The 57,671-nt window shown below is 59.1% G+C and carries 50 protein-coding genes; 26 read left to right on the forward strand and 24 right to left on the reverse strand.

Annotated elements, in window-relative coordinates; genetic code table 11:
• Positions 1-311: 311 nt before the first annotated feature.
• Complete coding sequence (locus tag BN873_RS04895; protein ID WP_048671229.1) at positions 312-2,165, forward strand: phosphoenolpyruvate carboxykinase (GTP); 1,854 nt, start codon at positions 312-314, stop codon at positions 2,163-2,165.
• Positions 2,166-2,258: 93 nt separating this feature from the next.
• On the opposite strand, the gene BN873_RS04900 is transcribed toward BN873_RS04895, so the two are convergent.
• The 5 genes from BN873_RS04900 to BN873_RS04920 form a co-directional block, all read right to left on the reverse strand.
• Complete coding sequence (locus BN873_RS04900; RefSeq protein WP_048671230.1) at positions 2,259-2,609, reverse strand: carboxymuconolactone decarboxylase family protein; 351 nt, start codon at positions 2,607-2,609, stop codon at positions 2,259-2,261.
• Between the two features lie 3 nt (positions 2,610-2,612).
• Complete coding sequence (locus tag BN873_RS04905) at positions 2,613-3,491, reverse strand: alpha/beta fold hydrolase (protein WP_048671231.1); 879 nt, start codon at positions 3,489-3,491, stop codon at positions 2,613-2,615.
• 10 nt (positions 3,492-3,501) lie between these two features.
• A complete protein-coding gene (locus BN873_RS04910) occupies positions 3,502-3,891 on the reverse strand; it encodes a VOC family protein (protein WP_048671233.1) in 390 nt (129 codons plus the stop codon).
• A gap of 40 nt (positions 3,892-3,931) precedes the next feature.
• On the reverse strand, positions 3,932-4,315 hold the full coding sequence (gene gloA / locus BN873_RS04915; RefSeq protein WP_048671623.1) for a lactoylglutathione lyase: 384 nt from the start codon (positions 4,313-4,315) through the stop codon (positions 3,932-3,934).
• 69 nt (positions 4,316-4,384) lie between these two features.
• Complete coding sequence (locus BN873_RS04920) at positions 4,385-5,602, reverse strand: argininosuccinate synthase (protein ID WP_048671235.1); 1,218 nt, start codon at positions 5,600-5,602, stop codon at positions 4,385-4,387.
• Between the two features lie 288 nt (positions 5,603-5,890).
• Here BN873_RS04920 and BN873_RS20315 point away from each other — a divergent pair, with 288 nt between their 5' ends.
• Positions 5,891-6,064: a hypothetical protein gene (locus tag BN873_RS20315; protein ID WP_171820417.1), complete on the forward strand. Its 174-nt coding sequence runs from the start codon at positions 5,891-5,893 to the stop codon at positions 6,062-6,064.
• Positions 6,065-6,072: 8 nt separating this feature from the next.
• Here BN873_RS20315 and BN873_RS04925 read toward each other — a convergent pair whose 3' ends face one another.
• The 3 genes from BN873_RS04925 to BN873_RS04935 form a co-directional block, all read right to left on the reverse strand.
• Positions 6,073-6,858: an enoyl-CoA hydratase/isomerase family protein gene (locus BN873_RS04925; protein WP_048671237.1), complete on the reverse strand. Its 786-nt coding sequence runs from the start codon at positions 6,856-6,858 to the stop codon at positions 6,073-6,075.
• Positions 6,859-6,972: 114 nt separating this feature from the next.
• A complete protein-coding gene (locus tag BN873_RS04930) occupies positions 6,973-7,896 on the reverse strand; it encodes a LysR substrate-binding domain-containing protein (protein ID WP_048671239.1) in 924 nt (307 codons plus the stop codon).
• A 57-nt stretch (positions 7,897-7,953) separates the two neighbouring features.
• Positions 7,954-8,454 carry a cupin domain-containing protein gene (locus BN873_RS04935; protein ID WP_048671240.1) on the reverse strand — a complete coding sequence of 167 codons (501 nt, stop codon included), beginning with the start codon at positions 8,452-8,454 and terminating at the stop codon, positions 7,954-7,956.
• A 209-nt stretch (positions 8,455-8,663) separates the two neighbouring features.
• Here BN873_RS04935 and BN873_RS04940 point away from each other — a divergent pair, with 209 nt between their 5' ends.
• The 3 genes from BN873_RS04940 (at position 8,664) to pglW (ending at position 14,025) form a co-directional block, all read left to right on the forward strand.
• The gene (locus BN873_RS04940; RefSeq protein ID WP_048671243.1) at positions 8,664-9,341 is read left to right on the forward strand and encodes a glutathione S-transferase family protein; all 678 of its coding nucleotides are present in this window, start codon (positions 8,664-8,666) and stop codon (positions 9,339-9,341) included.
• Positions 9,342-9,398: 57 nt separating this feature from the next.
• A complete protein-coding gene (locus tag BN873_RS04945; RefSeq protein WP_048671245.1) occupies positions 9,399-9,698 on the forward strand; it encodes a putative quinol monooxygenase in 300 nt (99 codons plus the stop codon).
• Positions 9,699-9,846: 148 nt separating this feature from the next.
• Positions 9,847-14,025, forward strand: a complete 4,179-nt coding sequence (gene pglW / locus BN873_RS04950) for a BREX system serine/threonine kinase PglW (RefSeq protein WP_048671248.1) — start codon at positions 9,847-9,849, stop codon at positions 14,023-14,025.
• Between the two features lie 8 nt (positions 14,026-14,033).
• On the opposite strand, the gene BN873_RS04955 is transcribed toward pglW, so the two are convergent.
• Both BN873_RS04955 and BN873_RS04960 read right to left on the reverse strand, forming a co-directional pair.
• The gene (locus tag BN873_RS04955; protein WP_048671250.1) at positions 14,034-14,537 is read right to left on the reverse strand and encodes a PIN domain-containing protein; all 504 of its coding nucleotides are present in this window, start codon (positions 14,535-14,537) and stop codon (positions 14,034-14,036) included.
• The gene (locus tag BN873_RS04960; RefSeq protein WP_048671254.1) at positions 14,495-14,863 is read right to left on the reverse strand and encodes a UPF0175 family protein; all 369 of its coding nucleotides are present in this window, start codon (positions 14,861-14,863) and stop codon (positions 14,495-14,497) included. The genes BN873_RS04955 and BN873_RS04960 overlap by 43 nt, the downstream gene beginning before the upstream one ends.
• A 52-nt stretch (positions 14,864-14,915) precedes the next feature.
• On the opposite strand from BN873_RS04960, the gene pglX reads away from it, so the two are divergent.
• The 6 genes from pglX to pyrC all read left to right on the forward strand — a co-directional run bounded on the left by pglX (position 14,916) and on the right by pyrC (position 26,306).
• A complete protein-coding gene (gene pglX, locus BN873_RS04965; RefSeq protein WP_048671256.1) occupies positions 14,916-18,590 on the forward strand; it encodes a BREX-2 system adenine-specific DNA-methyltransferase PglX in 3,675 nt (1,224 codons plus the stop codon).
• Positions 18,591-18,649: 59 nt separating this feature from the next.
• On the forward strand, positions 18,650-18,904 hold the full coding sequence (locus tag BN873_RS04970; RefSeq protein WP_048671258.1) for a hypothetical protein: 255 nt from the start codon (positions 18,650-18,652) through the stop codon (positions 18,902-18,904).
• The gene (locus BN873_RS04975; protein ID WP_048671260.1) at positions 18,901-19,224 is read left to right on the forward strand and encodes a hypothetical protein; all 324 of its coding nucleotides are present in this window, start codon (positions 18,901-18,903) and stop codon (positions 19,222-19,224) included. The genes BN873_RS04970 and BN873_RS04975 overlap by 4 nt, the downstream gene beginning before the upstream one ends.
• A gap of 44 nt (positions 19,225-19,268) precedes the next feature.
• Positions 19,269-22,988, forward strand: a complete 3,720-nt coding sequence (locus BN873_RS04980; protein ID WP_048671262.1) for a BREX-2 system ATPase PglY family protein — start codon at positions 19,269-19,271, stop codon at positions 22,986-22,988.
• On the forward strand, positions 22,985-25,180 hold the full coding sequence (pglZ, locus tag BN873_RS04985) for a BREX-2 system phosphatase PglZ (protein WP_048671263.1): 2,196 nt from the start codon (positions 22,985-22,987) through the stop codon (positions 25,178-25,180). Before BN873_RS04980 ends, pglZ begins: the two co-directional genes overlap by 4 nt.
• A gap of 94 nt (positions 25,181-25,274) precedes the next feature.
• On the forward strand, positions 25,275-26,306 hold the full coding sequence (pyrC, locus tag BN873_RS04990) for a dihydroorotase (RefSeq protein WP_048671265.1): 1,032 nt from the start codon (positions 25,275-25,277) through the stop codon (positions 26,304-26,306).
• A gap of 6 nt (positions 26,307-26,312) precedes the next feature.
• Here the strand turns inward: pyrC and BN873_RS04995 are convergent, their stop codons facing one another.
• The gene (locus BN873_RS04995; RefSeq protein ID WP_048671267.1) at positions 26,313-26,606 is read right to left on the reverse strand and encodes an MBL fold metallo-hydrolase; all 294 of its coding nucleotides are present in this window, start codon (positions 26,604-26,606) and stop codon (positions 26,313-26,315) included.
• A gap of 329 nt (positions 26,607-26,935) precedes the next feature.
• Between BN873_RS04995 and BN873_RS05000 the strand changes: the two genes are divergently transcribed.
• Genes BN873_RS05000 through BN873_RS05010 form a run of 3 tightly spaced genes read left to right on the forward strand, consistent with a single transcriptional unit; the run spans position 26,936 to position 30,621 of the window.
• On the forward strand, positions 26,936-28,162 hold the full coding sequence (locus tag BN873_RS05000; RefSeq protein ID WP_082161097.1) for an ABC transporter substrate-binding protein: 1,227 nt from the start codon (positions 26,936-26,938) through the stop codon (positions 28,160-28,162).
• A 1-nt stretch (position 28,163) separates the two neighbouring features.
• A complete protein-coding gene (locus BN873_RS05005) occupies positions 28,164-29,873 on the forward strand; it encodes an ABC transporter permease (protein WP_242434371.1) in 1,710 nt (569 codons plus the stop codon).
• A gap of 1 nt (position 29,874) precedes the next feature.
• Positions 29,875-30,621: an ATP-binding cassette domain-containing protein gene (locus BN873_RS05010; RefSeq protein WP_071244005.1), complete on the forward strand. Its 747-nt coding sequence runs from the start codon at positions 29,875-29,877 to the stop codon at positions 30,619-30,621.
• On the opposite strand, the gene mraZ is transcribed toward BN873_RS05010, so the two are convergent.
• From mraZ to BN873_RS05030, 4 genes are all read right to left on the reverse strand, one after another.
• Entirely contained in the window at positions 30,530-31,051 is a 522-nt protein-coding gene (gene mraZ, locus BN873_RS19335; RefSeq protein WP_082161098.1) for a division/cell wall cluster transcriptional repressor MraZ, read from the reverse strand. The two genes, BN873_RS05010 and mraZ, sit on opposite strands and share 92 nt — an antisense overlap.
• Positions 31,052-31,252: 201 nt before the next feature.
• Complete coding sequence (locus BN873_RS05020) at positions 31,253-31,876, reverse strand: nucleoside/nucleotide kinase family protein (protein ID WP_048671273.1); 624 nt, start codon at positions 31,874-31,876, stop codon at positions 31,253-31,255.
• Between the two features lie 89 nt (positions 31,877-31,965).
• Entirely contained in the window at positions 31,966-33,273 is a 1,308-nt protein-coding gene (locus tag BN873_RS05025) for a hemolysin family protein (protein ID WP_048671275.1), read from the reverse strand.
• Positions 33,274-33,373: 100 nt separating this feature from the next.
• On the reverse strand, positions 33,374-33,814 hold the full coding sequence (locus BN873_RS05030) for an acyl-CoA thioesterase (protein ID WP_048671628.1): 441 nt from the start codon (positions 33,812-33,814) through the stop codon (positions 33,374-33,376).
• Positions 33,815-33,988: 174 nt separating this feature from the next.
• Here BN873_RS05030 and BN873_RS05035 point away from each other — a divergent pair, with 174 nt between their 5' ends.
• From BN873_RS05035 to BN873_RS05070, 8 genes are all read left to right on the forward strand, one after another.
• On the forward strand, positions 33,989-34,948 hold the full coding sequence (locus tag BN873_RS05035; protein ID WP_048671277.1) for an arginase family protein: 960 nt from the start codon (positions 33,989-33,991) through the stop codon (positions 34,946-34,948).
• A gap of 454 nt (positions 34,949-35,402) precedes the next feature.
• On the forward strand, positions 35,403-35,876 hold the full coding sequence (nrdR, locus tag BN873_RS05040; RefSeq protein ID WP_048671279.1) for a transcriptional regulator NrdR: 474 nt from the start codon (positions 35,403-35,405) through the stop codon (positions 35,874-35,876).
• Positions 35,876-37,024 carry a bifunctional diaminohydroxyphosphoribosylaminopyrimidine deaminase/5-amino-6-(5-phosphoribosylamino)uracil reductase RibD gene (gene ribD, locus BN873_RS05045; protein ID WP_071244007.1) on the forward strand — a complete coding sequence of 383 codons (1,149 nt, stop codon included), beginning with the start codon at positions 35,876-35,878 and terminating at the stop codon, positions 37,022-37,024. Before nrdR ends, ribD begins: the two co-directional genes overlap by 1 nt.
• A gap of 7 nt (positions 37,025-37,031) precedes the next feature.
• The gene (locus BN873_RS05050; protein ID WP_048671630.1) at positions 37,032-37,694 is read left to right on the forward strand and encodes a riboflavin synthase; all 663 of its coding nucleotides are present in this window, start codon (positions 37,032-37,034) and stop codon (positions 37,692-37,694) included.
• Positions 37,691-38,794 (forward strand): bifunctional 3,4-dihydroxy-2-butanone-4-phosphate synthase/GTP cyclohydrolase II, encoded by a 1,104-nt coding sequence (gene ribBA / locus BN873_RS05055; RefSeq protein WP_048671281.1) that lies wholly within the window; start codon positions 37,691-37,693, stop codon positions 38,792-38,794. Before BN873_RS05050 ends, ribBA begins: the two co-directional genes overlap by 4 nt.
• Positions 38,795-38,828: 34 nt before the next feature.
• Positions 38,829-39,308, forward strand: coding sequence for a 6,7-dimethyl-8-ribityllumazine synthase (gene ribH / locus BN873_RS05060; protein ID WP_048671631.1), 480 nt, complete (start codon positions 38,829-38,831; stop codon positions 39,306-39,308).
• 3 nt (positions 39,309-39,311) lie between these two features.
• Positions 39,312-39,764: a transcription antitermination factor NusB gene (gene nusB, locus BN873_RS05065; protein ID WP_048671283.1), complete on the forward strand. Its 453-nt coding sequence runs from the start codon at positions 39,312-39,314 to the stop codon at positions 39,762-39,764.
• Positions 39,765-39,836: 72 nt separating this feature from the next.
• A complete protein-coding gene (locus BN873_RS05070; protein WP_048671286.1) occupies positions 39,837-40,523 on the forward strand; it encodes an MBL fold metallo-hydrolase in 687 nt (228 codons plus the stop codon).
• 13 nt (positions 40,524-40,536) lie between these two features.
• Here the strand turns inward: BN873_RS05070 and BN873_RS05075 are convergent, their stop codons facing one another.
• Complete coding sequence (locus BN873_RS05075) at positions 40,537-41,151, reverse strand: tetratricopeptide repeat protein (protein WP_048671288.1); 615 nt, start codon at positions 41,149-41,151, stop codon at positions 40,537-40,539.
• 7 nt (positions 41,152-41,158) lie between these two features.
• Entirely contained in the window at positions 41,159-41,899 is a 741-nt protein-coding gene (locus BN873_RS05080; RefSeq protein ID WP_102046995.1) for an alpha/beta fold hydrolase, read from the reverse strand.
• A 97-nt stretch (positions 41,900-41,996) separates the two neighbouring features.
• On the opposite strand from BN873_RS05080, the gene BN873_RS05085 reads away from it, so the two are divergent.
• Complete coding sequence (locus BN873_RS05085) at positions 41,997-42,848, forward strand: alpha/beta fold hydrolase (protein WP_048671290.1); 852 nt, start codon at positions 41,997-41,999, stop codon at positions 42,846-42,848.
• A gap of 66 nt (positions 42,849-42,914) precedes the next feature.
• Here the strand turns inward: BN873_RS05085 and BN873_RS05090 are convergent, their stop codons facing one another.
• Genes BN873_RS05090 through BN873_RS05100 form a run of 3 tightly spaced genes read right to left on the reverse strand, consistent with a single transcriptional unit; the run spans position 42,915 to position 49,384 of the window.
• Positions 42,915-43,826: a DMT family transporter gene (locus BN873_RS05090; protein WP_048671291.1), complete on the reverse strand. Its 912-nt coding sequence runs from the start codon at positions 43,824-43,826 to the stop codon at positions 42,915-42,917.
• 51 nt (positions 43,827-43,877) lie between these two features.
• Entirely contained in the window at positions 43,878-46,910 is a 3,033-nt protein-coding gene (locus tag BN873_RS05095) for a hybrid sensor histidine kinase/response regulator (RefSeq protein ID WP_048671293.1), read from the reverse strand.
• Positions 46,911-46,918: 8 nt separating this feature from the next.
• Entirely contained in the window at positions 46,919-49,384 is a 2,466-nt protein-coding gene (locus tag BN873_RS05100; RefSeq protein WP_171820418.1) for an extracellular solute-binding protein, read from the reverse strand.
• A 209-nt stretch (positions 49,385-49,593) separates the two neighbouring features.
• On the opposite strand from BN873_RS05100, the gene BN873_RS05105 reads away from it, so the two are divergent.
• Together BN873_RS05105 and BN873_RS05110 are read left to right on the forward strand one after the other, a co-directional pair.
• On the forward strand, positions 49,594-51,012 hold the full coding sequence (locus BN873_RS05105) for a class II 3-deoxy-7-phosphoheptulonate synthase (protein ID WP_048671297.1): 1,419 nt from the start codon (positions 49,594-49,596) through the stop codon (positions 51,010-51,012).
• Positions 51,009-51,728: a glutamine amidotransferase-related protein gene (locus BN873_RS05110; RefSeq protein WP_048671298.1), complete on the forward strand. Its 720-nt coding sequence runs from the start codon at positions 51,009-51,011 to the stop codon at positions 51,726-51,728. Before BN873_RS05105 ends, BN873_RS05110 begins: the two co-directional genes overlap by 4 nt.
• Positions 51,729-51,840: 112 nt before the next feature.
• Here BN873_RS05110 and gshA read toward each other — a convergent pair whose 3' ends face one another.
• The gene (gene gshA, locus BN873_RS05115) at positions 51,841-53,427 is read right to left on the reverse strand and encodes a glutamate--cysteine ligase (protein WP_048671300.1); all 1,587 of its coding nucleotides are present in this window, start codon (positions 53,425-53,427) and stop codon (positions 51,841-51,843) included.
• A 139-nt stretch (positions 53,428-53,566) separates the two neighbouring features.
• On the opposite strand from gshA, the gene BN873_RS05120 reads away from it, so the two are divergent.
• On the forward strand, positions 53,567-54,949 hold the full coding sequence (locus BN873_RS05120; RefSeq protein ID WP_048671301.1) for a leucyl aminopeptidase family protein: 1,383 nt from the start codon (positions 53,567-53,569) through the stop codon (positions 54,947-54,949).
• Positions 54,950-55,012: 63 nt separating this feature from the next.
• On the opposite strand, the gene BN873_RS05125 is transcribed toward BN873_RS05120, so the two are convergent.
• The 3 genes from BN873_RS05125 to BN873_RS05135 form a co-directional block, all read right to left on the reverse strand.
• Entirely contained in the window at positions 55,013-55,909 is an 897-nt protein-coding gene (locus BN873_RS05125) for a 3-hydroxyacyl-CoA dehydrogenase family protein (RefSeq protein WP_048671304.1), read from the reverse strand.
• Positions 55,910-56,059: 150 nt separating this feature from the next.
• Positions 56,060-56,836 (reverse strand): enoyl-CoA hydratase, encoded by a 777-nt coding sequence (locus BN873_RS05130; RefSeq protein ID WP_048671306.1) that lies wholly within the window; start codon positions 56,834-56,836, stop codon positions 56,060-56,062.
• 353 nt (positions 56,837-57,189) lie between these two features.
• Positions 57,190-57,669 carry a hypothetical protein gene (locus BN873_RS05135; protein ID WP_048671308.1) on the reverse strand — a complete coding sequence of 160 codons (480 nt, stop codon included), beginning with the start codon at positions 57,667-57,669 and terminating at the stop codon, positions 57,190-57,192.
• Positions 57,670-57,671 lie beyond the last annotated feature (2 nt).

Below are 57,671 nucleotides of genomic sequence, written 5' to 3' on the forward strand. Positions count from 1 at the left end.
TCGCTATCAGAAACTGGATGTAGTCTTCATCTGTGACTTTCGGTGGGTTCATAACCTTCCTTATCGCTCTTTATCAACCAACTGCGTAACTCCTAAATTTTTGAGTGGATCGGACCAAGCGATCACAGCGCCGTTACTTCCAGCACAAGCGGTGGCATCCCAACCCGCTTGATGATAACCTTATGCTTTAATATGAAACTGGCTTCCATAAGCATCGCGCCCGACCAAAACTTTCTGCGGACCGTACCAAAATGGTACCGTTTGATGGCTTCTCAACCCCAACGCACTCCACACCACAGGGGATTTAATCGATGGCAATTGCTCACGACGGTAAAAACCGGACCAACAACGCCAAACTACTGCAATGGGTAGATGAAATCGCTGCCCTGACCCAGCCCGACCGTGTTCAATGGTGCGACGGCTCGGACGCGGAAAACCAGAAGCTGTGTGACGAAATGGTGGCCGCTGGCACGTTCACCAAACTGAATCAGGCCAAGCGCCCCAATTCCTATCTTGCCCGCTCCCATCCGTCCGATGTGGCGCGCGTCGAAGACCGCACCTTCATCTGCTCGGAGAAAAAGGAAGACGCCGGCCCGACCAACAATTGGGCGCCCCCGGCCGAAATGCGCGCGCAGCTCAAAGAGCAGTTCAAAGGCTGTATGCGCGGCCGCACCATGTATGTGATTCCGTTCAGCATGGGGCCGATTGGCAGCCCAATTGCCCAGATCGGCATTGAAATCACCGACTCGGCTTACGTGGTCGTCAACATGCGCATCATGACCCGCATGGGTCAGAAAGTGCTCGACACCCTGGGCAGCGACGGCTTCTTCATCCCCTGCGTCCATTCGGTCGGCGCACCGTTGACCCCCGGTCAGAAAGACGTGCCGTGGCCGTGTGAGCCGGACATCAGCCGTAAGGCCATTGTCCATTATCCCGAAACCCGCGAAATCTGGTCGTATGGCTCCGGCTACGGCGGCAATGCCCTGCTCGGCAAGAAGTGCCTGGCGCTGCGCATCGCTTCGGCGATGGCCCGCGACGAAGGCTGGCTGGCCGAACACATGCTGATCCTCGGTCTGGAATCGCCCAAGGGCGATAAGACCTACGTCGCGGCGGCCTTCCCCAGCGCCTGCGGCAAAACCAACCTGGCCATGATCGTGCCGCCCAAGGGCTTTGGCAACTGGAAGGCGCTGACCGTCGGCGATGACATCGCTTGGATCAAGCCGCGCCCGGATGGCACCCTGCGCGCCATTAACCCGGAAGCCGGCTTCTTCGGCGTTGCGCCGGGCACCTCGTATGATTCCAACCCGATGGCGATGGAATCGATCAAGGCCAACACCATTTTCACCAACGTCGTGCTGACTGACGATGGCGATGTGTGGTGGGAAGGGATGGGCGTCGAGCCACCGAAGCACGGCATCGACTGGCAGGGCAATGACTGGACGCCGGACGCTGGGCGGGTCGGTGCCCACGCCAACTCGCGCTTCACCGCGCCCGCCTCGCAATGCCCGACCATCGATCCGGCCTGGGAAGATCCCGCTGGCGTGCCGATTTCGGCCTTCATCTTTGGCGGTCGTCTGTCCAAGACCTTCCCGCTGGTTTATCAGGCTTATGACTGGAATCACGGCGTGTTCATGGCGGCGACCATGGGTTCGGAAGCCACCGCCGCCGCGATTGGCGTCACCGGCATCCGCCGCGATCCATTCGCCATGCTGCCGTTCTGCGGCTACAACATGGCGTCCTATTGGAACCACTGGGTCAACATGGGCAAGAAGTCTGGCCTGAAATTGCCTCAGATTTTCCGCACCAACTGGTTCCGCAAGGATGCCAATGGCAAATTCGCCTGGCCCGGCTATGGCCAGAATATGCGGGTTCTCAAGTGGATCGTGGAGCGCGTCAACGGTCAGGTCGGTGCTGTGGAAAGCCCGTTTGGGTTGATGCCGCGCTACGAGGATCTGGACCTTCAAGGTTTAGATTTCACGAAGGAGCAGTTCGCGGCCATTACCAACATCAGCCGCGCCGAGGCGGCCGCCGAAGTCGAGGAAATCAAGGGCTTCTTCGAGAAGTTCGGTCAGACTCTGCCGCCGGAACTGGAAGGGCAACGCCAGGAATTTGGCAAGCGCGTCGAGAAAGCGCCGGAAGTATGGAAGGTGGTTGAATCCGCCTAAGCGCAATCGCCAGCGCGGTCTTTGTGGGCCGCGCCGGACATCAGGTTGAACAGAAAAGCCGACGCGAGTCGGCTTTTTTTGATGGGCGCATTTTTAGGATGTTTGAAAAACTGCCTCCATCACCTGCAACGCGAAGCGCGCTGAAACCGTGGCCGGGCCGCCGTCCATCTCAATGCCGACTTCCACCGCTTCCAGCACCTCGTCGTAGCTCGCCCCCGCCTTGGCCGCTTGTTCAATGTGCCACTGCATACAGGATTCGCAGTTGATCTGTACCGAAATCCCAATAGCAATCAATTCCTTGATCTTTTTAGGCAACGCACCATCGGTGTAAGCCGCGTGCTCCATTGATAAAAAAGCATTGTAAACCTTAGATTTTTTCTCGATCAGGGTCTGATGCGCCCATTGCCGGGTTTGCGAAATTTCGCTCAATTTGTCCTGAGCCATCACTTACTCCTTTGCAAGAAACGCCTGAAGCGCGGGCACCACATCTTCCGGTTTTTCCTCTGGCAAAAAGTGGCCGCAATCCAATGCTTGGCCTTCTACCTGTTCGGCGTATTGTCGCCAAACCGCAAGCACGTCATAGGTGCGATGGACAAAGCCTTTTGCCCCCCACAGCACCAGCAGCGGACAACGGATTTTCTGACCGAGGCTAGCTTCGTCGTGCTCTAAATCAATGCTGGCTGCCGCCCGGTAATCATCGCAGGATGCCCGAATGGTTTCGGGATTGCTGAAACAGCGGATGTATTCCGACATCGCTTGCGGGGCAAATTGGGCGTCTGGCGCGCTCCAACGCTTGAGCTTCTCCATTAAATAATACGCTGGATTGGTGCCGATCAGCTTTTCCGGCAACCCATTGGGCTGGATCAGAAAAAACCAGTGGTAGTAACCAGTGGCAAGCGCCTGATCGGTATGCTTGAACATGTGATAGGTCGGCACGATATCCATGATGCAGACTTTCTTGACCCGATCTGGATAATCCAGCGCCAGCCGATGCGCGACCCTGGCCCCGCGATCATGCCCAACCACGCTAAATTCCCGATAACCGAAATAGTCCATCAGCTCGACCATATCCTGCGCCATCGCCCGCTTGGAATAAAACCGGTGATCGGGTGTACTTTTGGGCTTGGCACTGTCGCCATAGCCGCGCAAATCCGGGCAAAGCACACGAAACTGGCTGGTGAACTGCGATGCGACCTGATGCCACATCATGTGGGTCTGCGGATAGCCGTGCAAAAACAGCAACGGCTGACCGGAACCGCCGTGTTCCATAAAGATGGCGGCCCCTTTAGTGCTGATTTGGATTTTGTTGAATTCCTTGCTGAGCATAGCTGTCAACTCATGCCGTGATCTCAAGGCGATTGCCATCCGGGTCGAGAATCACACTTTCGTAGTAACCATCGCCCGTGTGGCGCGGCCCATCGAGAATTGGAAATCCATCGTCCTTAAGACGTTGAGTCAGAGTATCGACTTGCTGCTCCGAGCCGACGGCAATCGCCAGATGGGTGAAGCCCATCCGCTGCGCGCCCGCCTCGATCACCACCGGCGCAAGTGTCGTTGTCTTCATCGCCTCGATTCGCGCACCATCCGTGAAGCTGAGAAAGCAGGATTCAAAACCTTTGGCCGGATTGGCATAGTGCGCGCCCGCCACTGCGCCAAAGTAGGTGCTATAGAATTGCTTGCACCGATCCAGATCGGTCGTCCACAGCGCGATATGTTCGATGCGCATATTCAAGCCCTATATCCAACCGGCCGCTATACGCAGACAGTTATTTCTTGGCAATCAACTCAATCGGATAACCGTCGGGATCTTCGATAAAGGAAATAATGGTCGTGCCCGCATTCATTGGCCCGGCCTCGCGCAAGATTTTACCGCCCCGATTTTTCACCTCTGCTGTGGCCTGGTAAACATCATCAACTTCCAGGGCGATATGACCGTAGGCGGTGCCCATCTCGTAGCGATCCACACCCCAATTGTAGGTCAGTTCGATGACGCTGTGATTCGATTCATCGCCGTAGCCGAGAAAGGCCAAGGTGAATTTGCCGTCGGGGTAGTCCTTGCGACGTAACAGTTTCATCCCCAGGATTTCGGTATAAAACTGGATCGAGCGATCCAGATCGCCGGTTCTCAACATGGTGTGCAGAATACGCATCTTCATAGTCCTCTGCTTACAGGCTATTGGCAACCGGCGCAACCGTTTCTGATGACGCCGGGTTTTATCTCAGCGCCGTCCCTTCAGTGCGGCGATCCGCATCCGCAGCGCATTCAGTTTGATAAAACCACCGGCGTCCTTTTGATCATACGCACCCGCATCGTCCTCGAAGGTGGCGATGTTCATATCGAACAGGCTGTCGTCGGACTTGCGACCGGCGATGATGACGTTGCCCTTGTACAGCTTCACCCGCACCACACCATTGACCGGCGCTTGTGAGGTATCGATCATCGTCTGCAACAGCTTGCGTTCAGGGCTCCACCAGTAGCCGTTATAGACCAGCGCGGCGTAACGCGGCATCAGATCGTCCTTGAGGTGGGCGACTTCCCGATCCAAAGTCAGCGACTCCATCGCCCGATGGGCTTTTAGCATGATGGTGCCACCGGGGGTCTCGTAGCAGCCGCGCGATTTCATGCCGACATAGCGGTTTTCCACGATGTCGGCCCGGCCGATGCCATGTTCGCCACCCAGTTGGTTGAGCCGGGTCAGTACGGCGGCGGGCGTCAGCGCCTCGCCGTCGATAGCGACAATATCACCGTTGCGGTAGCTCAGTTCGATCACCCGCGGTTGATTCGGCGCTTGCTCCGGCGACACCGACCAGCGCCACATCGCTTCATCCGGCTCGCTCCACGGGTCTTCCATCACCCCGCCTTCGTAGGAAATGTGCAGCAGGTTCGCGTCCATCGAATACGGCGATTTGGCGCCGCGCTTCATTTCGACCGGAATGCCGTGCTGTTCGGCGTAGGCCAGCAGCTTTTCCCGCGAGAGCAAATCCCACTCCCGCCACGGGGCGATGATCTTGATATCGGGCTTCAGGGCATACGCGCCCAGCTCGAAGCGCACCTGATCGTTGCCCTTGCCGGTCGCGCCGTGCGAGACCGCATCCGCGCCGGTCTGCACCGCAATTTCGATCTGGCGCTTGGCGATCAGCGGCCGGGCGATGGAGGTGCCGAGCAGATATTCCCCTTCGTAGATGGCGTTGGCCCGGAACATGGGGAACACGAAATCGCGCACGAACTCCTCGCGCAGGTCTTCGATGAAGATATTTTCCGGCTTGATGCCGAATTTCAGCGCTTTCCCCCGCGCCGGTTCCAGCTCCTCGCCCTGGCCCAGATCGGCGGTGAAGGTCACGATCTCGCAGTGGTACACGTCCTGCAACCATTTCAGGATGACCGAGGTATCCAGGCCGCCCGAATAGGCCAGCACGACTTTTTTGACATCAGACATAACATTCCCCATGCGCGAATAACGGTTCATAGCTCACATATATCAAAAGCGGCCCGGATCATCCCGCCGATCCAGGCCGCCGTAAACCGTTAGCTTAAGGGTTTAAGTTGAAGGGTCAAGGCGAAAGCATAAATTCAGGCCCGCCGCAAATGACCCTTTTTGTTGAACACCCCTGCCCGCTCCATTACAGTCAGGTCAGCTATACCACAACGGGAGAGAGCGATCGTGACGGCCCTTCCTGAAATCACCAGTTGTGAAAGTTGTAACGCCTCAGTACGAGTCAAATGGATGGAAGAAGAAATTTGTCCGGGGGGTTTCTTCGGTATCGCCGCCTGCGAAAAATGCGGTTTTGTGCGGCTGGCGGTGGCGGCGGAGAACGCCGAGGATTTGGAGCGGTGCCGGTCTATGGTGCGGTTCGCCTTCGGGGCCGATAGTGTCGTGCTGTATGCGGATGAAAAGTAAACCGCTCTTTAGCGGCCGATGTAAGCCGGCGTCCGTTTATCGAGAAAAGCCCGCGTCCCGATCCTGAAATCCTCGCTGGCGGCCACCAGTCCGAAATAATCCGCGCCCAGCATGGCAGATTCTTCCAGCGACAGATTTAAGCCCCGATGCAGCGCTTCCCAGGTCAGCCGCACTGCCGTAGGTGATTGCGCCAGAATATCGCGGGCCAGCGCTTCCGTCGTGGCCAATAAGTCAGCCGCTGCCACCACCTCGCTCACCAGCCCGATTCGCAGCGCCTCCTCGGCATCCACGATCCGGCCCCGCACCAACAATTCGGCGGCGCGACCACGCCCGACCAGACGCGGCAGGCGGGTGGTTCCACCAAAGCCAGCGACCGCGCCAATTTTGACTTCAGGATGACCGAAGCGGGCGGTGCTGACCGCGACCCGCAGCCAGCAGGATTCGGCCAATTCCAAACCGCCGCCGAGCGCATAACCGTTGATGGCGGCGATCACCGGTTTACCCAGCGTTTCAATCTGCTGGTTGACCGCGATCCCCTGCTGTGCAAATTCCCGCACGGCCAGCGGCGATGCCTGATGCAAATAGGCGATGTCAGCCCCGGCGCAAAAGGCTTTCTCGCCGCTGCCGGTGATGATGACGGCTTTCACCGCCTCATCCGCCTGAATCTGCGTAAGCCGCATGGCCAACTGTTGCAACAGCTCCTGATTTAAGGCATTCAGCGCCGCCGGACGGTTGAGAGTAAGCCAGGCGATGCCAGCGGTTTGTTGATACAGCACAGGATCGGTCGAGGACATAAGCGCTCCGGGTCAATGTGGCCAGTGGAAAGGGGATGAAACCGCAGCCAGCTTAGCGTTTTGCCCCGCGCTGAATGATGAGAAATCGGCCGATTCCCATGCGCCGCACGCATGTCAAACGCCCGCCGCCGCCGTCGCGCGCGCCGCCGCCAGAATCCACTCGCCGACCTTGCGGACGTCATCGCGCGGCTCAGCGTCGGCCCAGAGCAGCCAATAAGAAAACCCGGTATCCGCCAGCCGGTGCGGCGCGGTGAGAACCTGCAAGCGCCCTTGCGCCAACAGGGGTTGAATCAATTCCAGGCGGCCGATGGCGATCCCCTGACCACTGGCCGCCGCCTGCATCAATTGATCATATTGGTTAAAGCGTTGCATACCACGCGGCCTGGGGTTTTCCCAACCCATCGCCCGTAGCCATTCGCTCCATTGCAAGCCGGGCAGGCGCGGTTCGTCGTATTCCAACAAATATTCACCCGTCAGATCGGCGGCCGAACGCAGGTGCTGCTTGCCGAGCGCGGGATGCGCCACGGGAACCACGGTTTCCCCAAACAACCAAATCGCCCCTTCCGGCGCGGCGGCGCGCGAACAGTAGCGAATGGCCAGATCGATACTTTCGGCGTTGAGATCGAGTAAGCGATTGTCGGCGGCGAGGCGAATTTCGATGCCGGGATGCGTCTGCTGAAACGCGGTCAGACGCGGTAACAGCCACAACCCGGCCACGCCGACGCTGGCGGTGATAGTGACCGGCTGTCGCCGCCCGCGCCCGACGCTGAGCGCTCCCAACACCTCCTGCAACTGGTGGACGATGCCATCGGCGCAGCGGTAGAGACGTTCACCGGCGGGGGTGAAGGCAATGGCGCGATGGCCACGCACCAGCAGCTTGACCCCCAGCGCTTCTTCCAACGCCTTGATTTGCCGACTGACCGCCGATTGGGTCAGGCACAGATCATCCGCCGCCTGGGTGATGCTCATGCGCCGCCCGACCGCGACGAAACCGCGCAGCAAATCCAGCGAGGGCAGACGCGCCAGCGGTAACGGCATCTTAGCTACTCTCGCGAGAGTGTTTGCCACACATTGCCGGGGACGACCAGCCGACCATCACGCTTCGCCTTCCCAATAATCGACCGCATCCGCGCAACGGCCGATGTGGGAGAAGGTCCGTAGCGCCTTATCCCCGCCCGGTGCCGCACCCGCCATAACGAAAAATTTGCCGGAATCGGGATACAGGCCGATGTCCGGCTGTTCCATGGTCGAGATACACCAATAGCTGAGCGGCTGCGTGGAACGGTTGATGACTTCGTGCGCGGCTTCCATCCCACCCGGCGGCAAGGCCACCACATCGCCCGCCCGCAGCGGCTGCTCGCCGTCACTGAGCCTCAGAATGCCTTCGCCCGCAATCACGATGATCATTTCTTCGTTGACTACATGGGCATGAAATGGCCAGGCGCTTTTGCCGGGCGGCACCACGGTCAACCGACAACCGAGCTTGCGCGCGTCGGTGCGGGGTCCGATCTGGGCCATGTCCGCCGCGAACCGCTCGCCGTGGCGCTGGGTCTGTAATTCCCGCTCCAAATCCACCTTATTGATGATCCGCTGCATTTCAATCTCTCCGGTTGAGTGGATGAGGCATTGATTTAAAACCAACCCGCAGTCATGCACAAACGAACAATTAGCCGGGTTCACATGCGTGGGGCGCATGTCAGCATGAAAACATTGCGGTTGAGCGCACCGACTCCGGCGCCGTTCAATGGCGCGAGCAACGCTTGTTCTCAACCCTGGCCGCAGTCCCAGCCCACGGAGAGATCACCATGATCCAGACTGAAACCCCGTTCAAGCTGTACGCCGATCCGCGTTCGGGCAACTGCTTCAAAGTCTGGTTGCTGCTGGGCTTGCTGGAGCTGCCCTTTCAGTGGGTCTCGGTCGATATTCTCAAGCGGGAAAGCCACACCCGCGAATTTCTGGCGATGAACCCGCAAGGGATGGTGCCGGTCTTGCAGTTGGATTCCGGCGCGGCGCTGGCCGAATCAAACGCGATTCTTTGCTATCTCGCGCAACGGAGTCTTTGTCTGTGGCCGCACGAGCCGTTAAGCCAGGCGACAGTATTGCAATGGCTGTTCTTCGAGCAGAACAACCATGAACCCTATCTGGCGGGGGTGCAATTCATGACCCGTTATCTGGGCCGCTCACTGGACGACCCGGATATTATGGAACGTATTAAACGCGGTTATCGGGCGCTTTCGGTAATGGAGCAACGGCTGGCGAAACACGCTTATCTGGCGGGTGAGACCCTGACGATTGCCGATATTGCCCTGTACGCCTACACCCACACCGCGCCCGATGCGGGCTTCGATCTGGGGCGATTTCCCGGCGTTCGCGCCTGGCTGGCGCGGCTGGAAGCGCGGCCCCGCTGGCTGACGATGGCGGCGCTGGCGGCCTCTCACGGCTCCCTGTTGCACTGGAGCCAGCGCGTATTGCATGGCGTATGATTTCTGCCATTCCGTCAATACCAGATGCTTCCCATCAATCCTTGAAGGAAAAAACCCATGAACCAAACCTCTGTTCATATCGTCGCCCGCGTCACCGCCAAGCCGGATCGCGTCGCGGAACTGCGTGCGGTACTTGAAACACTGCTGACGCCAACCCGCCAGGAAGCCGGTTGCCGCCGCTACATCCTGCTGCAAAATCAGCAGGAGCCGACCGGTTTCACCTTCGTTGAAGAATGGGTCGATGCCGCCGCCATCGACAACCACATGAAATCCGCTCACCTGCAACAGGCGTTTGCGCAAGCGGCCGGATTGCTGGCCGCCCGACCGGATATTCAACGCTATGATTTAATCGGCTAGCCTGAGATCGAAAACCGCAGGTCGCTGATAGGCGTATCCCGCTACAATACATGCGGAATACGCCATATCACTCTGCGGATTAGCTGTTCGGTATCAAACTCATCGCCAGCGTGTAGTGGCACCGTTTCGTAGAGACTTTGATCATGCCATGACCACCCGCTGGAACCCGCTTTCGCCTTCGCAATTTCCCTGGGAGCAGGACGCGCTCGATTTCATCCGGCAGGCGCTGCCGGATCGGGAACCGTTCCGGGCCTACAGCAATTTCGAGTTCATCGCCGACGACGGCAGCCCCAACGAAGTCGATGTGCTGGTGATCGCTCGCTACGGCCTGTTTCTGGTGGAGATCAAAAGTCGTCCCGGCGAAGTCGGCGGCGATACCCACACCTGGATTTGGCGCGATGGCAGCCGGACCTATTTCGATGACAATCCGCTCTTATTGGCCAATCGTAAGGCGAAAAAACTGGCGTCGCTGCTGGGCAGGCAAACCGCCCTCAAGAAACAGCGCGCGCCCTACATTCAACCGCTGATCTTCCTGTCCGATCCCGCCCAGCGCTGCAAATTGACCGGGCCGGCGCGCGCCAACGTGCATCTGCGGGCCGATCTGGCCGACCGGCTGTTTGCCGAAACCACCCCGTTTGCCAGCGCGCAGCCGATCAACCGGGAATGGGCCGCCGCCATTCACCGGGCGCTGGAGGCCGTCGGCATCCGTCCGCCACAGCGCAGTCGGCGGGTTGGTGACTACGAACTGGAAACGGTGCTGGCCGAGACCGATTTCTATCAGGACTGGCTGGCCCATCACGTTTCCCTCACCCACATACGGCGGCGGGTGCGGCTGTACACCGCCCACCGCACCCTGAGCCAGGAACAGCGCCGCTGGCTGGTCGATGCCGCACGGCGTGAATTCGAGTTGCTCGAAGGCATCCGCCATCCCGGCATTCTGCGGGCGGCGGATTTTATCGACAGCGAACACGGCCCGGCGCTGGTGTTCGATTACGATGAGCAGTTGCAGCGACTCGACCGTTTTATGCACGCCCAGGGTGATCGCCTCGATGTGTGGCAACGCTTGAAGCTGGTGCGGGCGATTGCCGAAACCCTGGATGCCGCCCATCGCCACCGGCTGTATCATCGCGGACTTTCCCCGCAAACCATCCTGCTGCGCCCCCAGTCCAGCGCCTTCGAGGTCACACTATTCGATTGGCAGATTGCCACCCGGCGACTGGACAGCGAGCAGGAAACCACCGGGCTGCTTCCGGCCGAATTGGTGGCCGAACGCGATGCGCGGGCACCGTATCTGGCCCCGGAAGCGCGAATTGCCCCGCGTCCCGATCCGATCAAGCTGGATGTGTTTGCGCTCGGTGCGATTGCCTATTTCGTATTGACCGGCCAACCGCCCGCCAGCGATGGCGACGATCTGGCGGCCCGCTGCGAACAAGGCCCCGGCTTGCTGTTGTCGGCGGCGCTCAACGGCTGCCTGAGCGAAGTGGAAGAACTGGTGCAGTTCGCCACCTGGCCAGCGGCGGACGACCGTTTAGCCGCCGTTACCGAATTTCTGGCGGCGCTCGATAAAGCCGAGGAGGCGCTGGAAGAGGCGCTGACCGCGCCGCCCGCGCCGCTGGTTTCGCCACTGGAGGCCAATGCCGGCCATGAATTGGCCGGTTTTGAAGTGATCCGGCGTTTGGGCAAGGGCGGCACCAGTCTAGCGCTGGCGGTGCGGCGCAAAACTGCGGGCGAGCCACGGCATGGCGTGCTCAAGATCGCGCTGCAAGCCGATTACAACGAGCGGCTGCGACGGGAAGCGGACGCGCTGGCCCGTCTGCAACCGCACCATCATATCGTGCAATGTCACCAGCGCCTCGACATTGCCGGGCTGGCGGCGCTGTTTCTGTCATCGGCGGGCGAGGAGACGCTGGCCGAGCGGTTGCGACAGGAGGGCCGCCTGGGGCTGGATTTGCTGCAACGCTTCGGTGAGGAATTGCTGGCGGTGGTGGATTATCTGGAGCAGGAAGGCGTGCCGCACCGCGATATTAAACCGGACAATATCGGCATCCGGCCGGGTGCGGGCAAGCGGCTGACCCTGACCTTGTTCGATTTTTCGCTGGCGGGGATTGCGGCGAACGATTTGAGCGCTGGCACCCGCAGCTATCTCGACCCGTTTTTGCGCAAGCGTGGCCGGTGGGACGGTTACGCCGAGCGCTACGCCTGTGCGCTGACCTTGCATGAAATGGCGACCGGGGCCTTGCCGGTCTGGGGTGATGGCAGCGCCGATCCGGCGACGCTGAAAAGCGAAATCACCCTGGATTCCGAACGCTTCGACGCCGTCATCCGCCAACCAGCGCTGGCGTTCTTCAGCAAGGCACTGGCGCGTGATCACCGCCATCGATTCGACAACGCCGCCCAGATGCTCCACGCCTGGCGGCAGGTGTTCACCGATGTGGGGCGACCCATCACCACCCACCCCCCGCAAACCCAACTGGCGCTGGTGGATGCGACCGGCGAACCGATCTCCGGGTTGCCGCCCCGCCTGACCCCGGACACGCCGCTGGAATTCCTGGCGCTCGACGCCCGCCATCTGGAATTGATCGACGAAAAAATTGGCCGTGAGCAACTGGCCACCGCCGGTGATTTGGCCAATTTTCCCCGGAATCGGCTGTATCGTCATCGCGGCATCGCTTTGGCGGTCGCCCGCGAACTGCATCAAATCGCCGACAAGCTGCGCCAGCAATTCGGTGGTAGTCCGGCCAGAGACGAAGCGACCGCCGATAGCCCGTTTGCCCGCTTGTCGGTGGATGCGGCCGTGGCGTTGCTGACGCCGAAGAAAAGCGATGAGGCCCGCTGGCAGGCGCTGCGTCGCTGGCTGGGCTTGCTGGAGGAGGATGGGGCGACGCTGGCGGCAGCGGACGGGCAGGCGTTATTGGAGCGGATCAGCCGCCAACCGGAAATCACCCATCTGCGGGAAGACGTGGCGCTGGTGCTGAGCGGTCTGGGCGGCATCGCCACGGTGGAGGAAATCGCTCAGGCGCTTCTGGCGCGACGGGGCAGTGTGCGCACCGGCGAAACCCGTCAGCGGGAGGCGCTGGCGCTGAGTCGGGCGGTGCTGGCCGCCGAACAGCTCCGGCAAACCGCCCGCTGGCAGATCGTGGCGCGGCACGGGGTGATCCGGCCTTCGCTCGACGCGCCGCACCGCGATGATTTGGTGGTGGCGCTGGTGACGCTGGCGGCGGGTGACGCCGGTTCCCAAACGGCGCTGAATCGACCGGAAGCCCGCGCCCATTACGCGACGCTGTTGGGTGAGGCGGCGGATCGCCTGGCTGATCTCGACCCGCTGCCTTCGCCGCAACAGGTGGCGGAGGTGTTGGCGCGTCTCGAACCGCCGGATGGCGTCAGCCTGACTCTGGAGCGGGCGATTCGCTTGGCGGCGGCCTGTGCGCGGCGGGCGGCGCTGTCGTCGCGGCTGGAATTTTATCCCGGTGGCCTGTCGGCGGCGCGGGCGGTCAAGCTGGCGGCCAGTTCCCTGATCGGCCTGCCGCAATTCGATTTGGAGACCTTGCGACGGCGGATTTATGCCCGTTATCCCAAGGCCGCGCCGTTGCCGTCCCCGACCGAACTGGAACGCCTGCTCCAGGAGGCGGGCTTGCAGGTGGTTTGGGAGAGCACTCGCCGGGCGTTTGTGGTGCGCTTCCCGGACGGGCTGCGGGCCGGAACCAGCCAGAGCGTGAGCTTCACCACCACCGGCCGCCAACGCCTGGCGACCGACCCGGAAACCGAGGCGGCTTTGCAGCTTGAGCGGCGGATTCAACGCGCTTTGCAGGCGGGGAAATTGCTGACGCTTTCGGTGGATTTGCGCGATTTGGCCCATGCCCAGCGCGAATTGAGCCAGCGTTTTTCGTTGCCGGTGATTGATTTCGATGAGGTGGTTTTGCGCCAGCTTGAGGCGCAAGCCCGCGCCTGGGAGGTGGATTGGTCGGTGTTGCTGGCGGCGGATGCCGCGCCGGCCGGTTCGGTGGATGCCCAGAATTTTGCGACGGTGCTGCATGAAGTATGGCCGAAGGTCGAGGCGGAACTGTTGCAGGGCGAGCAACCGGCATTGTTGGTGAATCTGGGGTTGGTGGCGCGTTGGCGGCGGATGGAGTTGTTCGCCACCTTGGCGGATGCTTGTCTGCACCGTCAGCGCCCGCCGTTGATCGTGTTGATGGCCAGTCGTTTAACGCCTGACAATTGCCCGATGCTGGACGGCCAGGCGGTGCCGGTGGCGATCAATACCACCGATTACGGCTGGATTCCGCGTGCCTGGCTGGAAAACGCGCATGGTGCGCTGGCCCGGTCTTGACGGCTGGCTCATGGCGTTTCACCGACATCGGTCAGGACTGCCTCGATAATCGTGGTGCCGATGTAATAACCGGCTGGTCGTAACCGTTCGAGCACCGGACGGGCGGCGGGAATTAACCCGCGCAATTTAGCCAATCCAATCACGGCGGCTGTACCAATGATTGACACGCCTTGCGCCCGCGCTTCCGCACGACCGGCGCGGTCGTCAATAACCAATAGGCACCCTGGTGATTGCAGGGCTGCCGCAATGGAACTGCGCTCGCCCGGCCCAAGCCCAGGATTCAGCGGTTGCCAAGCGATGGTTGGCGCATCGATACACCGCACCCAGCCGGCGGCAAACGCGGCGGCGAGATCGGCTTTACCTGGGTAATCCGCTTTCGGTAGCGCCTCGGCCTGGACTTCGAGCGTGACGCAGACCTGATCGAATACGCCATGCAAGAGTTCGAGTTCTCCGATGCGGGATAGCGCGATCAGCGGCCCGGCGTCAGCGATGATGAGGTCTGATCGAGCCATTGTCGGGCGGTGCGCATATCGTCGTGGGCTTCGGGGGCATTGCCGGTAAGCGGGATGCCGAGACTCGATAGCAGCGCGAGCATGTCAGGCAACGGCTTATCGGCCATTCGTGCGGCAAAGCCCGCAGTGATGGCCCCGTTCCGAAACAGTGAGACCGCCAGCGCCACGCGCACGGCGTCAGGATCGGGCAAGCCCAGCTTTTCCAGGCTGACCAACACGGCTTCGGGATGATCGCGGTTCATGACCACCACCATATCGTCTTCCCTGGCTCCCCGTAATGCGGTGGAAGGGTTACTTTTGAGCTGGCGGATATTGACGACCTGCATGATGTTCTCCTTTAATGTAGGAACATTATAAGACGAAAGAGTGGATCTCTCTATGCTTGACCGCCTCAAGCTACTTGCCGGCCTCAAGCCCCTGGTTCGCGCCCTGGAAGCCGATTTGCGCGATGGTTTCAAGAAAGCGGGGGATTATCGGCAACGCTTGCAAACCGATTGGGAGGCGGCGCGGGCGGCGGGTCGTACCGCCGAAGCCCTGGAAATCTGGGCCGAGGCGCAGTTTACCCAGTCGGCGGTGGCGTGGGTTTTGGCCTGTTTGTTCGTGCGCTTTTGCGAGGATAACGGTTTGTTGGATGCGCCGCTGATCGCTGGAACCGATGATCTGGGGCCATCGGCGGCGATGCGGCAGGAAGCGTTTTACCTGAAAAATCCCACCGCGTCGGATAACGATTATCTGCGCGACGTGTTCGCCACCGCCGCTCAATATCCCGGTCTGGATGATGTGCTTCGCGTTCAGCACAGTTTGCTGGATGCGCCGGTCTCCGCTGATTCAGGCAAGCAATTGGTGCGTTTTTTTCGAGCGACTAACCCGGACAGAGGCACGCTAATTTTCAGTTTTTTTGATGCTGGTTTAAACACTCGCTTTCTTAGTAATTTTCCGACTGATCGAAAAGAGTGGAGCAGCCGCTTTTTAGGCGACTTGTATCAAGATTTATCCCAAGAAGCGCGTGAGCGCTTTGCGCTGTTGCAGACGCCGGAGTTTGTCGAGTCCTTCATTCTGGATCGAACGCTGAAGCCAGCACTCGATAGTTACGTGCTGGACGATGTGGATGTGATTGATCCCACTTGCGGATCGGGGCACTTCCTGTTGGGCGCGTTCGAGCGGCTGGCCCCGCTGTGGCTGCGCCAGCAACCAGATAGCGTGAACGTGGCTTTGCAAGCGGCGCTTGACCGCATCAGGGGCATTGACCTCAATCCGTTTTCAGTGGCCATTACCCGGTTTCGGCTGCTGATCGCCGCGATCAAGTGGGGACAAGTGCACACGCTGCGGCTGGCCCCAACGTTTCATTTTCATATCGAAATCGGTGACAGCTTGCTGCATGGTTTCGATCAGAAGGACTATCTACGCGGTCAATCAACACTCGATCTGGATACACCGCAGGAGAATTTGGAGGGAGATCATGTCTATGGCCATGCTTACGCCACGGAGAATTTTGAAGCGGTTAACGAGATTCTGGCTCGCAAGTACACGGTGGTGGTGGGCAATCCGCCGTACATTACGGTGAAGGATGCGGCGATTTCCAAGCTTTATCGTGACCGATTCAGCAGTTGCAGCGGAAAATATGCGCTGGTTGCGCCGTTTTGCGAGCGATTCTGGGCGTTGGCCAAGCCTTCCGATCACACCCAGCGCGGAGGTTTTGTTGGCTTGATTGTCGCTAATTCCTTCATGAAGCGGGAATTTGGCAAGAAGCTGGTCGAGGCATTTTTTCCCAAAATCGACCTGACCCACCTCATTGACACATCGGGCGCGTACATCCCTGGCCACGGTACGCCGACGGTGATTTTGTTCGGGCGCAACCGTCAGCCAATGAATTCCACGGTGCGGGCCGTCATGGGCATCAAAGGCGAACCGGCAACGCCCACCGACCCCGCTCAAGGCATTGTCTGGCAAGCGATTCTAAATCAGATGGATCTGCGGGATTCCGAATCGGAATGGGTCAGCGTGGCGGATATTCCACGAGCAACGCTGGCAAAACATCCGTGGAGTATCGGCGGGGGTGGGGCGGCGGAGTTGAAGGAGACGATTGAGGCTGCCGCCGATCAGGTTTTAATGAACATCGCTGAATCCATCGGCATCACATCGTTCACACTCGAAGATAACGTTTACGTTCAAGACAGCGTTTTTTGGCAACGCCGTGATGTGCCTCCTCAAATACTGCGCGCCTTAGTCGTTGGTGATGAAATCCGCGATTGGTTCGGCAGCTACAGCGCAGTGGCTATATTTCCTTATGATGCTGGCTATAACCCTATTGCGCTGGATTCTGAACAAACCGCATACCGCTTTATGTGGACGTATCGGACTGGGCTTAGCAATAGCAAGATGTTTGGCGGCCAAACAAAAGTGGAATCAGGCTTACAATGGTTTGAATACGGCAGGCTGACAGCAAGCAAACTTCGCACTCCATTAACCATCACCTTCGCCTTCGTCGCTACTCACAACCATTTTGTGTTGGATCGAGGCGGTAAGGTTTTCAAGCAATCCGCACCTGTCATCAAATTGCCTGCCGATGCCACCGAAGACGACCATCTTGGCTTGTTGGGATTACTGAATTCATCAACGGCTTGTTTCTGGCTCAAGCAGGTCTGCTTTCCGAAGGATCGCAAAAGCGGTTGGGATGAACGATCTGAATACGATGCTTCCAAAGCCAGCCAATTCCCCCTTCCCGAACACCGCCCCCTCGCTCTCGCCCGCACCCTCGACGACCTCGCCCGCCAACGCGCCGCGCATCTTCCCGCCGCTCTGTTCGCCCAAACCGTACCCACCCGCACCGAACTGGACGCCGCCCGCGCCGCCGCCGAATCCTTCCGCAACCGCATGATCGCCTGGCAGGAAGAACTGGATTGGCAGGTTTATCCGTGGTACGGCGTCTGGGACGAAACCCTCTGCCACGACGGCGAACCGCCGGAAATCCGCTTCGGCGAACGGGCGTTTGAAATCGTACTGGCCCAGCAATGCGCCGCTGGCAAAACCGCGACTACCTGGTTCGAGCGCCACAACGCGCAACCCGTCACCGCCGTTCCCGCGCACTGGCCCGCCGCTTATCAGGCAGTGGTCGAGCGCCGCATCGACGCCATTCGCCGTTCCCGCGATCTCGCCCTGATCGAACGGCCCGAATGCAAACGCCGCTGGTCGCAAACCGACTGGAACACGCTGGAACGCGCCGCGCTGGAAAACTGGCTGCTCGACCGGCTGGAAGCCGCCGACCTCTGGCCGCGTGATGCCCACCCCGCCCCCAAATTGCGCTCGGCCCGCGAACTGGCGGACGCTGTGGCGGGCGATGAAAACGCCCGGCGGGCGCTGGACTTATACGCCGGTAGCGGCAGCGACGCTCACGCCACCGTTATCGCCCTGGTTCAACAGGCCAGCGTCCCCTACCTGGACGCCCTGCGCTACAGCGACAGCGGCTTGCGCAAGCGGGCGATCTGGCAACAGGTTTGGGATTTGCAGCGGCGCGAAGACGCCATTGACGCCGCCGCCACCCAAGAATTGGCCGGTCAGCCTGCCGCCGCCATCCAGCAGGAACAAGCCGCCCGCAAGGCCGCGGCCATCGGCGCCATCCCGGTTCCACCCAAATACAAACCGGAAGACTTCCGCGATGGCGGCTATTGGAAACTGCGCGGCGCGTTGGACGTACCCAAAGAACGCTTTGTCCGCTTTCCCGGCCTGGAACGCGCCAGCGACGCCAACAGCCCGATGCTGCTGTGGGCGGGCTACGACGCCAAAGCACGGGCGCTGGCGCTAGCCGGCACTCTCTACGAACTCCTGCACCGCGAAGGCGCGGACACCGCCCGTTTCACGCCCCTGCTGGCCGGTCTGGACGAAACCCTGCCGTGGGTGCAGCAATGGCATCCCGAAATCGACGACGACCTTGGCATGAGCACCGGCGATTATCTGCAAGGGCTGCTCGATAGCCAATTGGCCCAACACGGCCTGACCGTGACCGACCTCCGCCACTGGCGACCGCCCGCACCCGTGGGCCGGAAAAGGCGCTGACCGTGCTGATGGCCTGGTGCTATCATGCCGCATGACTTGGAGCGGTGGAGGGTGTAGCAATGGCGGCAATCGTCAAAACCGTCGGGCAAAGCGGGCAAATCGCGCTGGGCAAAGCCTACGCCGGTCGGCATGTGCTGGTCGATGAACTGGAACCGGGCGTCTGGCTGGTCAAACTGGGGGAATTTATTCCCGACAATGAACGGTGGCTGCACACGCCGGAGGCCAAGGCCGATCTCGACGAAGCGGTGGCCTGGGCCGAAACTCACCCGGCGGCGGCCACCGACCTCGACGCACTCGAAAGCCGCCTGCCATGAAGCGGGCTGCGGAAGATGCCGATACCATTCGGCTCGATCTGAACAACCCCGTGTTTCAACGGCAGCTTTTCGCTCTGGAAAAGGCGCAACAGACCAGCGTACTGGCGACCTTGCGCAAACTGCTTGATCTGCGCTGGCCGCAACTCTACCGGGATGCAGGCTTGAAGTGGGAAGCGATCCATTCCCGCACCGGGCCGGGCGGGCAGCGACTCTATAGCCTGCGCATCAGCCACGGATTTCGAGCCGTCGCCTATCGTGATGCTGGCGGCTGGCTGCGCCTGCTGTCCTTGCATCCCGATCACGATTCGGCGTATCGCTAACACACAACGCGGCTGACGCGGCCCGGTCAAAGGAAAACCACCCCATGCCCACCCTCCGCGACATTTTCGACCTGCCTGAACACGTCGGCGCGGGCGATTTCGTGCTGAAACTCACGGATGGCCTCAACGTCCCGGCGGAAACCGTCCGCCAGTACGTCGTCACCCCGCAACTGCTGAAATGCTTCGATCAGGCCCTTGGCGTGGTCAAAAGCGCCCTCGACGCCCGCACCAGCAAGGGCGCCTATCTGCACGGCAGCTTCGGTTCCGGCAAAAGCCATTTCATGGCCATGCTGTCGCTGCTGCTGCGCAACGACCCGACCGCTCGCGGCAAACCCGAACTGGCGGCGGTGGTGTCCAAACACAACGCCTGGACGCGGGATAAAAAATTTCTGGTCGTTCCGTATCACCTGCAAGGCGCACAATCGCTGGAAGCGGCGCTGTTCGGCGGTTACGCCCAGTATGTCGCCACACGGCATCCCACCGCGCCGACGCCGGGTTTCTACCAGCGGGAGGGCATTTTCGCCGATGCGCAAACGCTGCGGGCGCGGATGGGCGATGAGGCGTTTTTGCAAGCACTCAACGACGCCGATGGCGACCCGCAACCGACCGGCTCCAAACCGACCGGCTCCAAATGGGGCCAGCTTGCCCACCAATGGACGGCGGCGCGCTTCGAGGCGGGACTGGTCGCGCCCCCCGGCAGCAGCGACCGCTTCCGGCTGGTCGATGCGCTGACTCGCGCCTTCTTCACCACCCAAAAGCAGCTATCCGCTTCCGAGCAGGAACTCTACACCTCGCTCGACGATGGCCTGTCCGCCATGTCGCACCACGCCCAGCAGTTGGGCTATGACGGCATCGTGCTGTTTCTGGATGAATTTATCCTGTGGCTGGCCAGCCGGGCGGCGGATACCGCCTGGATTGCCCGCGAAGGCCAGAAAGTCGCCAAACTGGTGGAATCGGGCAACGCCGACCGACCGGTGCCCATCATCAGCTTCATGGCCCGCCAGCGTGATTTGCGCGAACTGGTCGGCCAGCATTTGCCGGGCGTGGAGCAACTGTCCTTTGCCGACACCCTGCAATGGTGGGAAGCCCGCTTCGACCGGGTGAATCTGGAAGATCGCAACCTGCCGGAAATCGCCAAAAAACGGCTGTTGCGGCCGCGTGGCCCCGCTGAAGAGCAACACCTGAAAAGCGCGATTGACAAGCTGCTCGGCCAGCAGCCGGAAGTGGTGCAAACCCTGCTCACCCGCGAAGGCGACCAGCAGATGTTGCGCGATCTGTATCCCTTCACCCCGGCGCTGGTGCAAACCCTGATCGCGGTGTCCTCGCTGCTGCAACGCGAACGCACCGCCCTGAAGTTGATGCTGCAAATGCTGGTGGAGCGGGCGGATCGCCTGGAAATCGGCGAGGTGATTCCGGTGGGCGATTTGTTCGACGTGATCGCCAGCGGTGACGAACCGTTCACCCACGGCATCAAGTTATTCTTCGAGCAGGCCCGGCAATTGTGGCGACGCCGCTTGCTGCCGCTGCTGGAAGATCAGCACGGCATCACCTGGAGCGAGGCCGAAGCCGGAGCAAGCGACCCGAAAAAAGCCGCCGCCCTGCGCAATGACGCCCGCCTGCTCAAAACCCTGGTGCTGGCCTCGCTCGCCCCCGAAGTGGAAGCGCTGAAACACCTCACCCCCACCAAACTGGCCGCGCTGAACCACGGCACCATCCGCACGCCAGTGCCCGGCAGCGAAGGCATCGCGGTGTTGACCAAGCTCAAGCGCTGGGCCGGTCAGGCCGGTGAAATCAAAATCGCCGACGATTCGCCCAATCCGAGCGTGGCGCTGGAAATCGCTCAGGTGGATACCGACACCATTCTGGCCAACGCGCTGTCCTTCGACACTCAGGGCAACCGGCAAGCCGAAGTCCGGCAACTGCTTCTGGAAGGGCTGGAGTTGACCGAAGTGGTGTCCAGCCTGCTGCCGCCGGAACTGGATCTCGTTTGGCGCGGTTCGCGGCGCAAGGCGGAAATCCTGTTCGGCAACGTCCGCGAACAGTCCTTCGATACCCTGAAAGGCCGGGAAGGCATCTGGCGGATTCTGGTGGATTTTCCCTTCGATCAGCCTCCGCACGGCCCCCAGGACGATGTGGCCAGGCTCAACAGCTTTCTCGATGAAGGCCATATCGGCCGTTCGTTGGTCTGGCTGCCGTCGTTTCTGTCGCCCAATGCGCAGGATCAATTGGGCCGGTTGGTGGTGCTGCAATTCGTGTTGCGCGGCAGTCATCTCGATCAATACGCCGCGCACCTGTCGCAGGTGGATCGGGAACAGGCCCGGATGCTGTTGACTAATCAGCGCGACCAACTGCGCCAGTTCATGCGCAATGCGCTGGTCACCGCTTACGGCCTTAACCACCTGGCCGACGAGGCGCTCGATTCCACCCAAACGCTGGAGGAGCATTTTTACCGGCTCGATCCGTCGTTAACGATTCGCCCGCCGGTGGCCGCGACCTTCAAGGACGCCTTCAGCAAACTGCTGGAACAGGCGCTGGATTACGAATTTCCGGCCCATCCGCGCTTCGACCTTGAACCGCGTCCCATCGCCGTCAAACGGCTGGCCGAGGTGCTGGCGCAGGCGGCGCAACAGCCCGGCGGGCGGGTGGAGTTGGAAGCGACGTTGCGCGACGACGCCCGGCGCATCGCCCCGAAGCTGGAACTGGCCGAAGTGGGCGAAGCCGCTTTGCAATTGCGCGATGACTGGTCGCAACACTTCGCCCGTTGTCTGGCGCGGCAGTCCGGCCACGATCCCACCGTCGCCGAACTGCGCCGCTGGCTGGATCAACCCGAACGGCGCGGCCTGCGCGAAGATTTGCAGGATTTGGTGATTCTGACCTGGCTGGCCCGGACCAACCGCTCGCTGTACCGTTTTGGCCAGTTGTTCCGGGGCGGCGTCGGTCAGCTACCGGATGACTGCGAAGCGCGGGAGCAGCCTTTGCCGGACGCCGCCGACTGGGAAAAGGCGGTGACGCTGGGCGGCGAGTTGCTCGATCCGCTGGTGGCGGGGCTGTACCGTTCGGCCCCCGGCTTGGCGCAGTTCGCCCAGGCCGCCCGCAAACGAATCAAGGACAGCGGCCCACTGCTGGCCGCTTATCTGCGGCTCATCGATCAATTGTTGGCGCTGACCCACGCCGAGTCTTTACTGCCGCAGCAAGCGGCGCTGCGCAAAGGTGCGGCGACGCACTTGCGGGACTGGTTCGCCGCGCTGGAAGCCGCGACTGCGGAATTCGATCTGATCACCCTGAGCGCCCGGCTGGATTTGGCAGCCGAGCTACTGGCCGAAGCCAAAGCGGTGTTCGGCGCGCTCCACGAACTGGCCCGCGCTGATTTGCGGCCTTCGTTGATCCAGCATGTGCAGGTCATCGCCGAGGGTGGCGGTGAATTCGCCTCACCCGCCAGCGGCATTCTGGCCTCTCTCGCCCAGGCGGCGTTGCGCTATGAATATGTGGACGGCCTGTTAGCGGCGCTCGCCCGCTTCGAGCAGGAAGCCAACCAATTGCTGGCGGCTATTGCCCGCCGACAAGCGCCGCCCTCGACGGAGGTCGCCGCACACCCGATCCACGTCCCAGTCCAGCCTGGCACAGCACCGGCGCGGTGCATCGACCAGCGGGGTCTGGAAAAAACGGCGGCGCTGGCGGCGCTGGCGGAGGCGCGGGCGCTGCTCGAAAGCCTGAACAATACCGCCCGCGTCGATATGACCATCGTTATTCGGGACGCGGAATGAAGGTTCCAGCCTATCAATTGGCCCTGCAAGCCCAACAGGCGCATCAGGCTGACCCGGCGGCGCGATTTGTTTTGCTGCGGCTGGCCGCCGACGCCTTCGACGGGGCGGCGGTGGACATCGACGCAGAACCCTGGCCGGTGGTCGTCTGCGCGTCGCCGCTGGCGGTGCGCGAGGCGATGCGTCGGTACGCTACTGGCGCCACGCCCGCCGTGCTGCTGTTCGCCGGTACGGAAGAGGATCTCGGTCACGATGTGCTGGCCCGTTGCGCCAAACGGCGGCTGTTCGCCCACGATCTCTGGCAGACCGTGCTGGCGCTGTTTCGCGCCGCTTCGCTCGACCCCCGGCTGACCCGCCAGCGCTGGCTGGCGGAACTGTTGCTGCGCTTTCTGCCAGCGGAGGGTTACTTGCCGGTTCGTTCACTGGCGCTGGATCAGGAGCGGGTCTGGCAAGAGTTGTTTCAGGTGGTGCTGGGCTTTACCGCCTATCCACCGACCGCGCCCGACCTGCTGGCATGGGCCAGCACGCCACGGCTGCGCGAGCGTTTCGAGGCACTGCCGGTTGAAGCGCGGGCAGGGATTGGCGGGCATTTCCAGGAACGTCTGGGCGATGTGGGGGGCGTGGTGCTGGCGGCGATTGCGGCGGGTCAGGCCGATGATCTGCTGGCGGCGGGCCTGCTGTGTGAAGCGCTCGACGACCGCGAGCCGACCTTGACGGCGGCGACCGCCAAAATCACGGCGCGACTGGAAATTTTATTCGGGGGGATTTCGCTATCCGCCCGCACATTGCAACACTGGGCCAGTGCGGCGCGCGATGGGTTCGAGCGGGCCACTGGCAACGACCGCCAGCCGTCGCTCAGCCGTTATGAAGCGCTCGTAACCCGCTTGAAGGCGGAACCGTTGGCGGTACGCGCCCGGTACGGTCAGGCGGCGCTGGCTGAGAAAATCCGCAGTTTCGCCGGGGCGCTCAACGAGTCGGACGGGTCTGCGGCCCGGCGTTGGCTTGCTGGCTTGCTAGCGCATCAGGGGCCGACGCTGGATGAGCGGGTTGTGCTGCGCTGCCAGATGGCGGTGCGGCTGGTCGGCTGGCTGGCGCAGCCGACTGACGCGGCAACGCCCTCGTTGACGGCGCTCGCCACCCGGTATCGCCACGACCTCGCCTGGGTGGACTGGGCGCGGAACGTGCTGCTGGAGGGGGATGATTCGGCGGAACTGGCCGGGGCCTATGCCCGACTTCGGGACTGCGTGCGCCAGCGGCGCGAGGCGTTCGACCGCAGTTTTGCCGAAGCCCTGGCGACGGGCATCCCGGATGGCGTGGCCCTGATCCCCATCGAAGCGGCGCTGGCCCGCGCTGTCGTTCCGGTGGCGGCGGCCAGTCGAATCCTGCTGATCGTGGTGGACGGCATGAGCATTGCCGTGTTTCTGGAACTGCATCAGAGCCTGAAGCAACACGGCTGGTCGCCATGCCAACGGACGCCAGGAACCGGCGCAACGCTGCTGGCCATGCTGCCGTCCACCACCGAAGCCTCACGCACTTCCCTGTTCTGCGGGCGACCGTGCACGGGTTCCGCCGCCACCGAACACGCCGAATTCAAACGCTTTCCGGCGCTGGTTACGCCGTCGGTGGCTGGCAAACCGCCGCTGCTGTTTCACAAAAAGGATTTGCTGGATCGCTCAGGCGTCGCGCTGGCCGATGATCTGCGGGCGGCGCTAAACGATACCCGGCAACGGGTCGTCGCGGTGGTCATCAATGCGGTGGACGATCACCTGATGAAAGCCGATCAGCTCCGGTTGCGCTGGACTATTGCCCAGTTCAAGGGGCTGGATGCCTTATTGGCGGAGGCGCGTTCGTCCGAACGCACGGTGATTTTGAGCAGCGACCACGGCCATCTTCTGGATCAGGATACCGAGTTGCGCGCCTCCAGCCCCAGCACCCGCTGGCGCGAACCGAGCCTGGAGTCCTATCCTGGTGAAATCAAGCTTGGCGGTGCCCGCATCAAAGCGGCCTGTGGTCTGGATGAAGTGGTGCTGGCCTGGAGCGAGCGGCTGCGCTACGCCAGCAAGCGCAACGGCTATCACGGCGGCTGTTCCCCGCAGGAAGCGCTGGTGCCTGTCGCCAGCTATCGGCATGGCCCCAGGATGGATGAGGGCTGGTATGGCAGTGACGAAGCACCACCGATTTGGTGGCGAATTTAGCGGTGTCGATTTGCAATCATTGGGCTACTCTAATGACCGTATGCTGATACGGGCTACACCGCCGAGAAACCCAATAACTCATTGATTTTTAATAATGAAAACCCTGACGCTCACCCGCCCCGACGACTGGCATTTACACGTCCGCGATGGTGCGGCGATGCAATCGGTCGTGCCGCACAGCGCCCGCCAGTTCGCCCGCGCCATCATCATGCCCAATCTGCGCCCGCCGGTGACAACCACCGAGCAGGCGCTGGCCTATCGAACGCGGATTCTGGCCGCCGTGCCGGCGGGATTGGACTTTCAGCCGTTGATGACGCTGTATCTGACCGATAACACGTCACCCGCTGAAATCGACCGGGCCAAGGCATCCGGCCAAGTCGTCGCCTGCAAGCTCTATCCCGCCGGTGCGACCACTCATTCCGACTCTGGCGTGACCGACATGCGGAAAATCTACCCGGCGCTGGCGGCGATGCAGGCGCGGGAATTGCTGTTGCTGGTGCATGGCGAAGTGACTGACCCGGCAGTCGATATTTTCGACCGTGAAGCGGTGTTTATCGAACGGGTGTTGATGCCGGTGGTGCGGGATTTCCCCGCGCTGAAGATCGTGCTGGAGCACATCACGACGCAAGACGCGGCGGACTACGTGCGGCAAGCGCCGACCACGGTTGCCGCCACCATCACCGCCCATCATCTGCTCTACAACCGCAACGCCATCTTCCAGGGTGGCATTCGGCCACATTATTACTGCCTGCCAATCCTGAAACGCGAACGCCACCGGCAAGCGTTGGTACAAGCGGCAACCAGCGGCAACCCCAAATACTTCCTCGGCACCGACAGTGCCCCGCACCCCCAACAGGGCAAGGAAGCGGCGTGCGGTTGCGCGGGGTGCTACACCGCCCATGCCGCGCTGGAACTCTACGCCGAAGCTTTTGATTCGACCGGAGCGCTGGAGCGGCTGGAAGCCTTCGCCAGTTTCCACGGCCCCGATTTCTACGGACTGCCGCGCAACACCGCCACCATCACCCTGCACCGTCAGGCGACAATAGTTCCTGAGCAATTGCCGTTTGGTGAGGATTATCTGGTGCCGCTGCGGGCTGGAGAACACCTAGCCTGGCGCATGGCATAGGCAATTTCAGCCCAGTTCCAGCACATCCCCGTTACCGACAAACAGGTCGGTTTGTGAACCGTTGCGGCCCGTGCCGCGCTGTACCGGCAAACCCAGTTCCAGCATCCTGCTGACTGCCGTGCGCCCGGTGCAGTGGTTGCACGCCAATTTATCGATGCCGTAATCACTCAGGCGGTTGATGATCTGCTCCCGCGCCTCGTCCCAGTCGTCCAGCGGCGCGATATGCAGCCCGCCATAGAGCGCGTGAATCCGCTCGCCACCGACGAAGTTCCTTTGCGCGTAATCGAGCAGATTGAGCACACCAACACAGTGCCGGTGTCGAACCAACCCGTTTCGGAGACACAACGGATTTTTAGCCGTTTCAAAAGACCGATATCGAGTTTGTGTGCAATTGCCATGATAATGATCCCCCTGGGTAGTTCTATAATGAACTCACTAATTCGGTAGGAATAGAGACATCTACCAAGCGTTAAAATAAGGGAGCCACAACCAGCAACAGCAGTAGCAAGACAGGGTTAATATCACTTCAAATCCAAGTTGCTACATGCCTTACATTCAACGGTTATAGCCCAAGGGTGGACACTCCGCCGAGCTATTTTCAACAACACGCTTTTGTTCCGAGGAAGACTATGATCGCAAGAATGGGCAAACTGTGGAGTGCATCACGCTGGCTCAGCGCCTTAATACTGGCGATAGTCATGAGCGAGGGGATTTATGCCGCCGAACCCTCGTGGCAAGAGATCGAAAAAACGGCGCGCGGCCAAACCGTGTACTGGAACGCCTGGGGCGGCGATGAGAAAACCAACGCTTACATCGCTTGGGTCGGTGAGCAGGTGAAAGCCCGTTATGGCATCACCCTTCAGCATGTCAAAGTCGGTGATATCGCCGAAACCGTCTCGCGGATACTGGCCGAAAAATACGCGGGTCGCAACGAAAAAGGCACGGTGGATCTGCTCTGGCTCAACGGGGAGAACTTCCATACCATGAAGGGCAATGGCTTGCTGTTCGGGCCTTTCTCCGAAAAGCTGCCCAATTACCCCCTGGTCGATACCATCACGATCCCCAGCACTACCCTGGATTTCACCGAGCCGGTCGAAGGCATGGAAGTCCCCTGGGGCAAATCCCAACTGGTTTTTATCTACGACACGGCCCAGCTACAAAATCCGCCGAAAACCGTGGCCGAACTGATGGCTTACGCCAAAGCCCATCCTGGCCGCTTCACTTATCCTGAACCGCCCGATGCACTCGGCTCGACCTTTCTCAAGCAGGTCTTGATCGAATTGACCGACCAGCGCGACGCCTTGCAAACACCGGTTGCCGAAACCACGTTCGGCGCGGTGACTGCGCCGCTGTGGGGCTGGCTGGACGAAATTCGCCCCCATCTCTGGCGACAAGGCCAGGCGTTTCCACAAAGCACGCCTGCGCTGCGCCAACTGTTGGCGGATGGTGAAATCGATCTGGCCTTCAGCCTCAATCCCAACGATGCGTCGGCGGAAATTGAAAAGGGGAATCTGCGCAATACCGTGCGCACCTATGTGCTGACGGGCGGCACCATCGCCAACACCCATTTCGTCGCCATTCCCTATAACTCCAGTGCCAAGGAAGGTGCCCAGGTAATCGCTAATTTCCTGCTTTCTCCCGAAGCCCAGACCCGCAAACTGGACCCGACCATCTGGGGCGACCCGACTGTATTGGGGCTTGAAAAGCTGACTCCCGCCGACCGAGAGCAGTTTACCAAGCTAAAACGCGGCATCGCTACACTTAGCCCCGGCGAATTGGGCGCACCGCTGCCTGAACCGCATCCAAGTTGGGTGGAACGACTGGAAACGGCCTGGCGGGCGCGCTATAGCCGCTAGCGTGAGCGGTCTATCACGCCAGCCTGTTGTCTGGCGCATTCTCCTCTTACCGCTCGCCCACGCTCCCGCGTTCACGCTATTTTTGCTGCTGGCCCCGATTGCCGCTGGATTGATCGGCACACTGTTGCCCGCGTTTGGCTGGCTGCCGGTAGTGGGTGCGACTGAATTTTCCCTGGCGCCGTGGCGGGCGCTGCTCGCGGAACCGGGTTTGTGGCATTCGCTGGGATTGACCCTATGGACCGGCTTTGCCACAACTGCACTGTCCTTACTGCTAACACTGAGCTTGCTGGCCACCTGCTATCACAGCCCTTGGCTACACCGTATCCGCCGCTCGTTGGCCCCCCTGCTCGCTATCCCCCATGCGGCGCTGGCGTTCGGCCTGGCATTTCTGATCGCACCTAGCGGCTGGCTTGTGCGCTGGTTATCGCCATGGGCGACTGGCTGGGAGCGGCCACCCGATTTCGCGGGTTTCGGACCCCAAGACCCTTGGGGGATCAGCCTGATTCTGGCCCTGACCCTCAAGGAAGCGCCGTATCTGTTGTTCATGGGGCTAATCGGTTTGGCACAGCTACCGATTGCGGCTTGGTCGGCCATGGCCCGCTCGCTCGGCTATGGCCCCATCGGCACATTTTTGAAAATCATCTTGCCTTCGCTTTACCCGCTATTGCGCTTGCCGGTGTTCGCTGCCCTGACGTTCGCTTTGACGGTGGTCGATATCGCTTTAATCATCGGCCCCAGCACGCCACCGACGTTGGCGGTGCAGGCGCTGCGCTGGTTCAATGATCCCGAGCTAACCCGAAGGCTACCGGCAGCGGCGGCCGTGCTTTTATTGCTTCTGCTGGCTCTGATTTCGGTGGCGACTTGGGAAAGTGCGATGCGACTGTTGGCATACTGGAGCCGACCTTGGTTGATCGGTGGCCGACGCGGTGGCGGGGGAGATTTCGCCAAATGGGCGGCGCTCGGCGGTGGTCATTTGGTGCTGGCGCTAGCAACGCTGAGCGTCTCCGTTATGCTCGTGTGGTCGTTCGCCCGCCGCTGGGCTTTTCCACTGATGTGGCCGGAACAATGGACTCTAGAAAACTGGTACGGCCAAATCGACAATCTGTTGCTAATGACCTGGAACACGATCACCGTCGGCGTGGCGGCAACCGGGCTGGCGCTGCTGTTATCGGTTGCGTGCCTGGAGCATGAAGTCCACCGGCGGGTGACATTTGCCGGGCGCAGTGTATGGCTGCTGTACCTCCCGCTGTTGGTGCCACAAATCGGCTTTCTGTTTGGAATTCAAGTGCTGCTGGTTTGGGGTCATCTCGACGGCGGCTGGCTGGCGTTGGTCTGGACCCATCTTCTATTCGTGCTGCCTTACGTGTTTCTGTCGCTGGCTGACCCTTGGCGCACTTTCGATCCGCGCTACAAGCAAACCGCGCTCGCGTTGGGAACGAGCCGCGCCCGCGCCTTCTGGCGAGTCAAATTACCCATGCTATGCGGTCCGGTGGCGGTCGCGGTGGCGGTAGGGTTCGCGGTCAGCGTCGCCCAATATCTGCCGACGCTATTCGCGGGCGCGGGCCGTTACGCCACGATCACAACCGAAGCGGTAACACTGGCAAGTGGGGCCAACCGGCGGATTATCGGCGTGTATGCAGTGGCGCAAGCCGCACTGCCGTTGTTGGGATTCCTGGCAGCGCTGTGGGTGGCCCGAAAGCGGCAATCATAAAATGACTCCTGATTCCCAAAGACTCATCTTGCAAGGTGTGCATATCCGCCTACAAAACCGGCCCTTGTTCGCACCATTAAATTTGACGATCCATCCCGGCGAAGTGGTGACGGTGATGGGGCCGAGCGGCTGCGGCAAATCGACGCTGCTCAACTACCTCTGCGGTACGCTGCCGCCCGCGTTTCAGGCGGAAGGTTCCGTGCGGCTTGGCGGGCGCGAGCTGGTGGATTTGCCGGTAGAACAACGGCGCATCGGTATCTTATTTCAAGACGCCCTGCTCTTTCCGCATCTCACCGTCGCTGAAAATCTAGCCTTTGGCCTGCAAAGCGGCCTTTCGCGCCAGACTCGGCGCTTTCGGGTCGAATCCGCCTTGCTGGATGCGGGGCTGGAAGGTTTGGGTGGACGCGATCCGACGACGTTATCCGCCGGTCAGGGCGCGCGTGTTGCCCTGATGCGCACCCTGTTGGCAGAACCGGCGGCGCTGCTACTGGATGAACCCTTTTCCAAGCTGGACACCGAGTTGCGGACACGGATGCGAACGTTTGTCTTCGAACACGCCCGCCAACGGCGTCTGCCGACCCTATTGGTTACCCACGACCCCGCTGATGCCACTGATGCGGGTGGCCCCATGATCGAGCTGGATCAAATAGCCTCGGTTAATGCCGCGAACCCGGTGGTAATGCGGGCAAATCCCGAAAATCCCGAAAACGATCCGCGCTCCGTTCCAAATGTCCCCCGTCGCCCATAATCTCTTCCGCCAGTTGCGCGAAATCGGCCGGTTCGTCGGACAGGATATTGTCGTATAGAGTGGGGTCCCAACATTCGATGCGCTGCGCATACGCCAGCAGAATTACGGCGTCGCGGATACCAGCGTAGTCCAGCAGACGGCGCGGCAACAGTAACCGGCCGCCGGTATCCAGTTCCAATTCGGTCGCGCCCCGATGAAAGTAGCGGGCAAAATCGCGATGCTTCTTAACGAAGGGGTTCAGGCGGTCGAGCTGAGCGGTCACGCGCCGCCATTCGGTGAAAGGATACAGCACCAGATGCTGCTCGAAACCGCGATTGACTACAAAGCGGCCCTCGGCTTCGATGGGCAATTGCTTGCGCAAGGCGGCCGGCAGCGCGATTCGCAGTTTAGAATCGAGCTTGCATTCGAACTCGCCAAGGAAACCGCTCATCAATCAATCGCTTGTTTTTGCCGTGATTCGACTCAAAATGTCACGCTAGGTAAAGATTTTTCAAGCTCTTAAAAGCGGCCTAGCGGCAACAATTCCGCTCCCACAAAAAACGCTTGGCACACACCGGTAAATTACGCGCCTGGCGTTGCTTAAAGTCAATTCGATGATCCTATTCATTCTACCGCCAGCCCAACAGTACAATCAGGTTTCCTGCCAGCGGAACCGGATATCCGCCCGCGATTGGGTAGATTCGATCAGTCGGGCGTTTGGCTCATCGGTCTGGGCCACCCAATCGCGGGCTGCTTGAGGCGCGCGGCCAAACTGCTCGTGCCGATCTATCAACCGCTTTAGGCGCAGATGGGAATCGACCTCCACATACCAAACCTCATCAAGCAGAGCGCGCACCTTGGCCCAGTGGCCGCGATCCAGCAACAGATAGTTGCCTTCCGTAATGATCAGCGGCGTATCGGCAGATACTGGGATCGCGCTGGCAATCGGTTCCTCAATTTCCCGACGGAATTCAGGTGCGTAGATCACTTCATCGCGCGATTGCGCTCTCAGTCGCTGCAACAGCGCCACATAGCCGGCGCTGTCAAACGTATCTTCCGCTCCCTTGCGCCCAGCCCGACCTAGACGGACGAGTTCCACGTTGGCCAGATGAAAACCATCCATGGGGACCACCACCGCCCGCTCGCCGAGATGTTCACCCAAAACGTGCGCGAGGGTGGATTTACCGCAGCCCGGTGGCCCAACGATGCCCAGAATTTTGCGCTCACCGCCGGCCAGCAGTGCGTTCAGCCGCGACCAATACATTTCTCCGATCATCCTGGCCGGCTCAACCCAGAGAAATTAAAAAGACCTGTATCATCAAGATGCTGAGTAGGGCGATGAGGACCGTCCTGATCCAGAGACTGCTACGCCTCAACCTGATCCTTCGGATAGACTCTCACTAGCATGATGCGGGGGCCGTTCATTTTCTTCACCACCACATCGAATTGATCGAATTCGGTTTTCTGGCCTTCATGCGGCAAATCACCCAGCTTCCACATAATCAAGCCACCGATGGAATCGACACTTTCGTTTTCAATTTCGACACCTAATTCCCGCTCCAGCGAGAAAATCGGCAAGCTACCTTTGCCGATCAAGGTGCCGTCATCCATCCGGGTCCAATCGTTCTGGCTCTGGCGGAACTCATCACGGATGCCGCCAACCAATGCCCCCAGCATATCGTCCAGGGTGATGAAACCATCGGCTTTGCTGCCTTTCTGACCGACGATGGCAAAATGCGGTGCGCCTTTGCGAAAGCGCCGGAATAGATCGAATGCCGGGGTGTTGGGCGCAACGTAATGCGCCGGGCGCAGATAATCGTTGAAATGCTCAATGGGTTTGCCATGTTGCTGGGCCAGAAATAAATCTTTCAAATGCACGATGCCCAGCACCATTTCGCCATCCTTAGCGAAATAGGGATAGCGGCTGTAACGACTGTGGTAGATGGTATCGAGATTTTGGCCGAGGGGACGATTCTGGTGTAAACCCACCACTTCGCCGATGGGCCGCATCAACTCCGATACTTCCAGATCGCTGAAATCCAGGGTATGCGCCACAACGCGCAATTCGTCACGGCTCATCTTTTCTGAGGGGTTACTATCCCGCAAGATCAGCTTGAGTTCGTCCGCCGAGTAGTGAGCATCATGCCCCTGTGCGCCATCGAGACCCACTAACCGCAGCACACCCGTTGCGCTGGCATTCAGTAGCCAGATCGCTGGATACATCGCCCAATAGAACAGATAAAGTGGAATGGCGATCCACAGCGAAACCTGTTCGGGCCGGCGGATGGCCAAGGATTTGGGCGCCTGCTCGCCCACCACGATATGCAGAAAGGTGATGGTGGAGAAGGCGAAAAGGATGGAAATAATGTGGATCATTTCCGACGAACGGATGTCCAAATGCTCGAACACAGGCGCTAACAAGCGGGCGAAGGCCGGCTCACCGATCCATCCCAGCGCCAGCGATGCCAGCGTGATGCCCAACTGGCACGCAGATAAGTACGCATCAAGATGACCATGCACCGTGGTCAGAATCCGCCCGCGCCAACCATAAGCCTTGGCGATGGCGCCAAGGCGGGTCTGCCGCAGCTTCACTAAGCCAAACTCGGCCGCTACAAAAAAACCATTCAACGCCACCAATAGCAGCGCCGCCACCACCAACACAAAATTTTCCAAAAGCGCGTGTTCCAATAAACGGGGATTTGAGTATAGGAGACGCGGTAAGATCAGGCCAGAAGATCGGCCTGGATAGGATGGAGGAAGGTTCCGCTCTCGGTCATGAACGATACTGACCGAAATCCGGCCCCCGCTCTGGCAAGGGACGTGGTTTGCCTTCGTTGTCAACCGCGACGTAGACAATCACTGCTTCCGTCACCTTGGCAGTTTCCAGCGTGCCATCGTGCGCCCGCTGGGTGAACACTTCCACCAAGACCGTGATCGAGGTTTTGCCGGTTTTTTGCACCTGGGCGAAACAGCTCACCAGATCACCGACATAGACCGGCTTATGAAAATTCATTGAGGTGATCGCTACGGTGAGAACCGGCCCACCGGCGTACTCCAAAGCGAGGACGCCACCGGCCACGTCCATCTGCGCCATGATCCAGCCACCGAAGATTTTTCCACTGGGATTGGTGTCGGCCGGCATGGCCAGAATGCGCACCATCGGCTGTCGGTTGTGGGGAAAACGGTCCTGCTCTTGGGGATCATGGGAGATCATAAACAGCTCCTGGCTGGGGCGGCACAGTTCCATCGGTGCGATAAACTCCGCATCGTGGAGGGGAACAGTCGGCGGAGATTCGCTCTGTCGCGGTCTTCCCGCCTCCATCTAGCGGTAACTCCGACTATCATAGCTGATGAAAGGTCATATCCCTTCGCGAGGCTCGAAAAGCGCATGCCACATACGAAAACGGTTGCCGTTTACGCCGCTGATGAGGTCAGTCATTACGGGTTTGAAGACCATCCCTTCAGCGAGGATCGTGTCCACGCCTTCTGGGATGAAATGCATATCCGCCAGCTTGCAGATCAGGTTCGCATTTTCCAGCCGATTATGGCCACCGAAGAGCACCTGCGGTTGTTTCACACCCTGGACTATATTGAAAAGGTTAAACATCATTCCGCAATCGGTGAAGGCTTGCTGGATTACGGAGATACGCCGGCTTACAAAGGCGTCTACGAAGACGCAGTGAAAGTGGTCGGCTCGGTGCTGGATGCTGTCCATAAAGTGATGCATGGTGAGCTGCGCCGAGTTTTCTTGCCCATCGCCGGATTGCACCACAGTATGCCCAACACAGCGTCCGGCTTTTGCGTATTCAATGATGTGGGTGTCGCGATCAAACTTTTGCAACAGGAATACGGTCTGGAGCGCATCGCCTATGTGGACATTGATGCCCATCACGGCGACGGTGTGTTCTACCCGTTCGAAAACGACCCGACCGTCATCTTTGCCGATATCCACGAAGATGGCCGCTACAACTTTCCTCAAACCGGCTTTTCCTACGAAGTCGGCAAGGGGCCGGCCAAGGGTCGCAAACTCAACATCCCGCTGTTACCGCTATCGGCGGATGACGACTTTCTGATGATGTGGGAGCAAATCGAAACCTTTCTGCACCGCTGGCAACCCCAGTTCGTCTTCATGAACTGCGGAGCCGACGGACTAGACGGCGATCCGCTCGCCCACTTGCACTATACGGCCCGCGCACACCGCCGGGCCGCTCGCGGTCTTTGCGAGATCGCTGAAGAGTACGCCGAGGGCCGCCTGATCGGGGTCGGCGGCGGCGGCTATGACTTGCGCAACATCGCCAATGCCTGGACCGCCGTTGTTGACACCTTCCTGGAAACCCCAATGCGATAAAACATTGGCCGTTTCTTTGGTCTGCCCTGCTCCCAAAGAATGACTTAAAAAGACTGCATTGACAGTATTATTATGGGCTGGAAAGGGTCTTTCAGCGAAAAAAGCAGATACCTTTTGGGAAGACGCTTCATTGCCCCGCGCCTGCTTGAGCGTATCCATGCAGGCCAAGCGCCGAAAAAATCCTGTACCCATCATCCTCAATAAGTTAAAGTAAACTCATAACTTTCAATCGATTCGCCCGCTCTTCATCCTGTGAAGCAGCGGGCGCTTGCCGTTACAGAGGTTGTAAATGTTCGGTCGGGAAAGGCGCATCGCCGGGATGACTAACCCGTTCTGCGACGACCCCCACGCAGGGGCGGTGATTGTCGTCCGATCACCAGAGCAAACGATCCCAGCACCGGCCAAGCGCCTGATGTGTGGCGGATTTTCCGCAGTGATAGTGTGAGGTTCGGCGATGCATTGCCCATTTTGCAATACACCTGATACCCGTGTAATCGATTCGCGGCTATCAGCCGAAGGCGATAAAGTCCGGCGTCGCCGCGAGTGCCCCCATTGCAGTAGCCGTTTCACCACCTACGAATTAGCGGAACTACCCATGCCGCCGGTCGTCAAGCGCGATGAGCGCCGCGAGCCTTTTCTCGATGAGAAATTGCGTATTGGCCTGCGGCGTGCCTTGGAAAAACGCCCGATCAGCCCCGAACGGATTGAGGAAGCCATCGCTCGTATCAAGAACCGGGCGCGCGCTTGTGGAGAACGAGAGCTGCACAGCCAACAGATTGGTGAATGGGTTCTGGAAGAGCTGCGGGCCTTGGATCACATCGCCTATATCCGTTTTGCGTCGGTCTATCGTAATTTTGCCGACATTGACGCCTTTCGCGAAGAAATCGGCCGTTTGCAAAAAATGCCGGGAGCGGCGGATTCCGGCTGATGTCTTCTGACGATTACCGCTATATGGCGCGAGCCTTGACGCTCGCCCGGCGCGGCTTGTACGGCACTGATCCCAATCCCCGAGTCGGTTGTGTATTGGTTCGTGACGGTGCGATTGTCGGCGAAGGTTGGCACGAGCGCGCTGGCGAACCCCATGCCGAAGCTATCGCACTCGAAGAAGCAGGCAAAAAAGCGCGCGGCGCCATGACCTATGTGACCCTCGAACCTTGTTGCCATTACGGCCGAACGCCACCGTGTACCGATGCCTTACTCAAAGCTGGCATCGCGCGCTTAGTGGCCGCCATGCCTGACCCCAACCCACAAGTCGCGGGTAAAGGTCTGGCCATCCTGCGGGATGCCGGAATCCGGGTAGACTGTGGTTTGCTGGAAACCGAAGCGCGCGCACTCAATCCCGGTTTCATCCAACGCATGACCGAAGGCCGCCCCTTTATTCGAATCAAGCTGGCGATGAGTCTAGATGGGCGCACGGCGCTGGCTTCTGGTGAAAGTCGGTGGCTGACCAGCGAGGCCGCGCGCACCGATGTGCAGCGGCTACGGGCGCGCAGTTCGGCGATTCTGACCGGCAGCGGCACCCTGCTGGCCGATAATCCAAGCCTTAATGTGCGGTTGCCGGCAACGACCCGCCAACCCGTGCGGGTTATCCTTGATACGGCGCTGCAAACACCAGCAACCGCTAAAACCTTGCGCCTGCCCGGCCCGGTGCTGATCTGCACCGCCGTGGCCGATGCCGATGCGCAAAGCGCGGTGCGCGCGGTAGGCGCCGACATCGCGGTGCTGCCGCGTGCGGAACGTGGCTTGGATCTACATGCTGTCATGGGCGAACTGGCCCGCCGCGAATGCAATGAAGTACACGTCGAGGCCGGACCCACTCTGGCCGGTGCGCTCTTACAGGCGGATTTAGCCGATGAAATTGTCATTTATATCGCACCGTTACTGCTTGGCGACCGGGCGCGCAGCCTGTTTCAGTTACCCGAACTGACCCGGATGCAGGAATGCTGGGCGCTGGATATCCTCGAAACACGCGCGGTGGGGAGGGATTGGCGCCTGACCCTACGGCCCCGCCGGCGGCGGGCACCGCCACCATCCATTAGCGACCGGAGTCCAGTGATGGCCGATGGCGCAAGGTAACCACCCCATGTTCACCGGCATTATTACCGCTGTCGGAACCCTGGTCGCCCGCCAAGCGCAGAATGGCGACCTGCGCTTGCGCATCGCCACAGGCAAGCTGGATTTAACCGATGTCCGGCTTGGCGACAGTATCGCGGTCAGTGGCGTCTGTTTGACCGCTGTGCAACTGCCTGGGGATGGCTTTTGGGCCGACGTATCGCGCGAAACCCTGGAACACACGACCTTGGGCGCCGCTAAATCAGGGGCACGGGTCAATCTAGAAAAAGCCTTGACTCCGACCACCCGGCTCGGCGGCCATCTGGTCAGCGGTCATGTCGATGGCATTGGCACCATCACGGATTGGCGACCGGACGGCCGTTCCTGGCGGCTGCGGATTCAAGCGCCGGACGCGCTGGCCCGCTACATCGCCGCTAAAGGCTCGATTTGCGTCGATGGGGCCAGCCTGACCGTCAATCGGGTGGACGGTGCCGCCTTCGAGCTAAACATAGTCCCCCATACGCTGGCGGAAACCACGCTCGGCGATTTTCAATCGGGACAATCAGTCAATCTCGAAGTCGATCTGATCGCCCGCTATCTGGAACGGCTGTTACTAGGCGACCAGGCCACCCGACCGGGTAAAGCCCTTACCGAAGCGCTCTTGCGCGAACACGGATTTTGGAAAGAGTCATGACATTCGACCGTATCGACGGTATCCTCGCAGATTTGCAGCAAGGTAAAATGGTAATCGTCATGGACGACGAAAACCGGGAAAACGAAGGCGATCTCCTGATGGCGGCCGCGCTGGTTCGCCCCGAAGACATCAATTTTATGGCGCGCTATGGGCGTGGCCTCATCTGCCTGACCCTGACCCGCGAACGCTGCCAGCAACTGCGCTTGCCGCTGATGGTGCAAGACAACGCCACCCCCTACTCCACCAACTTCACTGTCTCTATTGAAGCCGCGCGTGGCGTCACAACCGGCATTTCCGCCTACGACCGTGCCCACACCATCCGCACCGCCGTTCGCCCCGATGCCAGACCCGAAGATTTGGTCCAGCCCGGCCACATCTTTCCGTTGATGGCTCAAGCGGGCGGCGTATTGACCCGTGCCGGTCACACTGAAGCCGGCTGTGATTTGACCCGGTTGGCCGATCTGGAACCCGCCGCAGTGATCGTTGAAATCCTCAACGAGGACGGCACCATGGCGCGGCGCCCCGACCTGGAACGGTTCGCCGAGCAGCACGGTTTGCGAATTGGCACCATCGCCGACTTGATCCGCTATCGGATGCAAAACGAAAAAACCGTCGAGCGCGTCGCCGATACCGTATTGAACACCGAATTCGGCCCATTCCGAGTGTTGACCTATCAGGATGTGGTCAGTCACCAAGTGCATCTTGCCTTGGTCAAAGGCGAGATTGCGCCCGATGAACCGGCGTTGGTCCGGGTTCATGTGCAACAATTGCTCAATGATCTGCTCGGCTTGCGTTTACCCGACGCTGGCTGGCCACTGCGCGATGCTTTGCAACGGGTAGCGCGCGAGCCGGCGGCGGTGTTCGTCTTCTTGAGTAGACCGGAAGATCCAGCGGCGTTGATCCGGCGGATTCGAGGCTATCAACTGGGTGCTGCCGAAGCGCCGCGCGCCGCTGACCAAAGCGCCGAATTGCGTACTTACGGTTTGGGCGCGCAAATTTTACTCGACATCGGGGTGCGCCGGATGCGGGTGCTGGGCGCGCCGAAACGGCTGACCGGTCTATCGGGCTTTGATCTCGAAATCGTTGATTATGTTTCCTGAATTTCCCCTGCCACCCACTAATCCAGAACTCACCATGTCTGCTATCGCTACCTTTGAAGGGGATTTCACCCCGCCGCAAGACGCCCGCTTCGCCCTGGTCGCGGCTCGCTTCAACAGCTTCATCGTGCAAAGCCTGGTCAATGGCGCGGTCGATAGCTTGCGCCGGCACGGTGTCCCGGAAACCCAGCTTGATTTGATCTGGACACCTGGCGCCTTCGAACTGCCACTAGCCGCCCAACGTCTTGCCGCCAGCGAACGCTACGCTGGCATCATCGCCTTGGGTGCGGTGATTCGTGGCGGGACACCGCATTTCGAATACGTCGCCGGCGAATGCGCGAAGGGCTTGGCGAGCGTCTCATTGCACTACAACATCCCCATCGGCTTCGGCGTACTCACCGTGGACAGCATTGATCAGGCAGTGGAGCGAGCCGGCACCAAAGCCGGTAACAAGGGTACGGAGGCCGCCCTGTCGGTGTTGGAGATGGTCAGCCTCTTGCGTCGGCTGGAACGCTGAATCGTGCGCAACCCCACTCACAAAAAATTACCCAGCAAGCGGGTTTGGTCGCGTCGTTGTGCCGCCCAGGCGCTGTATGAATGGCAGCTAGCCGGTGGTGAACCCGCCCGAATCGCCGCCGAATTTCTGGCCCATCAAGACTTGGGCAAAGCCGACCTGGCGTATTTTCGGGAACTGGTTGAGAAAATTCCGCTGCATGTCACGGAAATCGATGCGGCCTTGGCGCCGTTTCTAGACCGGCCACCGGCACAGGTCGATCCGGTGGAATGCGCGATCTTGCGCATCGGTGGTTATGAGCTGATGCAGCGCCCTGACATTAACCACCGCGTTGCCATCAATGAAGCGGTCGAACTCGCTAAGATCTTCGGCGCCGAACAAGGTCACCGCTTTGTTAATGGCGTGCTCGACAAACTAGCCCGCGCCGTGCGTCCCAATGAATTTGCCGTACCCACTTAACGCCTAACACCGCCTTTTCCCGATCTCCCGACTAACCTTTAAAAACCCGATAAAAACGGAGCACCGACCCGTATGGTGTCAGGCCCTATCGCCATCACCAGTGAAATCTTGCAGGTAGGCGGGCATGGCTTAACTGCACCCGAAGATGCTGCGATTTACCTGATCAATTTCGATGGCCACACCGCACTGGTTGACGCCGGTACCGGGCGAAACCCAACACGTCTGTTCGATCAACTGAAAAAAATCGGCGTGCGCCCAGACGGCATTGAGTATCTGCTACTGACCCATTGTCATTACGATCACACCGGGGGTGCGTTTGAGCTACGCACCAAACTGGACTGTCCGGTACTGGCGCACCACCTGGACGCGGATTTTCTGGAACGTGGGGATAATGAAGTTACCGCCGCCAGTTGGTATGGGGCGAAACTCCATCCCTGTCCGATTGATCGGCGCTTAAAAGGCGACCAGGAAATCCTATCCCTGGGGAACCGGTCGATCACCGCACTTCACATTCCGGGCCATTCGCCAGGCTCACTGGCTTTCGTGGCCGAATCGGACGGTCAAACCGTCCTGTTTGGCCAGGATGTGCATGGACCGCTGGATGTTCGCTTACTCTCCAATCGAACCGATTATCTGGCTTCGCTCGAACGCCTGCTGGCACTGGAAGCGGATATCCTCTGCGAAGGCCATTACGGAATCTTTCGGGGCCAATCGACGGTTACCAACTTCATTCGTTCCTTTCTGCAAGAACCCTATTAGCGGCCGTGCGCCTTTAGGGTGATAACCCGAACAGATGGAGTGCGCGGCGCAAGGCAGCGCGAGTCGGTTCGCTGTTTTCAGGGGCCACCAGAGCCTGTCGGATAAACGCTTCGGTTTTGGCACGATTCTGGGAAAATCGATAGCTATTGGCGAATGCGCCGACCGCTTTATCCGACTCGTCCATCGCCCCATAGACTTCTCCCAGGTTATACCATGACGACGTGCGCGCCGGAGCAAGGGAGATCGCATAGACCAATTGGTGCTCAGCCCGCTTAAGCAGGTTCAGTTTGAGATTGGCGTAACCGAGATTGGCTGCGATTTCGACATCGGCCGGATTGGCTTGTTGGGCCTGTTGGAACGCGACAGCGGCAGCCGGATAATCCTTGCGCTGCAAGGCATCCAAACCCTGTTGGTTTAGCGCGCGGGCCTCCTTGCCGTTTTGTTGGGCAGGTCGAGGGACGCCCTCCAACTGCCGTTGGCTCACCTGCAAGCCGGCCTCATCGTTCTTGAGCGATTGGCCAAGCATCCGCTGCACCTGGCTGAAAACCACATCGTAATCTCCGGCGTCGCTCGACACGGCTATGCCTAATAGGCTACCCAGCAGCAAAATCTGCAAGATTCGGTTCATCGCGTCCTCATCGTTTCCGTAGCAAAAAGCGAGTCACTTCCTGGGCAAACGATTTGGCTCGCCAGGTACTGGTCGCAGTGACGTGGGTTGTGTAAGGCATCACCCATAATCCACAGTTGGGAATGGCGCCAAACATCTCCAAAATTTGTTCCAGTGGCGCGATGGGATCTCGATCACCGACCACCAATAAAGTCGGCTGGAAGATATTTTCCAGAATTTCCAATTGATGGGCATGATCAGTGGTCGCCGGCGCCAGTGCCTCTGCGACCCGACCGATGACCTCCTCCCACGCATCCGGCCCGCCTTGTGGGCGATGAACGTCGCTTAACCACTTGTTCATGCCAACATCACGCCAGTAGCCGGGATCAGCCATATCGCGCGTGCCGGCATGAGTCGCTCGATCCTTGCGGTAGCCGACCCGATACAACACCAGCTTGCTAACCCGCTGCGGATGATAGAGCGTCAACCACAGAGCCACCGCCCCGCCGAGCGAAGACCCCACCAAATGCGCCTGGGGCACGGCCAATTCATCCAGCAATGCCAACACAGCCCGGCTCATATCGCTGACTGCGAGTTTTTCGGCCACCATCGGGCTGCTGCCATGCCCCAGATGGTCGGGGACGATCACCCGGAAATGCCGGGCAAACGCTGGAATCTGGGGCGTCCACTCCGCACCGCTCATGCCGCCGCTATGGAGGAGAACCAGCGGTTCGCCTCGACCGCTTTCCGTGTAATGCAATATCGCCATGCTTGCACGCTCAACGCTGGATGATCAATGTCACGATTATAGCCACCCTCTGCGGCTTGCCTGATAATGGTCCAATCATCATTAAGGAGAACGCCACATGGCCATGTCATCCCACAGCTACCGCGCCCTTGGCCGCCATGGCTTTCACCGTATCCATTACACCGAATGGGGCGACCCCGCCAACCCGAACGTGTTGATTTGTGTACACGGTTTTACCCGCACGAGCCGCGATTTCGACTTTCTCGCCGCCGCGTTGGAAAAAGACTATCGGGTGCTCTGCCCGGATGTGGTCGGTCGTGGCAAGAGCGACTGGCTAAACGACAAAACCGAGTATGGCTATCCGCTCTACATCAATGACTTGGCGATGCTGCTGGCACGGATCGACGCCGAGCGGATCGATTGGGTCGGTACCTCCATGGGCGGCCTGATCGGCATGTTTCTGGCCAGCTACCCAGAAACCCCCATCCATAAACTGCTGATCAATGATGTTGGGCCGCGCATTCCCGCCGCTGGGCTGAAACGGGTTGCCGATATTGTTGGTCGGGTCATCACGTTCGACAGCATCGAGCACATGGACCGCACACTACGGATTTTTGCCGCTGTTTTCGGCAACCTCACCGATGCGCAATGGCGTCACATGATCATCCACAACGCGCGGCAATTGCCGGACGGCCGCTATACGGCCAACTACGATCCCGGTATCGCGGACAATCTAAAAACCATGGATTTGCAAGACATCGACCTGTGGTCAGTATGGGATACGATCCGCTGTCCGACGCTGGTGCTGCGTGGCGCCAATTCCGATGTACTAGAACATGCTGATGCTATCGCCATGACCGAACGCGGTCCCAAGGCGCAACTGATCGAACTACCGGGCATGGGACACGCCCCCGCGCTGATGGCGGATGATCAAATCGCCCTGGTCCGTGACTGGCTACTGGCGGATTGACCCGTCGTGTCGATGACCGATGCCGTTGCGGTCGCTGGAGGTTAGCGTATCTTGCCAAATTGACAGTCAAGCGGCCCGGCGTCGATAAACAGTTGCCAGCCAGATACCGAGCGCGATGAGGGCGATACCGACCCCATGGAAGGGATAAAGCCGTTCACCGAGAAAAATCATGGCCAGCACAGCGCCAAATGCGGGCATCAGATGTAAGAACTGACCGGTACGGTTAGCCCCTAACTCAGCGACCGCGCGATTCCAAAAGATATACGCCAGGATTGACGGGAACAGCGCGAGATAGCCAATGCTGCTCACCGTCGCGAAATTGACGGCGATCCGGTGGCCCTGTGCCACATCCCAAGCGTAGAGCGGCGCCAGAATCACAATCCCGAACACCATGGTGGTCGCCTGGAACACGAGTGGCTCAAGCCCAACGGGCCGCCAGCGCAAGCAAACCGAGTACAGCGCCCAGCTAAAAACAGCCGCCAGCGCCCACAAATCACCGGGATTGACCTGGCGGGCCAGCAACACCTCGATATCACCCCGACCGACGATCACCAGCACGCCGGTCAGCGAAACCAAAATCCCGACGGCTTGCCAGACTGTCACGGTTTGCCGCAGCAGAAAAAACGACAAGCCGACGATCAACACCGGCGTCACCGACAGCGTAATCAGCGCATTCGTGGCGGTGGTCTGTTGCAACCCGATATAAACCAAGGTGTTGAAGTTGACCACGCCCAGCACGCTGAGCAACAGCAGGATCGGCCAATGCCGGCGCAGCAGTGCCCGTTGCATCCAGAGGGACGCGCCCACAAACGGTAGCAAGATCAGTAAAGCGACCGCCCAACGCCAAAACGACAGCGCAAACGGGGTAAACACCGCGTGCATGGCCCGGCCCAGGACAAAATTGCCGGACCAAAACAGGGTGGTCAGTACCAGCAGCAGATAAGGCGACGGCTGCCGAAGACGTACACAGTTCAGCATGGTGCCATGCCTGTCAGATTTGTAGTACGGTTGCGCTGGCCAACGGAGCCGCTACAACCAGCGCTCCAGCATCATTTCAAGATCGCTCACCTGAAAAGGTTTGCCCAGAAAATCATCCATGCCCGCTTCCAGGCATTTCTCCCGGTCACCCGATAGGGCGTGTGCCGTGAGGGCAATGACCGGTAAATGGCCCAAGCCCCGCTTCTGTTCGTCTGCTCGAATCTTGCGTGTCGCCTCGTAACCATCCATCTCCGGCATCTGACAATCCATCAGCACCAAATCAAAGCGGTTGCGCTCTAGGGCTTGTAGCCCTTCTATACCATTGTTGGCGATCTCCACGATCAAGCCAAATCGCGCCAGCATCGCTTGGCACACCAATTGATTGACGGGATTGTCTTCCACCACCAAAACCCGCTTGCCCTCCAACGGGGGTTGTGTCCGCTGTGGGCTATCGCTCGCCGCCGCCGCCGCCATTTCAGCCTCGTCAGAACCGAAAAATTTCACCAAAACCTGATATAAATCCAGAGAACGCAACGGTTTATGCAGTCGGGCCGTAATCGCCGCGTGCTCCTCCGGGTACTGCCCGGTTTCCATCAGCACCAACGGAATCGTCGCTAAGGACTGATCCGCCTCGATAGTACTCGCCAGTTCAATACCGTCCATCATCGGCATATGCCGATCCAGCAGGGCCAATGAATACCGCTCGCCTATCTCCACACCGCGCCGAAGCTCAGTCAGCGCCGCGACCCCACTTGACACCCGCTTAGGCTGCGGCCCCAGCGCCCGCAGCCTATCGTGCAACGCCTGGCCACTGGTCACGTTGTCATCGACGATCAGCACCCGTTGTTCCCGCCACGCGCGGGGTGCCGCCCAGATCACGCTCATAACGGTGGTCAGGGGCAAGGCGAAAGAGAATTCGGCGCCTTCTCCCGCTACGCTACGCACCAGCAGAGCACCACCCATCAGAGCAACCAATTGTCGAGAAATGGTCAAACCCAAACCGGTGCCGCCATACTTGCGGGTGGTGCTGCCATCGCCCTGCACAAACGCATCGAAAATGCTGGCCTGTTGCGCTTCGCTCATCCCGATGCCGGTGTCGCTCACCATAAAGCGCACCCAACCCTCTTGAATGCTCTCCACCCGCAGCACCACTTCGCCTTGCTCAGTGAACTTAATCGCATTACTCAGCAAATTGGTTAACACCTGGTGCAGCCGGATCGGATCGCCCTGCACCCGCAATGGCACGCGATCCCCCACCACCGCAACCAGTTCCAAACCTTTACGATGCGCATCGGCGGCCAGCAGCGCCACGGTCTCTTCGACTTGCTCACGTAAATCAAACGCGATGGATTCCAGATACAACCGCCCCGCCTCCAGTTTAGAAACATCCAGAATATCATTGATAATTCTCAATAAACTTTTTGCCGATCCCTGAGCGGTTCGCAGAAAAGCGCGCTGCCTGGTATCCAGCTCCGTTCCTTCCAGCAGATCACACATACCGATCACCCCGTTCATGGGTGTGCGGATCTCATGGCTCATGTTTGCCAGAAATTCCGACTTAATCACGCTGGCGCGGTCGGCGGTTTCCTTGGCAGCCCGCAGAGCGCGCTCGTGGCGCTCGAAAAGCCGCGCCGCACCATAGGCGATCAAGCCAGCCAGCAACAACCCGCCGGTGCTGACCCAGATCAAGGTCCACATCAGTGCTTGTTGCTGGCTGGCCAGGACTCTTTGCAGTGCCTCCGTATCCTTTTGCACGCGACCGACCAAACCGTCGATCTGATCGGTGACCGCGCGCGCAATGCGACGACTATCCGTCAGCCACACCTCAATCTGCCCTTCGAGATTGAGGATTTGCCCACGCAGTGCGAACAGGCCCTCCCCATCAGCGCCGATAAATGCCAGATTCCGATCAATACGACCGACGTTATCGGCCAACACCGGATTGCGATGGGCCAGTTCGCTGGTCTGAAAAGCCTCAGCCGCTGCCTGGAAAATCTCGTAGGACCGTTTGAAGCGATCTTGCAACCCCAACAGCGTTTTTGGATCGTTGGCCTCAGCGGTGGTGGCCAGCAACGCGAAGACCAAATTTCCTTCGGCGCGAATGTCCAGCGCAAAACGCAAATCGCGCATCATCTGCTCAATGAGCTTTGACAAATCGGTTTGTGACTCAGCCAATTCTTCCTGCAAGTGCTCGGTCAGATGTTCTCTCAGGTGAGCCAGATACGTTTCAATGGCAACCTTAAATTCTCGTCGGGCGTCAGCGGCCGGAATATCCGTCGATTCGGCACGAAAAAAACGCTCCGCAGCAGCACTCAGGATCTTAAAATCGTCGTTTAAGCGCGCATGTTGCAAACCCCGTAGAGTCTCCAATCCTGTACGAATTGGCCCATTGTCAGATTGGGCCAGGCTTTGGCTCTGATGATCCGTCTGCCCACAGTTGGGGCATTCAAGCGACAGCCGCAGATCTGTGGTCGCCAACACCTGCTGTACATGTTGGTCTTGCATCACCTGGACGGCGGTTATCTGCTGGCGTACCACACGCTTGGCCAATAATTGGTTGAGTGAAGTCACCCCGTAAATAACGGGGCTAACGGTATCATTGAAGTCACTGTGCGCTTTGTGGATATCGGCCAGCAGATCATTCTGCTGCTCTTCGAGTAAAAGCCGCTCGGTGTTGGCTGACTTGAGGGTTTGCAGGGTATGCGACAGGAGCGCAACCCGGTCCCGCAGAATAGCGATGATGTTCGGATCGGCACGAGCACCCAAACGGGTGATGTAAATGCTAATTTCACGGATCAGCGCATCCAGACGAGTGGCCAGTTGGTTCAATTGCTCTTGATCACGGGCGCCGGCCAGGGTGGGGGCCAGGGCTGCCAATAGCGCGCTGCGCTCCGATAGCCGTAACGCCGCCAGCGTTTCTGGAAGAATCTCGTGCGTCGTGCCCTCGACCGCTGCCCCTAGCCGGTTGGTCATGTAAAGCGCCAGACCGACCGTCACCACCAAAATGGCAGCAATACCGCCAAAGGTCGCATATAAAGCGGTCTTAAAGCGGTTCCTTTCCGCACTACCGGCTCTACTGCCCATTCAATCCCTCACAATAAGCCGTTGGCGCGTAAAATCTCGCCCGCATTGGACCGGTCGATGGTCAAAGTCGGTAAAGTCACACGCCTGGCGACAGGCTCACCCCGTAGAAAGCGCAGTGCCTGCCGGATCGCTTCACTACCGGGCGTTTTATAGAGGAAAGTCGCGGTGAGGACCCCCTCGCTGACCCACTTCACTCCCTCGGCCGGGATACCGTCCACCCCCAGGAAACTGATGTTCTTGTCCCGCCCTACCTCCTTGGCCGCCAGATAAGCCCCGTAAGCCATTGGGTCGTTGTGTGCATAGACCAGATCAATCTGCGGGTGAGCGGCTAGGGTATCTGCCATGATCTCGTAGCCACGATCTTGCTTCCAGTCACCGTCGCTGGGTTGATTAATGATCTCGATTCCCGGCTCTTGGCTGACGATTTCATAAAAACCCTCATGGCGCTTGTGCGATGCAACGGTTTTCATGCCGCCCCAGATTTCCACCACTTTTCCCCGCGCTTTGCCGGTCCCGCCCAGCAGTTTGACCACATAACGGCCGATCTCCCGGCTGATTTCACGATTATCACCACCGATGAACTGCGTGTAGCGATCATTGGCCACCCCCCGATCCAGGACGAACACCGGAATCCCGGCGTTAAAAGCTTTGCTGACGACAGGCGTTAGTTCTTCTGTGGTTTTGGGTGAAATCAGGATCGCATCGACTCGCTGGGCGATGAGTGCTTCCATATCCGCGATCTGCTGTTCGATCTTATCCATAGCATCCTTCACGACCAGATCGACTTCGGGATAGTTAGCGGCTTCCTCGCGCAATTCCTTATTGAAGAGCAAGCGCCAAGGTTCGGTGGTGGTCGCTTGGGAAAAACCGATCACGAATCGCCGCTGTTGGGCGACCGCTGGCGGGCGTGGCCCTTCAGGCTGGGATGACAAACCCATGGCGGTACGATAAATGGCAAGCTGGCTTTCACGCCCCAAGCTGTCAGTGATCTTCTCCCAATCCGCCGCCACTTGATTCAATGCGTCTTCCACGGAAACCGCCCCCTTGAGTGCTTCGATCACCGGGATTTCCAAGGCTTCGCTATAACGGAAGAACCCAGGAATCCGAAGATCCAAGGCCGCTTGCGGGGAATCGAGGCTGGTGCGCAGTACTTCCAGATACTCGGCCGCCGCCGACCGCGTAAACATCCGTGTCCAGGCATCGATACTCGTGAAATGCGTCAACCGGTAAGGGTTGATACCAGTCCCGCTGGTCACCACATCGTGCAAGCTATTCTCAGGATTGGAATACCATTGGATATAATCCCAGGCTGCCGCCTGCTGGCGGCTGTTGCGCGGCACGCTGGCTACCCAACCGCCTGCCGCCAAGAACGGTGCTTTGTGTGGGCGCTCGAAGCGCTGCCATTGCCAGGTGCGGGCGTTCCATACCTCCCGACTGCCGGGCAAGACGAAATAGCCGACCTTGCCAACCACGCGCGATTGCTGGGGATCGTTGGCAAGAGAACCGGTATCACCCCAATCCAGAATCAGTGCGGTACGGCCGCTCAAAAAAGCCTGGCGTGCTTCGACGATTCCATACGTCTTGGCGTCCGGTGGGCAAAATTTCAGGATCTCCACATAATCTCGAACCGCCCTTACCCAGCCTGGATTATTGATTTGTGCCCGCATGGTATCGGGATCGAAGAATTGCGCGCCCTTGAAATCCGGGTGATTGGTGTAAGCGGAGGCACGACTGAACACGTCCCAAAATTGCTGGCCACCGCGCACAAACGCTTCGGCCGCCCCGTACAACGCCATGCCGCCCGGCCCCTGACGACCGGTGAAAAACTCGGCGATATCCCGATAGTCGGCCCAGGTATCCGGTGGTGCCAGATCCCGACCGTAGCGTTCACGAAACTCAGCGCGATTCTTGGGGTCTTCAAACAGATCTTTGCGGTAATAACCCTGAAACAGATCGCCATCCACAGTGATAGCAATCCACTTACCGTTCCAGGTCATCAACCGTTCACGAAATATCGGGAGAATGTCGTCGAACGTTTCATTGTGAACTAATTCGGACGGGATCTCGGTGAGATGGGGCGCAAAATCACCCGCCCAAGGCGACATATAAAGCAGCACATCATAGACAGGTTCCGGCGCGGTCATCGACGCTTTAAATGCATCGAAGAGTTGGCCAAATGGTGTACTGATGACTTTCACCTTACCGCCGGTTCGTTGCCCCCAAGTCAAGGCATGGGCCTTGGCGGGTCCGCTAATCGTCGGGGCGTTATGTACACCGACGGTGATTTCGATACCGGCAAAACGCTGTTCAGGCGACGAGTCCGCCACGGCGAGACCCCAACCTAAAAATACCGTGCAGAGAACCGCCCAGCCCCCAATGGAGAAAACGGCTTTTCCAGCCGCCTTAGCGACCGCCCACATGAGACATGCCCTTACCGACACTTGGCGTACCCTCTCGACCCATTGCTGACTCACCGATATACTCGAATTGCTCACTGGCTCAAGCATTTTAGCCTTCTTATCCATGATTTATTGATTTAACTCATAAATACCCACCGAACTGTATTATGGCAGATAGCGCTTGATGGTAGCTTTTCCCCTTGGTTGCCGAACGGATTCCGCAAGCCACCCCAAAAACCGAACTCTCCTTCCTCAAAAAGAATAAGTAATTTTCAGGTATTCTGATGACTCAATATATCCCATCGGCGCGCATTTCGTGGACACCCGCCAGTTGGCGTGGCAAATCGGCTGCCCAACTTCCAGATTACCCAGACTCTGCGGCTTTAACCGAAGTCGAAGAGCGCCTGGCAGCCTCCCTGCCGCTCGTATTCGCCGGTGAAATCCGTGCCCTGCGTGAGCAGTTAGCCGAGGTCGCCGTCGGCCGGGCCTTTCTCCTGCAAGGCGGCGATTGCGCCGAGAGCTTCGCCCAGTTTAACGAGCCGGCCATCACCGACACCTTTCGGGTACTGCTGCAAATGGCGGTGGTGCTTACCTTCGCCGCTGCGTGTCCGGTGGTCAAGGTCGGGCGGATGGCTGGCCAGTTCGCCAAACCGCGCAGCTCGCCGACCGAAACGCAAGACGGCAGGGTCTTGCCAAGCTATCGGGGCGATATCGTTAACGGTCTGGATTTCACTGAGGCCGCACGCCGGCCTGAGCCGCGCCGGCAGCTACGGGCTTACGCCCAATCGGCGGCCACCTTGAATCTGCTGCGGGCGCTCGCGCAAGGCGGCTTTGCCGACTTGCATCGTGTTCAGCAGTGGAATCTCGATTTCCTGCACACTAATCCTCTGGGCGCGCGTTACCAGGAGCTGGCGGGCCGAATCAGTGAAACACTGGCCTTTATGCGGGCTTGCCGGTTGGATGCCGCCACCGATCCTCAAGTGCGTCAGGTACAATTTTACACCTCGCATGAAGCCTTGCTGCTGAATTATGAGCAAGCCCTGACCCGGCGCGATTCGACGACCGGCGCCTGGTACAGTGGATCAGCACATTTTCTGTGGATCGGCGAACGTACCCGTCAACTGGACGGTGCGCATGTGGAATTCGCGCGCGGAATCGCCAATCCCATTGGCGTCAAGCTAGGGCCAACCACCGATTCTGATACCTTGTTACGACTGTTGGATGCCTTGAATCCCACCGACCAACCAGGCCGCTTGACCCTGATCAGCCGGATGGGGGCGGATCGGATCGAGACGGCGCTGCCGCCGCTGATCCGAGCGGTCCAGCGGGAGGGTCGGCAGGTGGTATGGTCCTGCGATCCCATGCACGGTAATACGCTGGCAACCCGCACCGGCTATAAAACCCGGCCGTTCGCCCGGATTCTTGATGAGGTACGCGGTTTCTTTGCGATCCATCGAGCCGAGGGAAGCATACCCGGCGGTATGCATTTTGAGCTGACCGGCCAGGATGTCACCGAGTGCTTAGGGGGATCGCAAGCGATCACTGAAGAGGGATTAGCCGACCGTTACCACACCCAATGCGATCCGCGCTTGAATGCCTTACAAAGCCTGGAACTGGCATTCCTGATTGCAGAAACCTTGAAGGACTATCGCCGGGCGACGCAACGGGATCATAAGGTGGAAAACGGAGGCAGGGATACATGATCGATGCCACGCCACGCTTATTGCTAGTCATGCAAGCGGCCGATGCCAGCGCGGGTCGCTGTGATCACAAATTGCGCGCGCGCGGTTATCAACTCGATTACTGCTATCCGCAAGCCGGCCAACCCTTACCGGCGGATATGGAGCGCTACGCGGGCGCCATGATGTTCGGTGGCCCCATGAGCGCGAACGATGATCGCACGCGGCCGGGCATTCGGGCGCAACTGGACTGGATTCCCCGCGTGCTGGCGTCCGAACGGCCTTTTCTGGGGATTTGCCTAGGCGCTCAATTGCTGGCGCGCACCCTGGGCGCTACAGTCAAACCACATCCAGCCGGGCTGGCGGAAATTGGCTACTTCGCGGTCGATCCGACGCCGCCGGGCCAATCGCTCTTCGCCGAACCGCTCCATGTCTATCACTGGCATCGTGAGGGCTTCGAACTGCCCTCCGGGGCCGAGTTACTGGCAAGCGGCGAATGTTTTCCCCATCAAGCGTATCGTTACGGTAGCTATGCTGTCGGCGTGCAATTCCACCCCGAAGTCAACCGCCGCATCCTGGAAACGTGGCTGGTGGAGGGTGCCGATCAACTGGGTTTGCCGGGTGCCCAATCCGCCGCCGAACAACGAACCGGCCATGCCCGCCACGATGCGGCTTTAGATCAATGGACTGATGATTTTCTAGATGACTGGCTCGGCTCAAAGGGTGGGATTCGGTTTTAAGGCGGCGACCCTACTTATTGGCCTCGACGCAGTAGCAGCGTAGCTCCCGGCAGCCTGCCGCTTTAAGCGCAGCAAACGCTGCCATCTGCAACGATCTTGGCCAAGCTGACCCTCACAACTGTCGATCAGCTAAAAAATAGCGGCCTAAAAACTCATCAAACGGCAGCGTATCCGCCGCTTCGATTGCCCGTTGTTTTTGCCAGGATTGCGCCGCTGCCTCGGTAAAAAACTGCCTTCTTTCGCTCGCCAGTGGAACCGCTTGAAAATAGGCGCGGTGCTGCTCCGACAGTCGTCGGGTACAGCGGAAGAAATTTTCGCCACTGGCACGCATCTCTGCCAGGATTCGAGCCGATGGCGTCCGCTCCGGGTCGGCCAGCGTCTCGCGCTGTTCGGCTAGAGCCAGCGCATAACTGCCTCCTGGTTCGCCGCCATCGAGCAGATCACAGATCGCTGCTAACTGATCCAAGAGCCGCGCCCCCCACTGCCGTAACGGCAGATTCGGTTCGTGCCGACATTGCAGGATCAAGCGCGGATCGCGGCCGGAAAGAGCAACCGCCATCTGGTTATCGTCATTGATCCGTCGCTCTTCCGCATCCAGCGGTGGTGATTCATGCAACAGGCACAGCAGCAAAAATGCTTCCAAAAAGCGAAGTTGAGAACTGTTAGTGCCTAGCGGATCAAGCGGATTGAGATCAAGCGAGCGCAGTTCGACATATTGCACACCACGTCGTTGCAGCGCCAGAGAGGGTTTTTCGTTGTCTTGCGGCGGCTGCTTTGGCCGCATGGAGGTGTAATACTCGTTTTCGATTTGCAAGATATTGGCGTTGAGCTGACGGTACTCACCATCCACTTTGACGCCGATCTGTTGGTAAGCAGGCCAAGGGGTTACCGTCGCCTGGGTCAGGCTGGCGATATATTCTGCCAGCGAGTTGTAACAGACATTCACCCCACTTTTCTTTTCGGTACGGTTGGTATAACCGATATTGCTCATCCGCAGCGAGGTGGCGTAAGGGCCATAACAGGTATGGTCATCAAACTCAGGCAAGGCGGTCGATTTGCCGTCGAGAAACGACTTGCAAACCGCTGGCGAAGCCCCAAAGAGGTATAAAATCAACCAGCCAAACCGTTGCAGGTTGCGAATTAAGCCGAAATACGCTCCAGAGCGGAAATCCTGTAATGAACTCTGCTCCCGTTCGTGTGCCTGAAACGCCGCCCAAAAAATATCCGGCAAAGAAAAGTTGAAGTGAATCCCCGCGATGACTTGCATGATACGACCGTAGCGCCACGCCAGCCCTCGACGGTAGATGTGTTTCATCAGACCGAGATTGGAAGCGCCATATTCGGCGATGGGGATACTGGCTTCGCCCGCGACGATGCATGGCATACTGGCAGCCCACAACAACTCATCGCCAATGTGCTCATAAGCCAACCGATGGCACTCATCCAGAAAGCGCAGGGCTTCCTCGGCATTGGCCAACGGCGGAGTGATAAACTCCAACAAAGCTTCCGAATAATCGGTGGTGATGAACGGATGGGTTAAAGCCGCTCCCAGGGCGGGCGGATGCCGGATTTGTGAAATTTGGCCATCGGGTGCGACTCGCAGCGTTTCCCGTTCAAGGCCGAGCCGCCGGCCCTCGAACAAAGCGTGGGCATTCGCGCCTGCTAGCCACGTCAAACGCCGATCAAGCAGTGTGGACAAGGTATTTGGTCTCCCGGTGGATCGGCTTGCGCCGGAGCTGGAACGATCACAACCCAAATCAGCCCGCCCTCGGCATGGGTGGGAATTGGGGGGCATTGTAAATGAAAATCAATTCGGCAGATTCCGCAGAGAGGTCTGTATGAACGATGGTTTGCTCCTTGAGCCTCCGTCCGGCTGTATTCCCCTGATTCCAGTCCCTGAAAACCAAGCCGAGCATTGGCTACCAGAGCAAGATAGCCGTGTACGCGCCTGGCTCACCGCGACCGGTTTCAATATGAAACCTGGTCATTTCAGTTTGATACCAAGCACCGATGGCCGCTTGCAAGCAGTCGTCGCCTGGATCAAGAGCGCGGACGATCTCTGGGCTTTAGGCAATCTGTCGGATATGTTGCCGGCCGGCGACTATGCGCTTCATGCGGCTTTTACTGCAAAGCAACTGGAACGACTAACGCTGGGGTGGGCGCTGGGTGCGTACCGGTTTACCCGCTACAAAGAGACCAAACGGGCGGGCGCGCGGCTGGCTCTGAATCCCGCTTGTGATGCGCAACGCATCAGTCGGCAGCTAGCAGCGATCACCTTGGTGCGCGATCTGATCAACACGCCAGCGGAAGACATGATGCCGGCCCAGCTCGCTGAGGCGGCCGCGACGCTGGCACAACGCTTCGGCGCATCCATCGAGCAGATTGTGGGGGATGACCTGCTGGTCAGCAACTACCCACTGATTCACGCCGTCGGCCGCGCCAGTGTTCATGCGCCACGCTTGTTGGATCTACGCTGGGGCGATCCACAGCACCCTAAAATCACTCTGATCGGCAAGGGGGTTTGTTTTGATAGCGGCGGGCTTGATTTGAAACCCGCCAGTGCGATGCGCTTGATGAAGAAAGATATGGGCGGCGCGGCGACTGCGCTGGGATTAGCTCACTTGATCATGGATTCTGGTTTGCCCGTGCGCTTGCGGGTGTTGCTTGCGGCTGTGGACAATGCAGTCTCCGGCAATGCCTTCCGACCCGGCGATGTGCTGCGTTCCCGTCGGGGTTCGACCATTGAGGTCCACAATACCGATGCCGAGGGGCGGCTGATTCTATGCGATGCCCTGACCGAGGCGAGTAGCGAACAACCGGAAGTCCTCCTCGATTTTGCCACATTGACGGGTGCGGCACGGGTTGCGCTCGGCACTGAAATTCCAGCCATGTTCTGCAACGACGAGGCCCTGGCCTGCGGATTATTGGCGGCGGCAGCACAGGAACAAGATCCAATCTGGCGCCTGCCGTTTCATCAAGCGTACCGGGATCTGCTAGACAGCAAGATTGCCGATATCGCCAACGCCAGCGAATCATCCTATGCTGGCGCCATCACCGCAGCCTTGTTTCTAAAGGAATTTGTTGACGATAGCATCCCGTGGGCGCATTTCGATCTGATGGCATGGAATCTCAAAACGCAGCCAGGACGGCCCGAAGGTGGCGAGGCAATGGCCATGCGAGCAGCATTCGCTTGGCTAGAGCAACGTTATAGCGGCGGCTAGTCGCTCAAACCGATCCAGCGCCCTCCCTGGCGCGGCACAATGAAACGTCCTGAAAAAGGATAATCAGGCGACCGGGTGACGCAGTTGCGGATTCTGCACCGGGGGCTTGACTGAATAGTCATAGAAGCCCTTGTTGGTCTTGCGGCCCAGATAACCCAGTTGCACTAGACGGGTCAGCGTGTGCGGTGGCGACACATGAGGTTGATGCATATCTTGATAGATATTCATGGTCATGGCTTCCACCACATCCAAACCGATGTAATCGGCTAACTCAAACGGCCCCATGGGATGGCCAGCGCCCGATTTCATGGCGTGATCGATGTCGGCGATGGTGCCCGTTCCCATTTCCAGCAAGCGAATGGCACTGAGCATGTAAGGAGTCAGCAACCGGTTGACGATGAAGCCGGTGGTATCTTGTACGATCACCGGGTCTTTCTTCAGTTTCTTGCAGAACACGTCAAGGGTTTTGATCGTCTCGTCCGAGGTCTCGAAGGCATGGATGATCTCGACAAGTTTCATCACCGGAGCGGGATTGAAGAAATGCAGGCCGGCAACCCGACCCCGATGCTTGCAAACCGCCATCAGCGCCGTGACCGACAGCGTGGATGTGTTGGTCGTCAGTAATGCTTCCGGCGCAACGATGCCTTCCAGACGTTGGAACAGGGCTTTTTTAGTATCCAAATCTTCGATGATCGATTCGATGATCAGATCGCAGCCCGCAACGTCTTCTTCTTTGGTTGTGAACTGCAACAAACCGAGCGTGGAATCCTTTTGTTCGGCAGTCATCTTGCCGCGCTCGACCATCTTGGCAAGAGATTTATCCAAACCCGACCGAATTTTGTCGGTCGAACCTGGCGTCGCCTTGACGGCCACGGTGGCAATACCTGCCTGTGCGCACACTTGCGCCACGCCCAGACCCATAGCACCACAGCCCATAACACCGACTTTTTTGATTTCCATCGCTTATGCCTTATTGTGATAGTGTAATGACATATAGTTTCTCCGGCGGCCAAAACGCAAATCCGAATAAACCATCGATATTATATTGAATTCCGATAGTATCGGTTAAATTCATTATCAAGTATCGGCTGGGTTTGACCTGCGGTTCGATCAGCGATGCTTCAGATCGGGTGCCCGTTTACCGACGAACGCCTCCATCCCCTCTTTTTGGTCTTCGGTCGCAAACACTGCATGGAACGTCCGCCGTTCGAACAGCAACCCTTCGGCCAGACTGGTTTCCAACGCGCGGTTGATACATTCCTTGGTCATCATCACGGCGGGCAATGACATCCCAGCGATCAATTCAGCGGTCTTCATGGCTTCTTCAATTAACTCGGCTACCGGCACAATCCGGCTGACCAATCCGGCCCGTTCCGCTTCAACGGCATCCATCATTCGACCCGTTAAACACAGTTCCATCGCTTTCGATTTACCGACCAACCGAGTCAAGCGCTGGGTACCACCAGCACCGGGCAAAATACCGAGTTTGATTTCCGGCTGACCGAATTTGGCGGTGTCAGCGGCCAGAATAAAATCACACATCATGGCCAGTTCGCAGCCACCACCTAAAGCGTAGCCGGCCACCGCCGCAATCACCGGCTTACGGCAACGACTGGCCCGCTCCCAGTTGCGGGTGATGAAGTTGGCCTTATAGGCGTCCATGTAGGAATAATCCTTCATGCCTTTAATGTCGGCGCCAGCGGCAAAAACTTTTTCACCACCGGTGATAACGATAGCGCGCACGGCCTCGTTGGCTTCCACTCCATCCAGGGCTGCCGTCAATTCATCCATCAACTCGTTAGATAGAGCATTGAAAGCCTTGGGTCGGTTGAGCGTGATCAAAGCAACCGGCCCACGGATTTCGACGCGGATATTTTCATAATTCATGGCTTACACCTCCTTTGGTTTTGCGGTAAGGCTTCGTCTGGCATCAATGGGAGCAAGCGTATCAAAAAAATACACCCAGCAGCCATTCATCTTAAAGAAGCAGTATAAGTCAGATTGAAGCGGTTCAAAATGGACCGACCGGAAATCGACAAGTCAGCAAGCATTGCCGGCTAAAGGTGGCGGGAACCGCCTCCAGGCAACGATCAGACAGTACCCGCACAAAGGAGGTTAAAACGAGGAATTGCGTAGTGAAAAACCAAACGACCCAAAAACTATTCTACGGTCTGGCCAGGGCAAACCAGGAACAACTGATGCATCAACCACAAAAGACAGAATCTCTTTAATAAAGGGAATCAAGGCTTTTGTGGCAAGTCAAAATTCTTGATAGGAACCAATAACATATCTCCTATCCGAACTGTCTTGCTGTTTACCAAATCCCTTGCGTTAAGAAAAGAGGATTTGCTCGGCAGATGCTGTGCTGCCGGTTGAGTATTGATTTTAGGGGCTACGTTCTCATGGAGTGGGGGTTGCTGCGGCAACGGTTCCACGATCAAAAATTGCGCAGTCGGTAGCGGATTGGAAACTGAAGGAGGCAAATTCAGGGGCGCCGACTGTGACTCCACTTTCGGTGTTTCAAGCAGCACGCTGATGGATGAGGGCTTCTGGGGCGCTGGAATCCAATAAGATGCTACAGCCAAAATCAAGGCCAAGCCCAAAATGACGATCTGCTTACGGTGCAATTGAATGTTCATCTGTTTCACCTTCCTGGTCGCTAAGGCAAAGTTAAATGTGGCATTGCGACAAGCAATGAGTATATAGAGAGCAATATACATGC

This window comes from Candidatus Competibacter denitrificans Run_A_D11 (assembly GCF_001051235.1).
Classification (GTDB): Bacteria; Pseudomonadota; Gammaproteobacteria; order Competibacterales; family Competibacteraceae; genus Competibacter_A; species Competibacter_A denitrificans.

Bases quoted from the DNA above. Each gene is read 5' to 3' on its own strand.
- BN873_RS04900 (WP_048671230.1), bottom strand. From the start codon at position 2,609: ATGGCTCAGGACAAATTGAGCGAAATTTCGCAAACCCGGCAATGGGCG.
- gloA (WP_048671623.1), bottom strand. From the start codon at position 4,315: ATGCGTATTCTGCACACCATGTTGAGAACCGGCGATCTGGATCGCTCG.
- BN873_RS05085 (WP_048671290.1), top strand. From the start codon at position 41,997: ATGGCCATGTCATCCCACAGCTACCGCGCCCTTGGCCGCCATGGCTTT.
- BN873_RS04955 (WP_048671250.1), bottom strand. From the start codon at position 14,537: ATGGCTCGATCAGACCTCATCATCGCTGACGCCGGGCCGCTGATCGCG.
- BN873_RS05030 (WP_048671628.1), bottom strand. From the start codon at position 33,814: ATGATCTCCCATGATCCCCAAGAGCAGGACCGTTTTCCCCACAACCGA.
- mraZ (WP_082161098.1), bottom strand. From the start codon at position 31,051: ATGAGCGGTTTCCTTGGCGAGTTCGAATGCAAGCTCGATTCTAAACTG.
- BN873_RS05095 (WP_048671293.1), bottom strand. From the start codon at position 46,910: ATGGGCAGTAGAGCCGGTAGTGCGGAAAGGAACCGCTTTAAGACCGCT.
- BN873_RS05090 (WP_048671291.1), bottom strand. From the start codon at position 43,826: ATGCTGAACTGTGTACGTCTTCGGCAGCCGTCGCCTTATCTGCTGCTG.
- BN873_RS05010 (WP_071244005.1), top strand. From the start codon at position 29,875: ATGACTCCTGATTCCCAAAGACTCATCTTGCAAGGTGTGCATATCCGC.
- BN873_RS05050 (WP_048671630.1), top strand. From the start codon at position 37,032: ATGTTCACCGGCATTATTACCGCTGTCGGAACCCTGGTCGCCCGCCAA.
- pyrC (WP_048671265.1), top strand. From the start codon at position 25,275: ATGAAAACCCTGACGCTCACCCGCCCCGACGACTGGCATTTACACGTC.
- BN873_RS05075 (WP_048671288.1), bottom strand. From the start codon at position 41,151: ATGAACCGAATCTTGCAGATTTTGCTGCTGGGTAGCCTATTAGGCATA.
- ribH (WP_048671631.1), top strand. From the start codon at position 38,829: ATGTCTGCTATCGCTACCTTTGAAGGGGATTTCACCCCGCCGCAAGAC.
- BN873_RS04905 (WP_048671231.1), bottom strand. From the start codon at position 3,491: ATGCTCAGCAAGGAATTCAACAAAATCCAAATCAGCACTAAAGGGGCC.
- BN873_RS05125 (WP_048671304.1), bottom strand. From the start codon at position 55,909: ATGGAAATCAAAAAAGTCGGTGTTATGGGCTGTGGTGCTATGGGTCTG.
- BN873_RS05110 (WP_048671298.1), top strand. From the start codon at position 51,009: ATGATCGATGCCACGCCACGCTTATTGCTAGTCATGCAAGCGGCCGAT.
- BN873_RS04925 (WP_048671237.1), bottom strand. From the start codon at position 6,858: ATGTCCTCGACCGATCCTGTGCTGTATCAACAAACCGCTGGCATCGCC.
- BN873_RS05120 (WP_048671301.1), top strand. From the start codon at position 53,567: ATGAACGATGGTTTGCTCCTTGAGCCTCCGTCCGGCTGTATTCCCCTG.
- ribD (WP_071244007.1), top strand. From the start codon at position 35,876: ATGTCTTCTGACGATTACCGCTATATGGCGCGAGCCTTGACGCTCGCC.
- BN873_RS04930 (WP_048671239.1), bottom strand. From the start codon at position 7,896: ATGCCGTTACCGCTGGCGCGTCTGCCCTCGCTGGATTTGCTGCGCGGT.
- BN873_RS05000 (WP_082161097.1), top strand. From the start codon at position 26,936: ATGATCGCAAGAATGGGCAAACTGTGGAGTGCATCACGCTGGCTCAGC.
- pglW (WP_048671248.1), top strand. From the start codon at position 9,847: ATGACCACCCGCTGGAACCCGCTTTCGCCTTCGCAATTTCCCTGGGAG.
- BN873_RS04960 (WP_048671254.1), bottom strand. From the start codon at position 14,863: ATGCAGGTCGTCAATATCCGCCAGCTCAAAAGTAACCCTTCCACCGCA.
- BN873_RS04980 (WP_048671262.1), top strand. From the start codon at position 19,269: ATGCCCACCCTCCGCGACATTTTCGACCTGCCTGAACACGTCGGCGCG.
- pglZ (WP_048671263.1), top strand. From the start codon at position 22,985: ATGAAGGTTCCAGCCTATCAATTGGCCCTGCAAGCCCAACAGGCGCAT.
- BN873_RS20315 (WP_171820417.1), top strand. From the start codon at position 5,891: ATGGAAGAAGAAATTTGTCCGGGGGGTTTCTTCGGTATCGCCGCCTGC.
- BN873_RS04970 (WP_048671258.1), top strand. From the start codon at position 18,650: ATGGCGGCAATCGTCAAAACCGTCGGGCAAAGCGGGCAAATCGCGCTG.
- BN873_RS04945 (WP_048671245.1), top strand. From the start codon at position 9,399: ATGAACCAAACCTCTGTTCATATCGTCGCCCGCGTCACCGCCAAGCCG.
- BN873_RS05130 (WP_048671306.1), bottom strand. From the start codon at position 56,836: ATGAATTATGAAAATATCCGCGTCGAAATCCGTGGGCCGGTTGCTTTG.
- BN873_RS04920 (WP_048671235.1), bottom strand. From the start codon at position 5,602: ATGTCTGATGTCAAAAAAGTCGTGCTGGCCTATTCGGGCGGCCTGGAT.
- BN873_RS04895 (WP_048671229.1), top strand. From the start codon at position 312: ATGGCAATTGCTCACGACGGTAAAAACCGGACCAACAACGCCAAACTA.
- BN873_RS05135 (WP_048671308.1), bottom strand. From the start codon at position 57,669: ATGTATATTGCTCTCTATATACTCATTGCTTGTCGCAATGCCACATTT.
- BN873_RS04940 (WP_048671243.1), top strand. From the start codon at position 8,664: ATGATCCAGACTGAAACCCCGTTCAAGCTGTACGCCGATCCGCGTTCG.
- BN873_RS05080 (WP_102046995.1), bottom strand. From the start codon at position 41,899: ATGGCGATATTGCATTACACGGAAAGCGGTCGAGGCGAACCGCTGGTT.
- BN873_RS05105 (WP_048671297.1), top strand. From the start codon at position 49,594: ATGACTCAATATATCCCATCGGCGCGCATTTCGTGGACACCCGCCAGT.
- pglX (WP_048671256.1), top strand. From the start codon at position 14,916: ATGCTTGACCGCCTCAAGCTACTTGCCGGCCTCAAGCCCCTGGTTCGC.
- BN873_RS05035 (WP_048671277.1), top strand. From the start codon at position 33,989: ATGCCACATACGAAAACGGTTGCCGTTTACGCCGCTGATGAGGTCAGT.
- nrdR (WP_048671279.1), top strand. From the start codon at position 35,403: ATGCATTGCCCATTTTGCAATACACCTGATACCCGTGTAATCGATTCG.
- BN873_RS04910 (WP_048671233.1), bottom strand. From the start codon at position 3,891: ATGCGCATCGAACATATCGCGCTGTGGACGACCGATCTGGATCGGTGC.
- ribBA (WP_048671281.1), top strand. From the start codon at position 37,691: ATGACATTCGACCGTATCGACGGTATCCTCGCAGATTTGCAGCAAGGT.
- BN873_RS05070 (WP_048671286.1), top strand. From the start codon at position 39,837: ATGGTGTCAGGCCCTATCGCCATCACCAGTGAAATCTTGCAGGTAGGC.
- BN873_RS04935 (WP_048671240.1), bottom strand. From the start codon at position 8,454: ATGCAGCGGATCATCAATAAGGTGGATTTGGAGCGGGAATTACAGACC.
- BN873_RS05020 (WP_048671273.1), bottom strand. From the start codon at position 31,876: ATGATCGGAGAAATGTATTGGTCGCGGCTGAACGCACTGCTGGCCGGC.
- BN873_RS04975 (WP_048671260.1), top strand. From the start codon at position 18,901: ATGAAGCGGGCTGCGGAAGATGCCGATACCATTCGGCTCGATCTGAAC.